Source organism: Nocardia sp. MH4 (genome assembly GCF_019266065.1).
Lineage (GTDB): Bacteria > Actinomycetota > Actinomycetes > Mycobacteriales > Mycobacteriaceae > Nocardia > Nocardia canadensis.
This window is the reverse complement of the sequence record NZ_LPNR01000088.1, coordinates 1-57671: the sequence shown is the minus strand read 5'-3', so window position 1 is coordinate 57671 and position 57671 is coordinate 1. Positions and strand designations below refer to the sequence as shown.

Here is a 57671-nt window from a genome sequence, read left to right as displayed (position 1 = left end):
AGTTGCAGCAGACCTTCACCTTCGGCCCGCGCAAGCAGATGGCGTGGCGCATGGACGTGTCGTTCACCCCGTTCCAGCAGTACACCGCCGAGGACTGCCCACGCTACGGCGAGATGACCGGGCCGCGGTGCGGTGGTCCGACCGTGCCCATCGTCGCGCCGCCCCAGGAATACCCCGCCCAGCTGCTACCCCAACGCCTCGAAGCGGCGGGCCCCGCGCCGGTGCTGCCGTCGGCGCCGATCCCGGGACTGCCGACGCTGCCCGGCATCTCGGTGCCGGCGCTGCCCGGCCTGCCGGTGATTCCCGGCCTGCCCGCCATCCCGGGAATCACCGCGCCCGCCGCGGCGACCGATCAGCCCCCGGCCGCGCAGCCGCGCAGCCTCACCGGCGTGGCCGCGGTGTCGGCGCTGGTCGGCGGGCGGCCGAACTTCACCCAGCTGCTGCTGCTCGGCTCGATCATCGGCACCGTTCCCCTCGTCCCCGACACCGAAGGTGGCCTGCGCCAGTGAAATACACCAAGCCACTGATCGGCTTCAGCTTCTTCGTGGTGCTGACCACCGTGCTCACCTACACCATCTGGTCCACCCTGCAACGCAGCGTCGCGGGCGAGACCAGCTCGTACTCCGCGGTGTTCACCGACGTCCTCGGGCTCCGGGTGGGTGACGACGTCCGCATGGCCGGCGTCCGCGTCGGCCGGGTCGACAAGATCGACTTCACCCCCGAGTACACGGCCGAGGTCGACTTCCGCATCGAAGCCCGCCAGCACCTGACCGACACGACGAAAGCCCTGGTCCGGTACCAGAACCTGATCGGGCAGCGCTATCTGGCCCTGGCCCCGGGCGAGGGCGCGGGCACGGTCGTCCCCGTGGGTGCGCAGATTCCGCTGGACCGCACCGAGCCCTCGTTCGACGTCTCGACGCTGCTGTCCGGATTCGAGCCGCTGTTCAGCGTCCTGCAACCCGACCAGATCAACTCGCTGTCGGAGACGCTCATCCAGGCGTTGCAGGGCAACGAGGTGTCGCTGGCGGCGCTGATCACCCAGGCCGCCCAACTGGCGAGCACCTTCGGTGAGCGCGACCAGATCCTCGGCGACGTCTTGAGCAACCTCAGCTCGGTCCTGGCCGGTCTGGCCAAGCGCAGTGGCGAACTGGAAACCCTGATCACCCAGACCCGCAGCCTGATGGACGGGTTGTACGCCGAAGGACAGTCGTTGAAGAGCTCCGTGGAACGCGTCGCGGGCGCGACGAACTCCCTGGTCTCGCTGATCGGCGAGGTCAAGCCCGGCCTGGGCGCCGCGCAGCGCGACGCCACCACCGGTGTGATGATGCTGCTCTACAACGGCGCGGCGCTGGACCGCGGCGCGGTCGAGCTGCCCGACTTCCTCAACGGCGTGGCCCGCTTCACCAGCTACGGCACCTACGGCAACGCCTACATCTGCCGGCTCGACGTCTCGCTATGGGGTGTGGTGCTGCCCGAAGGCCTGTTCTCCCAGGTCGGCGGCAACTCGCAGTCGGGGGTGTGCCGATGATGCGGGCACGAGTTCCGGAGTTCTGGCGGCGCAACCGCTACCTGCGTCTCGGCCTGTCCGCGGCGCTGGCGGTGGTGCTGTTGCTCGGTGGGTCCAGCCTGCTCGCCCAGGTCCGCCTGGGCGACAAGACGATCGACGCCGAATTCGCGCAGGCGGCCGGCGTGCGGCCGGGCGCGACGGTCGACATCGCCGGCATCGAGGTCGGCGCCGTCCAGGCCGTGCGGCTGGTGAACGACCGAGTGGAAGTCGCGCTGCGAATCCGCGGCGACATCCGCCTCGGTCCCGACGCGCGCGCCGCGATCAAGATGTCGACGATCCTCGGCCGCCTGCACATCGAGCTGACCCCGGGCAACGGAAAAGGGCTGCCCGGCAACCGCATCGCGCTCGACCACACCTCGGTGCCGTACAACCTGAGCAAGGTCGTGCAGGATCCGAAGTACACCTCCTCGTTCGAGCGCATCGAACGGATCGACCCGACCAAGCTGCGCACGGCACTGGATGTGCTCAACACCCAGCTCGGCGACTCCCCCGCGCTGGCGGTGCAGGCCCTCGACAGCATCGGCGCGCTGGCGCAGGTGATCAACAGCAGGCGCGACGAGGTCGACACACTGTTGAAGAGCATGGACCAGGTCTCCCAGCTGGTCTCGGACAATCGCAACAGCGTGCTCCTGCTGCTGACCAGGGGTGAGGCCATCGGCGCCGCCGTCCAGCAGCGCCAGACCCTGCTCACCCAACTGCTCGACAATGTCGCGGCCATGTCGAAACTGCTGCAGGACATGGGCATCGAGAACAACGGCGAGCTGGGTCCGTTGATCCAGAACCTCAACACCATGGCCGACGGGTTGACCAAGAACAAGGAGAACCTGGACCGGCTCTACGAGATCGCCCCGGTCGCGCTGCGCCAGTTCAACAACGTCGTCGGCAACGGGCCCTACGGCGAGATCTGGGCGCCGTGGATCTTCCCGGACAACTGGCTGTGCTTCGCGCAAGCCGTACAGGGGTGCAACTGATGAACGCACGACACACGAGCAGGCTGGCGGCGGTGTGCCTGACCGCGCTGCTCGCCTCGAGCTGCGCACTGCTGCCCGACAGCGTGACCGGACTGGGCGATCGGATGGTCAGCCAGCAGAAGCGGATCAGCGCCGACTTCGAGAACGTGGCCGGGCTGTACCCGGGCAACGAGGTCTCGGTGCTCGGCGTTCCGGTCGGCGTCGTCGATTCGGTGACCCCGCGGGGCGGCTACGTGGAGGTGGTGATGTCGGTCGACCGGGACGTACGGATCCCGGCCGAGGCGATGGCGGCACTGGTCTCCCCGCAGCTGATCACCAACCGGCACGTCGAACTGGCCCCCGCCTACACCGGCTCGGGTCCCGAACTCGCCGACGGCGCGCATCTGCCACTGGCGCGCACCAGGACACCGGTCGAGCTCGACCGCATCCTGGCCAATTTCGATCAGCTCGGCGAAGCGCTCAAAGGCGGGAACGAGACCGGCCCGATGGCGAGCCGGATCCTGTTCCCGCTGCTCGACGGCAACGGCGACCGGCTACGCGAGACCCTCGACGAGCTCTCCGCGGCGTTCGAGGTGACCTTCGCCAACAAGGACCAGATCGCCAACACCATCGTCGAGCTCAGCGAGATCACCCAGATCATCGCCGAGAACGACCAGACCGTCCGGGATTTCAGCGGCCGGATCACCGAGCTGATCGCGCTGTTCGGCCAGCAGTCCCCCGGTTTGCAGGCGGTGCTCACCCAGCTCGACGACTTCATCACCAACACCTCCTCGGTGCTGGGCCAGAACCAGGACCAGCTCGCGGGCGCGCTCACCAAGTTCGTGGCCATCGCCGCCCAGATGCGGGCCAACGCCCGCAATCTCACCGAGGTCGTCGATGTCGCGCCGCTGCTGTTCCAGAACGTCGACAACGCGGTCAGCCGGGAACGCCAGGCACTGCGCCTGCACGGTCTGCTCGACAAGATCGTCCTCGACAGCGAGGCACTGTCGCTGTTCTGCGAGCGCGTCCAGATGCGTCTCGACGGCTGCCGCACCGGAAAGATCGCCGATATGGGCCCGGATTTCGGGCTCACCGCCGCGCTGTTGGGACTGACGAAATGAACCTCCGCTCGGCACTGGCAGCCACCCTGTGCGCCGCCGCCGTCGCCTCGACGAGCACCGCGTGCTCGATGACCGTGGCCGACCTGCCCATGCCCGAACCCGGCATCGGCGGCCCCGGCTACACCCTGCACGCCACCTTCCGCGACGCGCTGAATCTGCCCGATCGCGCCCACGTCAAGATCGGTGGCACCGATATCGGTGTCGTCACCGGCATTTCGACGACCTCGTTCCTGGCCGATGTCCAGATGCAGATCCGCGCCGACATCCAGCTGCCCCAGGGCACCACCGCGGAGTTGCGCCAGGCGACGCCGCTGGGCGACATCTTCGTCGCGATGACACTGCCCAGCGCCGAGGCCGCCGGGCCACCGCTGCGGGAGGGCGCGACCATCGGTGCCGAGTACACCGCCTCGGCGGCCTCGGTGGAACAGCTGATGATCTCGATCTCCATGCTGCTCAACGGTGGTGGGCTCAACCAGGCGGCGCGGGTCACCGCCGAGCTGGACTCGATCTTCGCGGGCAAGGCGCCGCAGCTGCGGCATCTGGTCGGCGAGATGACCTCGGTCATCTCCGCGCTCAACCAGCGCACCGGCGACCTCGACGCCACGCTCGGTGGCTTGTCGGTGCTGACCGGTGAATTGGCGAGGCGCAAGACCGAACTCGGTGCCGCCGCGGACAGTTTCCCGCAGCTGATCGGCCTGTTCGCCGAGAACAATCAGGCCATCGTCGATCTGATCAACCGGGTCGCGATCACCATGGACGCGCTCGGCGATTTCAGCGCGACCAACGGGCCGCAGTTCGTCAGTCTCTTCCAGAGCATCCAGAACCTCATGAACGGTTTCTCCCAGATGGGCGACGACCTCACCGGCACGCTGAACGGCTTCCACGCGCTGTACCCGTCGCTGACCGACAGCCTGCGCGGCCCGAGCCTGTCCGTTGCCGCCACCCTGTCCTACCTCGATGTCGGCGCGCTCACCGACCCCACCGGCAGCCGCTGGCCCGAGGCCGGCGACGTGCCCGCGTTCCTGGGCAGCCTCGCCGAGGTCATCGCCAAGGTGATCGGCCGGGTCACCAGTACACCGCAGGCTCCGCAGCCGCAGCAGGAGGGACCCCGATGAATCCACCGTTGTGGCAATGGCTGGTCCGCCATCGCGTCGCGGTCGCCAACCTCGGGCTGGTCGTGGTGCTGATCATGGGCAGCCTGTACCTGGGCGGCGCGGTCCTGCGGTTCGATCCGACCCGCACCCGGTTCGACGTCACCGTGGAATTGGCGACCTCGGGCGGTCTGACCACCGGCAGCGACGTGACCTTCCGTGGCGTGCGTGTCGGGCGCGTCGGTGACGTCCGCGTCGCGGGCGACGGGATCGCCGCGGTCGCCGAGATCGACGGCAACACCCGGATTCCGGTGGGCGGCACCGTCGCCGTGGCCCGGTTGTCGGCGGCTGGTGAGCAGTACCTGGACTTCCGTCCCGCCGGCGAGTCCGGGCCGTTCCTGGTCGACGGCGCGGTCGTGCGCCGGGCCGACACCGCGGTGCCGGTCCAGATGCAGTCGGTGCTGGGCAATATGAGCGGGCTCGTCGCCGGGATGAATCCCCAACGGCTCACCGTCATCGTCGACGAGCTCGACAAGGCCCTGGCAGGCGGCCCGGACGGGTTGCGCAACATGATCTCCGGGCTCAGCCGCGCCATGGCGGGCCTCACCGATCTGCTCCCGCAGACCGAACAGCTCATCCGCAATCTCGAGGTCATCGCCGCGACCACCTCGCACGCGCAGCCCGATCTCGGCACGCTCACCGCCTCGGGTAGCGCGCTGTTTCGCCAGTTCACCGCCGCCGACGCCGAATTGCGGCACCTGCTCGAGCAGGGACCGGGCCAGCTCGCCACCTTGGGCGGCTTCGTCTCCCGCACGCAGAACCCGATCACCGATCTGGTGACGAACCTGGTCGCCATCACTCGGGCGGCCAAGCTGCGCCAGCCCGCCATCGAGGCGCTGTTCCCGTCGCTGAGCCGCTTCGCCGAGGCGGTCGGCGTTCCCGCCCACGACAACATGTACTTCACGATGGTCGATCCCTGGCCGCGCCCGACCTGCGACTACGACACCGTGCCCGTGGTGGCCACCACGCCGACCACCGACACCAGGGTGCGTCTCTACAACTACTGCGTCACCGACAATCCGGCGCTGCAGATCCGCGGCTCGGCCAACGCGCCGCGCCCCGCCGGTCCCGACAACGGCTCCGGTCCCCCGCCCGGCGCCACCGGTAACGAGCTGTCCCAGCCCTCGGTTCCGGCCCCTCGATAAGGAGTCACCGCGATGAGCAACGAACCCACCCCCACCGACGAATCCCCCGTCGAGGACGCCACGACGACCGGCACCAGCACGGCCGCCACGGATACCGGCTCCGAAAAGCCCCCTGCCGAAGCGTCATCCACTCCGATGGCGGCCGGGTGGTCCTCGCGCTGGCGCGCGGTCGACCGCAGGCAGCTCGGCCTGCGCGGCGCCGCGGCCGTGCTGCTGGGTGCCTCGCTGGCGGCCTCGGTGTTCCTGTTCTTCGAGAATCAGAGCAGCAAGGACCTGCTCGCGGCACAGCAGCAGGCCCGCGAAGCCGCCTGCCACTACGGTCCGGTACTGGCCGACTACGACAGCAAGAAACTCGACGCCTACTTCAAGGCGGTCCTCGACGGCTCGACCGGCGACTGGAAGAAGCAGTTCGAGGCCACCAGCGGCGAACTGCGCGAAGTCCTCACCCAGGGCGAGGTCACCTCGAAGGTCACCGACACCCAGTGCGCGATCCGCACCGGCGACGAGAACTCCGCCGAGGCGATCGTGGTGATCGGCCAGACCATCTCCAGTCTGGGCACCGAGCACAAGCCCAAACCGGGCCAGCTGTCCATGGTGCTGCGCCTGCACAACGACAACGGCCGATGGCTGGTCGAGAAGGTGAACTCCCCGCTGACGACAGCGCCCGCCCAGTGACCGAACCCGGCGCGCTATCCCCCCGGCACCGTGGCACGTCCGCGCGTGCCGGGGCCCCGTCCTCGGACGCGCCCGCGCGCGCCGTCCGGCGCAGGCCGAAGAACCGTCGGGCGCAGATCGCCGCGGAATCGGCGGCGGCGTTCGGCGCGCACGGCTACCACGGTGTGAGCATGGACGACATCGCCCGTCGCCTCGACATCAGTTCCACCGCGCTGTACCGGCACTTTCCGAGCAAGTACGCGCTGTTCCGCGCCGAGCTGCTGCGGCTGTCCGGCCTGGCGCTGCGGGCGGTCGAGCTCCCCGAGGAGGCGGCGGGCTGGTCGCCACGTCGGCGCCTCGAGCACGTGCTCGCCGCCATCGTCGCCGCGACCGTCGCCAACCGGTCCACCGCTGCCCTGGCCCGCTGGGAACGCCGCTACCTGGAACCCGAGGACCACCGGGAATTCAGCGCTCAGTTCGCGGTGGCCATCGCGAGCCTGCGGGCACGCATCGGCGAGGTCAGGCCGGAACTGGACGGGCACGATCGCGCGGTGCGCGCGGTGTCGATCTTCGCCGTGATCAGCAGCATCGGCGACCACCACGCGACAGTGCCCGCGAAAACCCTCGCCGCTCTGCTCGGTGCGGTGAGCTGGGCGGTGATCGACGCCGACCTCACCGGTTCGCCGACCGGCGCGCGCGTGCGCCGGGCCGCGGAACGGCCGCCGCTGTTCAAGCACGAGGTGCTGCTCCACCGGGCGGTCGAGTTGTTCCACGAGCACGGTTATCCGAATGTCAGCGTGGAGGACATCGCCGCTGCCGCCGATCTGTCGTCGGCGTCGGCGGTCTACCGTTACCACCGCAGCAAGAGCGATCTGCTGGTGGCGGCCTTTCGCCGCGCGGCCGATCGGGTGTCGGCGGCGATCCGGCCCGCGACCGCCGCCGCGACGTCGCCGGCCGCGGCGCTGGGCACGCTGATCGCGCTGTACGTCTCGGGGTCGTTCGACGAACGCGCGCTGACTTTCGTCTACTACGCGGAATTCCGGCACGTGGACCAGACCGACCAGGTGACGCTGCGCCATCTCCAGCAATTGATCGTCACCGAGTGGGCGCGCCTGGTGGTGGCGGCGCGACCGGAACTGTCGTTGGGCGAGGCGCGCATCCTGGTGCATGCGGCGTTCAGCCTGGTCGTCGATCTGGGACGGACCTTCGGCGACGACGGAATCTGCCCGCAGGACACCGTGATCGCACTGCTGGAGGCCGTCCTGCTCGGCCGGCCGCTGCCGCACTAGCCCGACCGCCTGTCCGGTGCGCGGCGTCCGGAGCTGCACATCGACTCCGAACGCCGCGCTACTCGATCACCCGTTCCCCGCGACAGTGAGTTCGCTGGGCTGTCGCGGACGACGCGTGAGGGAGGCACGACGCGCGAGCACGCTGTGGCGAGGGGTTGATTCCGCCACGCACGTCGTCGCCGAGCATCTCGAACGATACCTCGAGTTGTCAGAATTGTCAGCAACTTATGTTCCGACGTCAGGTGATCTGGACATTTGTTATATCGACCAATTCCGGCATACAAAGCCAGAATCATCATTAACATAAGGATGGGGTATCGACACCCGGCAACGGCGCGCACACGTCGAGGACGGCTGGGCAGACGACTGGACGAGACATGGGATTCAACTGGCAGTCCCCGCGACGCGGATTCCGGAAATCGACCGCCGTGGGCGACATCTCGACCGCCTGGACCGTACGGCCGACATGGCGCCGGGTGACCGCACCGAAGGGACGCACCGTCGCGGTCTTCGGCGCCGGGCTCGCCGGACTGACCGCCGCGCACGAACTCGCCGAACGCGGCTTCGCGGTCACCGTCTACGAACGGCTCGGCACGGCGGGCGGGCAGTGCCGCAGCGTCTACAGCGACCAGGCACTGCCGGGCGAACACGGCTTCCGCAGCTTCGTCGACCGCCACCGCGGCCTGGCCGACACCCTGCGCCGTATTCCGTTCCGCGGCAACCGCAACGGCGTCCACGACAATCTGGTCCGGCTCGAGGCGGCGATGATCGCGGGCGTGGGGCGCGGCAATCCAGCCGTCCCGCTGCCGGTTCCGGTGCCGTCCGGTCAGATCCCGATGACGCCACGGCACTTCGCGGATTCCTTCGCCTCGGTGTTCGGGACGCTGTTCCGGTTGCCCCCGCACGAGGCGCTCTTCGCCGCCGAGCGGCTGGCGGTCTACGTCTCGAGCTGCGAGGAACGCCGACTCGGCCAGTGGGAGCGGATGAGCTGGACCGATTTCGCCGGCCTGGACAACGCGTCGGCCGAGTACCGCCGCTTCCTCGGTGACGGTTTCCTCCGCGCGCCGGCGTCGACGATCTCCCGCGACTGCAGCGCGCATGCGATGGGGCTGGTCGGCGAGGAGTACCTGTGGTCGCTGTCGAACCTCGCCGACGGCGGTGCGATCCGGGTGCTCGACGGGCCGACTTCGGAGACGTTCATCGATCCGTGGGTCACCCATCTGCGCTCCCTCGGTGTCACCTTCGCTTTCGGCGCCCGATTGTCGGGCTTCGAGACCGACGGCGCGCACCTGCGCGGCGCCACGCTGATCGACCACACCGGTGCCGGGCACCGCGTCGAGGCGGACTACTACCTCTGCGCGATTCCGCCGGACAAGGCGGCGGCGGTGTTCTCCGACGAGCTTCTCGCGATCGATCCCCGGCTCGCGAACGTGTCGCGGCTGCGGTCGGCGGCGATGGTCGGCATCCAGTTCTTCCTGCGCAGGCGGACCGATCTGGCGCGGGGACCCGTCACCTACCTCGACTCACCGTGGGGACTGACCTCGATCAGCCAGGCGCAGTTCTGGCGGATACCGGTCGGCCGCTACGGCGACGGCGGGGCGGCCGACGTGCTGTCGGCGATCATCGCCGACTGGACGGCCCCGGGCATGGTCAACCGCAAGAGCGCCGCCCAGTGCAGCCCCGCCGAGATCGCCGCGGAGACCTGGGCCCAGCTCACCGCCCACCTCGACGGGATCGGTGGCGAACCGCTCACCGACGACCTGCTGCATTCGTGGATGATCGATCCCGCGCTCCGCGATCCCGGCACACCGGACGTGGCCCACGACGGCACCGGCTTCGTCCCGACGCCCGGCTCGTGGGCCGACCGACCCGACGCGACCACTGCCGTCGACAACCTGTTCCTGGCCGGCGACTGGATCCGGACCCAGCGCAATGTCGCGTGCATGGACGGCGCGAACGAAGGCGGGCGGCGGGCGGCGAACGCGGTGCTGCACGCCGACGGTTCGGCGGCGAGCCGGGTCCCGATCACGCCGCGATTCCGGATGCCGCTGTGGGAACCGCTCGAACTGGCCGACAGCGCGCTGTATCACGCGGGTCGGCCCCATGCCTTCGACCTGATCGACCGCAGATACCCGGTGCGCTGATCACGTCAACCTCCGGCCGGCGACCGGCCGGCTCCGCCCATTCCCGATTCCAGGCGGCCCGTCTCGCGGCCGCGAAAGGTGTCCTCCTCATCATGCGCTCCGCTCCTCTCGCCGCGACCACGATCCTCGCGGCCGGGCTGCTCGTCACCGGTTCGGCCCGCGTCGCCGCGCCGGTGGTTCCCGAATTCGTCGCAGCGCCGAGCACTGTCGAGTCCTCGCCGAGCGAGTCGACCGTCGTCGGACTGCTGGCGCCCACCCCACCCCCGCCCCGCAAGCTGCGGACCGCGACGCCGCCGCGCGAACCGATCGCTGTCGCGTCGACCGACGTCGCTGACGGGGTCGGCACCGCCGTCGGGCTCGGCGCCACCGGCGTGCTCGGTATTCCCGAGATCGTCCTCGCCGCCTACCGCAATGCCGAACTGTCCCTGCAATCCTCGACGCCGGGATGTGGCGTCAGCTGGCATCTGCTGGCCGGGATCGGCAAGATCGAGTCCGACCACGCCGACCGGGGAAACACCGATACCGCGGGCACCACGCTGCGCCCGATCCTCGGACCGGCCCTCGACGGCACCCTGCCCGGCAACGAGGTGATCCCCGCCGCCGACGGTGGATTCGTGCGGGCGCTCGGCCCGATGCAGTTCCTGCCGAGCACCTGGAGCCGCTACGCCACCGACGGCAACGGCGACGGAACGGCGGACCCGCACAATGTCTTCGACGCCACGATGGCCGCGGCCCGCTACCTGTGCGCCGACGGCACCGATCTGCGTGATGCCGTGGCGCGGCAGCGGGCGGTGCTGCGCTACAACTATTCGGCGGCCTACGCGGCCGACGTCCTGGGCTGGTCGGAGCGATACCGCACCGGCGGGGCTGCGGTGCGTGTCGAGGTCGTCGTCGACCCGGTCACACCCACGCGGCCACCGGTGGATCCGGCTCCCGAAACACCCTCTCCCGCCGCGGAATCCCCACTGGCACTCGAACCGATGACACCGGCCCCGGCCCCGCCACCTGAGCCGGTGATCCTCGTGTCGCTCCCGGTGATCGGCGCGATCGAATGCGGGATCCTGTGCGGCCCGCAACCAGCCGACACCGACCGTCCACCGGCCGACCCCGACCCGACCCCGGGTCCGCAGCTCACCCTGCCGCTGGGCGTGGTGATCCCGCTGCCGATGCCACAGGGCTGAGCGGGAAGCCGCGATGAACGCGAGCCCCCGAGCCGAGCGAACGAGGAGTTCCTGCTCGGGCATGCTGATTTTTGCCCACCTGAGCAAGGCCGAGCGCATCGCGCGACACCGAGGAGTGAGCCACGCACCGCCCAGGCATTCCCTGGCGCCGCGACCGGTCCCGCCGTGGTTCCGCGACGCCGAACTCGGCATCTCCGTGCACTGGGCTCCGTACTCGGTTCCGGCCTTCGCGGCGCCCGGGACCGCGGACTACACCTCGTTCATGCGTGATCTCACCACCGGCGCGACAACCGCGGACCGGATCCCGTACGCCGAGTGGTATCTCAATTCGATGCGGGTGCCCGGGTCCCCCACCGCGATGCATCACGCCGCCACCTATGGTGCGGACTTCGGCTACACCGACTTCCAGCCCCGGTTCGACGCGGCCGCGCGAGCGGTCGACGTCGCCGACTGGGCCGACCTGTTCACCGAAGCGGGTGCCCGATACGTCGTGCTCGTAGCACGCCATCTCGACGGATATCCCCTGTGGCCGACAGCTATCGGCAATCCGCACATGCCGTCGGACTACCGTTGCTCCCGCGACCTCGTCGGCGAACTGTCGGTGGCCGTGCGGCAGCGGGGTCTGCGGATGGGCCTCTACTACTGCGGCGGCATGAACTGGACCTTCCGGACCACGCCGCTGCGGACCATGACCGACCTCATTCGCCATCAGGCCCTGGGCCCCGGCTACGCGCGCTACGCCACCGCGCAGTGGCGCGAACTCATCGACACCTACGCGCCCTCGATCCTCTGGAACGACATGGGCCGGCCGGCGCAGGTGGATGCCCGTGCCGCGTACCTGCGCTTCCTCGAGGTGGCGCTGCGGGCGATGGGCGCGCTCGGTAGGCCGATTCCCGACCCGCCCAAGGACTTTCACTACGACTTCGCGACCCACGAATACGCCGTCCCCGCCGCGGCGCCCTCGGGTGCGTGGGAACTGACCCGGGGCCTCGGCCGGTCCTTCGGGTACAACGCCGCGGAGACCGCCGCCGACACACTCACCGGGGTCCAGGCGATCCACCTGCTCGTGGACGTGGTCGCCGCCGGCGGCAATCTCCTGCTGAATGTCGGCCCCGACGGCGAGGGACGGATTCCCGAGCTCCAGCGCGAGCCGCTGCGCGCCCTCGGCGCCTGGCTCGGGCGCAACGCGGAGGCGATCTACGACACGGTCGCCGGGGACCGGACCGCCACCACCACGACCGACGGGCACGCGGTGCGCTTCACCCGTCGCGGCGACACGGTGCACGCGATCGTGCTCGCCGACCAGCCCGTCGGCCCGATCACCCTGCGCGAGCTGACGATCCCCGACAGCGCCACGGTCGGCCTGGTGGGCGGGCCACCGGCGTTGACCTGGAAGCGACGCGAGGGCGACCTGCTCGTCGAACTGCCGGCCGGGGCCGCGCCGCAACCGCACGCCTTCACGCTCGCGATCACGGGGTGGTGATGACCGGGTCGGGACGGCGCGACGTGCGCACCGTCACCGAGCAGGCCCGGCGCGCCCAGATCGTGCGCGCGGCCATCGATACCATCGCCGAAACGGATTACGCGCGTTCTTCTTTCGCGGCGATCGCCCGCCGGGCCGGACTCAGCAGCACCGGGATGATCTCCTACCACTTCCGGGACAGACAGGACTTGATCACCGAGGTGATGCGAACCATCCTGGCCGACTTCACCGCCTTCGTGGTGGCCCGTACGGAGCCGGGCACCGCTGCCGACCAGCTCGCCGGGTTCCTCGCCGCGAACAGCGCGTTTCTGCGCGAGCACCGTCACCATCTGGTCGCGATGCTGCGCATCCAGTCCGCCTCCACCGACAGCGCGATCCTGGGCGAGCTCGCGGCCGCGGATCGGGCGAAGCTGGCCGACCTGCTGGCCCGTGGTCAGCGCGACGGCGAATTCCGGGAGTTCGACACCGACGTGATGGCCGGGTTCGTCCTGTCGCTGCGCAACGGCGTGATCGCCCGCGTCGCCGCCGAACCCGACTTCGACCTGGCGAACTGCACCGGCGAACTGCTCACCACGGTCCGGGCCGCCACCACGGCGGGCGTCAGTCCTCGGCCGGCGGCGCCACCAGATCGGCCATCGGCGTCAGCGGATTGAGCATCACGCCGACCTGGCGCAGGCTGCTGTCCACGATCGCCCAGATGGCCCCCTGCAGATAGGACGACAGCTCGGCGGCGTCCATCGGCTGCATGGAGCGGCTCAGCCAGCGGTTCACACTGCCGTCGACGAAGCCGACCAGGCCGAAGGCCATCGGCTCGGCGATCGTCACCGGCGCGGACTGGGCCCGCAGCGCGTTCTCGAACACCTCACGGACTGTGCCCGCGATCGCGATCTTGGTGCCGGAGACGATCGGTGAATTCGGCCGCTTCTCCGCCGCCGACCCGGCGCCGAGGAAGTAGTGCAGCCGGGGGTTGGCGGCGATCCAGCCCACGTAGGTGTCGACCGAGCGCGCGATGGCCTCGGCCACGGTGCCTTCGGGATTGAGAGTCGGGGCGAGCACCGCCATCAGGTCGTCGACGATGCGGGCCCGCAACTGTTCGTCGAGGTCCTGGCGGTCCTTGAACAGCCGGTACAGCACCGACCTCGGCACCTCCGCGAGATCGGCGATCTCCTGCACGCCCACCGAGGCGCCCTGCCTCTGCACGGCCGTCAGCGCCGCCGTGAGAATCCGGTCCCGACGCTCGGCGCGGTGCCGGTCCCACCGACTGGCCCGGCCATCGGCGCGCTGTGCGGTCACATTCCTCCCATCGGGCACCGGATCGGGGCGATCCGGCCCGGACAGTATCCCAGCCGGGTCCGGTACCCGGCCGAGGCGGACTCGGGACAGATCCGTGGCCATCGGCGATCCTGGTGTGGTCGGGGACGAACGCCGACGGAGAGGACCCGATCGATATGACGACCGCGTCGGCCGTGATCGCCGCAGCGACGTTCTGCTGGCTGGGCATGGTGCTGGCCATCTCGTTCCTGGAGGCACCACTGAAATTCCGGGCGCCGGGGGTGACCGTGCCGATCGGGCTCGGCATCGGCCGGCTGGTCTTCCGCGCGCTCAATATCGCCGAACTCGTCCTCGCCATCACGATTCTCGTCGCGATCCTCCTCGACTCCCCCGGCACGGCGGCCACCCGGACGCTCACGGTGGCGATGGTCGCGTTCGCCGTCCAAGTCGCGATCGTGCGCCCGCGCCTGACCCGCCGCAGCGACGCCGTGCTCGCCGGCCTCGACGCACCGCGATCGCACAGCCATCACGCCTATATCGCGCTCGAGGTCGCGAAGGTCATCGCCCTGCTGATCGGCGGCATCCTGGTCTTCGCCCACAGCGTGCCCTGAACGGCCGCCCGACAACAGGCAGTCGAGTTGACATCGTGCGTAATACTGTAACGCATGAGTTCCAGTCCGGTCGAGACGACGATCACCGACGAGTCCGCCCTCGGCCTGGCTGCCGCGATCCGCACGGGTGCGGTACGCGCCCGCGCGGTCGTCGATGCCCACATCGCCGTGCTCGAACGGTTCGCTCCCGCGACGAACGCCGTCGTCGTCGAGCGCTACGCGGCCGCGCGCGCCCAGGCCGACGCGGCCGACGCGCACCTCGCGACCGGCCCCGCGACGCTGCCGCCGCTGTTCGGTGTGCCGATCACCGTCAAGGAGTCGCTGGCCGTGGCCGGGCTGCCCAATACGGCGGGGGTCCTGGCCCGCAGGCACGTCCGGCCGACCGCGAATGCCACTGTGGTGCACCGTGTTCTGGACGCCGGTGCGATCGTGCTCGGGTTGACCAACACCGCCGAGGGGTGCATGTGGATCGAGACCGACAACCGCGTGTACGGACGCACCAGCAATGTCCACGACCGGACCCGCACGGCGGGCGGGTCCTCCGGCGGCGAGGGCGCGGCGGTCGGCAGCGGTGGATCGCCGCTGGGCCTGGCCACCGATACGCTCGGGTCCATCCGCATTCCGGCGTTCTGCAACGGCGTCTTCGGGCATCGTCCGTCGACCGGCCTGCTGCCGACCACCGGCGCCTGGCCCCCGCCCTACGGCGTCGCCGCGCTGTGCGCGAACGGCCTGATCACCCGCCGCGCGGACGATCTGCTGCCGCTGCTGCGCATCATGGCCGGACCGGACGGCATCGACCCGCTGGCGCGAGACATGGCACTCGGCGACCCCGCGACCACCTCGCTGCGCGGGGTGCGGGTCGTGCTGCTCGACGGGGCGTTCGCGCCCGGCGTCGGCCGCGAAGTGCTCGCCGCCCGCGATCGCGCGGCCGCCGCGCTGGACAACGCCGGCGCTGAGATCGTCCGGGTCCGGATGCGATCGCTGCGCATGATCGGACTGTTCACCGCGATGGTGCTGGCGAAGGAGACCGGCATCAGCTTCGCCGAGATCATGCGCGGTGAGGGTGCCGACATCCTGGCTCCCCGACAACTCGTCGACCCACGCGGCGACCACACCCTGCCCACCCGGCTGCTCGCGCTCGGCGAACTCCTCGCCGCCCGCGTGCCCGCCGGCCCCGCGCGCCGGATCACCGGCGCCGCTCACGAGGCCGCCGCCGAGATCGCCGAGACCATCGGCGACGGTCTGCTCTTGCATCCCACGCTCACCTCCGTCGCGCCGCGGCACGGCCACACCACCGGCCGGCCGTGGCACACCGACGCGGTCGCGCCCTTCAGCCTCGCCGGGCTGCCGGTGACGCAGGTGCCGCTGGGCCGGGGCGCCCACGGTCTGCCGCTGGGTGTACAGGTGGTCGCGGGTGCGGGCCGCGACCACCTGTCGATCGCCGCGGCGCTCACCCTCCAGGACGCCTTCGGCGGGTGGGTGCGGCCACGGCTGTGACCGCGCTCAGGCGGTCACCGACGCGTCCCGGGGCAGGCCGAGCATCCGCTCACCGATGACATTGAGCTGCACCTCGGTCGTGCCGCCGTAGATCGTGGTGGCGCGACCGGCGATCAGCTGTTCCATCGCGTGGTCGCTGCGCTCGCCCGGCACCGACACGACACCCGCGACCCCGAGTTCGGCGACGACGAACTCCGAGATCGCCTGTCCCAGGCCCATTCCCAGCAGCTTGCCGACGCTGGACGTGGTGGACACGTCGATGCCGGAGAGCTGTTTGAGCACCACCCGCGACCCGATCACGTCGACCGCCCGGCTCTCGGCCATCAGCTCGCCGACGTGGTAGCGCGCCACCGGCGAGAGCTCCCGGCCGATCGCGAACCGCAGCAGGTCGGTATCGGTGGCGTAGGCCTCCATCTTCTGACTCAGCGCCACCCGCTCGCCGGCCAGCGTCGTGCGGGCCACGTGCCAGCCGTCGTCGACCGCGCCGACCACGTTCTCGTCGGGGATGAACACATCATCGAGGAACACCTCGTTGAACAGCGCCGAACCGGTCATCTCCCGCAGCGGTCGGACGGTGATGCCCGGTGTCGACATGTCCAGCACGAAATAGGTGATGCCCTCGTGCTTGGGCTTGTCCGGGCTGGTGCGGGCGATCAGCATCGCCCAGTCCGCGAACTGCGCGACCGTGGTCCAGATCTTCTGACCGCAGATGCGCCAGCCGCCGTCGACCTTGGTCGCCTTGGTGGTCAGGCTCGCCAGGTCCGACCCCGCGCCGGGCTCGCTGAACAGCTGGCACCACACCAGTTCGCCGCGCAGCGTCGGCACGACGAGTTCCCGCTTCTGCCGTTCGTCACCGTGCGGGACGATCGCGCCGACCGCCCAGGTGCCCATCAGCAGCTGCGGCATCGGGATGCCCGAGGCCTTGATCTCCTGCGAGATCACCACCTGCTCGAGCGGGGTGGCCGACCGGCCGTAGGGGCGCGGCAGATGCGGCAGGTTCCAGCCGCCGTCACCGAGGGCGACCAGTTGCTCGTCCTCGTCGTCGATCGCGGCGATCACCGCCAGTTCCGCGCGGATCGCGGACCGGATCTGTTCGGCCTCGGCGGGCAGTTCCAGATCGCTGGACAACGTCGCACCCGCCAGCGCGTACCCGGCGACGGTCTCCGCCCGGACGTCGCGCGCGCCGAGCTGTCCCCGCAGTGCGAGCGCGCGCCGGTAGTACAGGTGCGCGTCGTGCTCCCAGGTGAACCCGATGCCGCCGTGGACCTGGATGCAGTCCTGGGCGACCTGGACCGCGGCGTCGGGCACGATCAGCGCGGCGACCGCGGCCGCGTAGTCGGCGTTCGCGTCGTCCCGGTCGAGAGCGAACGCGGCGTCCCACAGCACCGCCCGCGCCTTCTCCAGCGCGATGCCCATGTGGGCGCACTTGTGCTTGACACCTTGGAACTGCCCGATCGGCCTGCCGAACTGCACGCGGGTCTTGGCGTACTCCGCCGCGGTCGAGACACACCACGACATCACCCCGACCGCCTCGGCGCCGAGCACCACCGCCGCCACCGACCGCACCCGCGCCGAGGACACCGTGAGCACGCGCTCGGCGGGCACCTCGACCGAATCCGCCTGCAGCCGAGCCGCTCCGCGCAGCACGTCGACGGAGTCCTGCGCACTCACCGTCAGGTCGACGTTCTCGAACGCCACCCACCGCTGCGCGCCGTCGACGGCGACCGGCGCGAGGACCACATCCGCCGACACCGCTGCGGTCACGCCGTCGGCGGTCCCGTCCACGACCAGCGCACCGTCGTCCCGCAGGACACCGGTCAGCCCCGGGGACAGGGCGACCGCGCCGGTGCGCGAACCGTCGGCCAGTCCGGGCAGCTGCGCCCGCGCCCATGTCCCGCCGTCCTGGGCGAGCACCGCGCTGGTCAGCACGGTCGGCACGAACGGACCGGTGTGCAGCCCGCGCCCGAGCGGCTCGAGTGCGACGGCCAGGGTCAGCAGACCCGCGCCCTGTCCACCCAGTTCCTCCGAGAAGTGCAGGCTCAGCAGATCCTGGGCGACGAGCGCGTCCCAATACGGCAGCTGCTTGCCCGCCTCGGTGGATTCGACTGCCGCGCGGACGATCTCGGTGGTGACGGTGCGCTCGACGAAGCCGCGGACCGCGTCGGCCAGCGCCAGATGGTCCGCGCTGACGCCGACGCCGAGCTCATAGCTGGTGCGTGCCATGGCTAGTTCGTCTCCTTCAGCCGAGCGGCGACCTCGTCGATGGTCCACGGACCATCGGTCTCGACCGTGCGCACGTCGTGCCAGCCGGCCAGTTCGACGATCGCGCCGCCCTGCACTGCGAACACCTTGCCGGTGAGCGGGCAGTCTGCCTCGGCCAGGTGCGCGACCAGCGGCGAGATGTTGGCGGGGGCGAACGCGTCGAACTCGCCCTCGGGCACCTCGGCGGCGAACAGCGCGCCCATGCCCGGGGTCGCCAGGGTCAGCCGGGTGCGCGCGATCGGGGCGATCGCGTTGACCCGCACGCCGTAGCGTTCGAGCTCGTCGGCGGCCACCAGCGTCAGCGCGGCGATGCCTGCCTTGGCCGCGCCGTAGTTGGCCTGCCCCGCGTTGGGCATGAAGGTGCCCGAGGCCGAGGCGGTGTTGATCACCGACGCCGCGACCGCGGTACCGGCCTTGGACTGCGCCTTCCAGTACGCCGCGGCATGGTGCAGGGTGGCGGCGTGACCCTTGAGGTGCACGGCGATGACCGCGTCCCACTGGGATTCCGCCATCCCCGCGATGAACGCGTCACGCAGGATGCCCGCGTTGTTGACCAGCACGTCGAGCGAGCCGTACTCGCCGACCGCCTGGTCGACGAGGGCTTTCGCGCCCGCCCAGGTGGCGATGTCGTCGGTGTTGGCGACCGCCCGGCCACCGGCGGCGACGATCTCGTCGACCACCTGCTGGGCGGGCCCGGCGTCGCTGCCCGAGCCGTCGTTGGCGCCGCCGAGGTCGTTGACCACGACCTGCGCACCCTCGCGGGCGAACAGCAGTGCGTGTTCGCGGCCGATTCCGCGTCCGGCGCCGGTGACGACGGCGACGCGACCGTCAAGCTTTCCCATGAGTCTGTGTCTCCTCGTTGAGTTCGACGCGGCCGTCGGTGATGGCGATCTGCCCGGCGGCTTCGGTCTCGAAGGCGTAGGCGGTGACCCCCGGCGCGGAGTCGGCGCGCCACAGGGTCGTGGTGATGTCCTGGCCCGGCAGCACCGGTTTGGCGAAACGCACGGCGAGACGGCGCAACCGCGCGGTGTCACCCTCGGCGAGCTCGGTCAGCGCCGCCCAGGAGGTGAACGCCATGGTGCACAGACCGTGGTTGATGATGCCGGGAAGTCCTGCCATGCGGGCGATCTCGTCGTCGAGGTGGATCGGCATGGGATCACCGGAGGCGGGCGAGTAGCGGAAGGTCTGGTCCTGATCGATGTGCGCGGTGACCCGCGCGACCGGCTCCCCGGCCCGGTCGGCCTCGGTGATCCGGTGATCGGGAGCGAGCTCCCCGGCACCGGCGCCGGCGTCGACCTTGCGGAAGAACGCGGTCATCCACTGCTCGTTGACGAGTTCTCCTGCCGCGTCCCGGGTTTCGGCGTAGACGACCACGGTCGACCCGTTGGGCTTGCCCGCGTAGCCGATCGGCTTGGCCCGCACCACCAGGTCGTCACCGGCCCGGATGGGGCGATGGAACCGGAAGTCCTGTTCGCCGTGGACCAGCTTCATCAGCAGTTCCACCGGCGCCACCGACAGGGCGGCGGGCGCCATCGAGGTGAACACCGGGACCACCGCGAACACCGGTGGGGCGATCTCGCCGGCCAGGTGCGCCGCGATCGGGTCGTTGGTCGCCGCGGCGTATTCCGCGATCCGCTCGGCGGTGACCGTGAACCGCTCCTCGTCGGTCCACTCCCCCAGGCCGGAGCCGTCGAAGACGACTCCGGCCGATTCCGCGGTGGTCACGCGGCCGAGCCGACGAGCTCGGTGAACTTCGCCATCGACTCCTTCAAGTCGGCCTCGGCGTGCTTGGCGACGGCCTTGCCGATCGGGCCGACGATCATCGTGCCCTTGAAGCTCGCGTCGAACGCGGCGCTCGAGCCGGTGGCGGTCGGTTCCACCTTCAACGCGAATTCGACAGTGACACCGGCCATGCCGGTGCCGGTGATCTTGAGGTAGGTGTTCGGGTCGACCTCGGCCACGGTCCATTCGATCTTGTTGGCCATGTTCATCACCGACACGACCTCGATGAACCGCGCGCCCGCGGTCAGCTCGGCGGGGAGCTCGCTGCGCCAGCCCTGGTGGATGGTCAGCCAGTCCTCCCAATTGGCCAGATCGCTCAGGCGTGCCCACGCCTGCTCGGGGGTGACAGGGAGATCGGTGGAAACAGTCACAGATGCCATGGGGTTACTCCTCGATGATTTCGTGGGGGGGATCAGCGGACGGCCGGGCGGTAGGCGGTCACCACGACCGCGCCGCCGAGACCGATGTTGTGCTGCAAGGCGATGCGCGCGCCGTCGACCTGGCGGGCGTCGGCGGTGCCGCGCAGCTGCCAGGTGAGCTCGCTGCACTGGGCCAGGCCGGTCGCGCCGAGCGGGTGGCCCTTCGAGATCAGGCCACCGGACGGGTTGACGACCCAGGTGCCGCCGTAGGTGGTGGCGTCGTCGTCGACGAGACGGCCGCCCTCGCCCGGCGCGCACAGGCCCAGCGCCTCATAGGTCAGCAGTTCGTTGGTGGAGAAGCAGTCGTGCAGTTCGATGACGTCGATGTCCGCGGGGCCGATACCGGCCTGCTCGTAGACCTTCAGCGCCGCGGTGCGCGACATGTCGGCCCCGACCAGATTGATCGCGGTCGGATCGGTGAAGGTGGACTGCAGGTCGGTGACCATGGCCTGCCCGACCATCTCCACCGCGCGATCGGCCAGCCCGTGCCGGTCGACGAAGTCCTCATTCGCCAGGATCACCGCGCCGGAGCCGTCGGAGGTGGGCGAGCACTGCAGTTTGGTGAGCGGGCCGTAGATCGGCTTGGCCGCGAGGACTTCCTCGAGACTGTATTCCTTCTGGAACTGCGCGTACGGGTTGTTCACCGAGTGCTTGTGGTTCTTCACCCCGATTTTCGCGAACTGCTCGGCGGTGGTGCCGTAGCGCTGCATGTGCTCCTTGCCCGCGGCGCCGAACATGTACGGCGCGGGCGGCATCGCGAACTCCTGTAGTTCGGCCAGCGCCAGCAGGTGCCGCATCATCGGCTGCTCACGGTCGTCGAAAGTCGAACCCAGCGAGCCCTTTTGCATCTTCTCGAAACCCAGCGCGAGGGTGCATTCGGCCAGCCCGCCGCGGATCGCCTGCGCCGCGAGGTACAGCGCGGTCGATCCGGTCGAACAGTTGTTGTTGACGTTCACCACCGGGATGCCGGTGAGACCGAGCTCGTAGACCGCGCGCTGACCCGAGGTGGACTCGCCGTACACATAGCCGACATAGGCCTGCTCGACCTGGCGGTAGTCGATCCCGGCGTCGGCGAGCGCCTTCGTGCCCGCCTCCCTGGCCATGTCGGGATAGTCCCACTCCAGTTCGCCGGGCTTCTCGAACTTCGTCATGCCGACGCCGACGACGAACACCTTCTGTGTCATGTACGCACTCCTGTGTGCCGCGCGCCCCCGGTATGTGGGACACGATGTCCCTGTAATTTAGGTTGGACACGACGTCCAGGTCAATACCTGGGTGACACCAGCATCTGGACAGCACACAGCCCCAGATCACGCGCGAACAACGCTGACCTGCACAGATTTAGTGAGTCATATGTCCCGAATACTTGGACACAGTGCGACAAGCCCCCGAGAGCGAGGGTGAGACGAGCTAGTCGACCAGCGGATCGACGGGGATGCCTTCGACGGCGCGCAAGCGCTCGGCGAAGCCGATCAGAATCTCGTGCGACTCGACCGACAGACCATCGGCCAGCGCGATGAAGCGCTCGAAACCGGGATCGGAGAACGGCCTGCGCCGACCGACGACGACCCGAGCACCGACCGGAACACTCGACGACATCCGCACTCCCTGGACACTGCAGCGAACCTCACGCGACCGCCCGCTGCCCCGACGGTCGAGTTCGAAGGAAAACTAACATAGCTGAACGTTTGCGGATACCTCAGCGGCGGGTGCGCGATGTCGCGCTCCACCGCATCCTGGGCAGCGCGTCCTCGTTCTCGATCTCCGACAGACTCACGCTGATCAGCACGAGCATGGTCACCATGCCGATGATCCCGATCAGGGGCCCCAGCAGCTGCATCGCCTCCACACCCGGCGGCGGCGCCGAGCTGTGATGCCCTTCGTGCGCACGCATCGCGGCCATCCCGGTGTAGTGCATCCCGCATACCGCGACACCCATGATCATCGCGGCGCCGACCGTCGCCAGGAACCCCTTGACGCGCAGCGTGAACCACAGCGCCACGATCGAGGCGACCACCGCGATCACCATCGATGCCGCGACGAGCCGAGGGTCATAGGACAGGGCGGCATGGGACTTCATCGCGGACATGCCGGTGTAGTGCATGGCACCGACACCGAGGCCGGTGATGGTGCCGCCGCCGATCAGCGACACGAGCGTGGGTTGCGGCTTGTTCACCATGAACAGGCCGATCCCGACGACGATCATCGCCGTCGCCGCGCTGAACAGCGTGCGCGGAACGTCGTAGCGGATCTCCGAGCCAGCGATGGAGAAACCGAGCATCGCGATGAAATGCATGACCCAGATGCCGGTCCCGCCGATGGCGACCGCGGCGCTGATCAACCAGCCCGCGCGCCCCTTACCGGCATTGCGTCCGCGCGCCGCGCACTGCAACCCGAGCAGGCAACCGAGGAAGGACATGAAGTAGGCGAGAACGGGGGTGATCCAGCCGTAGGAGAAGTGATAGATGTCGAGCACGCCGTGCAACCCTCGCATCGGTGCCACAGCCCTGCTGTGGCACAACGAAATCCGACCTGCGGCGAGAATACTGAACTACCGGCAAATTTCCAGCATTTGGACACTAGTTCAGATGGTAGTTTTGATCACAGAAGACTTCTCTCAGTGCGTATGTGACGGATTGCATCGTTACCCCCAATAACTACCGTCGAGATTTCACCACCGATTCGCCGGAGTACCCTCCCATGGAAGCCCTTCGGCATTCGGTCAGCAATTCCGGTCTCGATACGTCGGACAACTGGGCAGGTACGCATATTCAGCTGCCGCGAAACATGTTTCGCGCCTCCGTCCGATAGATTGCGGAGATTCGAATCCGGGCGATTATCGGAGGACCGTGCAACAGGTCGCAGTGGCGATCGGCGCCGCCGGGTGATCGCCGTGCCTGCGGCGTTCGCCCGCAACTACCTCGACGGCCCGGGGCGGGTCTGGCTCGCGGAACTGCCGGGCACGGTCGCCGAGCTTCTCGGCCGATGGTCGTGCACCCCCGACGGGCCGACGATGCACGGCGAAGTGGGCATCGTGGTGCCGGTCCGGCATCGGGAGCTGATCCCCGCGGTCATCAAGGTCTCGTACCCGCACCCCGGTATCCGCCACGAACCCGACGCCTTCACCGCGTGGCAGGGTCGCGGGGCCGTCCGGCTCCACGAACGCGACGACGGCCGGTACGCGATGCTGCTCGAGCGCGCGGGCGCCACCCTGGCGACCGTCACCGATCCGGAGCGGGCCGTCACGATCCAGGGCACGCTCACCCGCAGGCTGGCCGTCGAAGCGCCCGCCGGCCTCCCCCGGCTCGCCGATCAGGCGGTGGACTGGGAACGCGATATCCGCGCCACCGCACCGGCGCTCGGCGAACCACTGCCCCGCCGGGTGATCGAAGCGGCCCTCGCCACGCTCCGCGAACTCGGCCCCGACCAGCCGAACCTGCTCGTCCACGGCGACCTGCACGATGCCAATGTGCTGGCGTCCGAGCGGGAACCCTGGCTGGCGATCGACCCCAAGTGCATGGTCGGCGATCCCGCCTGCGATGCCCTCAACGTGATCCGCAGCCCCCGGTTCGATCGCGACCTCCGCGCGGCGCACCCGAAGGCGAGAATCCTGCGCCTGCTCGACATCTACTGCGACGCAGCCGAGATCGACCCGGCCCGCGCACGTCGCTGGACACAGGCCGGCGCGGTGCGGGAGGCGCTGTGGGGCCGCGTCCACGGCGATCCCGAGTGGCTGGTCTTCGCAACCGATCAGCTCGCCACCGCCCTGACGTGAAGCCGGGCGAGACAGATCGGCCCTCGATGTCTCGGGGAGTCGACATCGAGGGCCGCCGCGAGCGGGTCTACCCGGGTCAGTAGGTGTACAGATCCCAGCCGCCGATGACCTCGACGCACTCCCACTGCGCGCCACCGGTGCTCGGCGAGGCGCCGTCGGCGGCGCAAGCTTCGTAGGTGGCGTAGTTGCCGACGAAGCCACTCAGCATCGGCGCGGGCGCGGCCGAGGCCAGGCCCGCGCCGGCCACGGAGGCGGCGGCGATCACGGTGGCGGCGATCACGGACTTGATGGTCATGGTGTTCCTTTCGTCCCGACCCGGTCGTCTCCGGGCCGGGACCAGAGAACCAAAGCGCGCGTGAGGATTTCATGAGCAGCGACGATGAGCTTTTCGTGATGCCGCGATGACGCGGCGCCCCTCGGGGCTTGCCTTACGCTCGCTTCTCGTGCGTGTGCTGGTGGTGGAGGATGACGAGGGTCTGGGCCGGGAGATCGCGACGGGGCTGCGGGCCGCCGGTTTCGCGGTCGACCTGGCGCTGCTGCTCGTCGACGCCGATGTCGACATCTCGGTGAACAGCTACGACGTGCTCGTGCTCGACCGCGGCATGCCCGACGGTGACGGCCTGCTGTTGCTGGCGGCCCTGCGCTCGCGCGGGTGCCGGATACCCGCGCTGGTTCTGACCGCGCGCGACGGCCTGTCCGACCGCATCGCCGGCTTCGAGCACGGTGCCGACGACTATCTGAGCAAGCCCTTCGCGCTCGCCGAACTGGCCGCGCGGGTGCGGGCGCTGTGCCGCCGCCGCGACCAGCCGCTGCCCGCCCTGCTCCGGCTGGGCGATATCGAGATCGATCTGCCGCGGCGCCGGGTCCAGCGGGCCGGCATCCTGCGCTCGCTGACGCCCAAGGAGTTCGCGGTGCTGGAACTGCTGGCGACGCGGGCGGGCTCGGTGGTGTCGCGCTCGGACCTGATCGAGGCGTGCTGGGACGAGATGGCCGAACCGAATTCGAACGTGGTCGACGCGGTGATGGCCGGTTTGCGCCGCAAACTCGGACCGCCCCCGGTGATCGACACCGTGCGCGGCGCGGGCTTCGTCCTCGGTGGCGCCGCGTGCGTGTCCTGATCCCCACCTCCGACGCCCGTCCCGCGGTGGCCCGGCTGCGCCGTACCCGTGTGCAGCTCACCGTGCTCATCACCGCGATCACCACGCTGTGCCTGATCGTGCTCGGGCTGGTGGCCGCGGTGATCGATGCGAGGTCCCGTGACCAAGCCCTCGACAGCGCCCTCGACCGGGTCCTGACCGGGCTGGGGCCGCGGATCTACCTCGACGACGACGATGCGGTCGACACCTCCGAGCTACCGAGCGATCAGCTCGTCGGCGGTGAGATCGCCATTCTGGTGCTGACGCCGGACGGCACCGGCGGCTGGACCGTGCACTACGGCCATCTGCGTTCCCACATGCCCGCCGAGTCCGGAATCGCGGCCACCGCCGATGCCGCGACGCGCGCGCCCGGCGACACGGTCTACCGGGATTCGATCGACAGCGCCGGGCGTCGGGTTCGCCTGGCGGCGGCCGTGTTCGGCTGGGCGGACTCCGACCGCGAAGCCGTGCTGATCACCGGTGCCGACCCCGACGGCTGGGATCGGGGGCGGGCACTGCTGCTGTGGGCGCTGACCGTCGGCGGCGCGGTGATGGTGGCGGCCTCGGCGGTCGGCGGGCATCTGCTCTCGGGTCGGAGCATGCGCCAGGCGCTGGTGCTGCTCGACGATCAGGAACGCTTCCTGTCCGACGCCGCGCACGAACTGCGCACCCCGCTGGCCACCCACCGGCTGGTGACCGCGCCGGGGCGGCACACCCCGGCCGAGGCCGAGCAGGTGCTCGCCGATGTGCACGCGCTCGGCGCCAAGATGGAGCGGGTGGTGACCGGCCTGCTCGCCCGGGCCCGCATGCGGTCCGGGGTCACCACGATGGAGCGGGCGCAACTGCTGCTCGACCAGCTCACCGAGTCGGTCGTCGACGAATTCGACAATCCACGCCTGGTCCTGCACTCGAATCCGACCGTGGTAGTGGGTGATCCGCACCTGCTCGGGCTCGCGATCCGGAATCTGATCGAGAACGCGCTCACCCACGGTGCGGTCGATCCGCGGGCGCCGGTGGAGATCTACGTCGGCGAGGGCCGGGTCTGCGTCCGCGACCACGGCACCGGTCTGGGGCCGCGACTGTCGTCGAACCCGTTCGATCGCGGCGTCACCGCGGGCCGGGGCAGCGGCATCGGCCTGGCGTTGGTGGCCTGGATCGCCGCATTGCACGGCGGCACCGCCACCATCGAACCGGTGGCGGGTGGCGGAACCCTCGCGACGCTGGTCCTGCCGCCGCCCAGCGCGACGCTCTGACGGCTCCGCGGTCGCGGCCGAGTGTCACCGGGGCGCGCTAGGTTCGACACCGCACACCCATCGCCACTGGAGAGGGTTTCGATGACACCACTGGTCCGCGTTCAGAACTTCTCGATCTCCCGCGACGGCTACGGCGCGGGTGCGGGGCAGAGCCTCGAGCACCCGTTCGGCCACGCCGACCCCGCCGACTTCATGTCCTGGGCGGGTGCCACCGCGCACTGGGTCAATCGGACCGCCCCCGGCGGCACCTATGGCCTCGACGACTACATCATCCGCGATTACGCGATCAATATCGGCGCCGAGATCATGGGGCGCAACAAGTTCGGTCCGCAGCGCGGCCCGTGGGAGAACCAGGACTGGCAGGGCTGGTGGGGCGACGAACCGCCGTTCCACACCCCGGTCTTCGTGCTGACCCACCATCCTCGACCGTCGTTCACCCTGTCCGACACCACGTTCCACTTCGTCGACGCGTCGCCGAAGGACGCCCTCGCACAGGCCATGGCGGCCGCCGACGGCAAGGACGTCCGGATCGGGGGCGGAGTCGCGACCATCCGGGCGTTCCTCGAGGCCGATCTGATCGACACCATGCACGTGGTCGTCGCCCCGGTCGAACTCGGTCGTGGAGAACGATTCTGGACCGGCCCCGAGGAGTACACCGGCCGCTTCCACCTCGAGCGGGTGCCGAGTCCGAGCGGAGTGGTGCACCACTTCTTCTGGCGGCGCTGACCCCCTGCGACATATTCCTGTACTGGTATCAGCGAGTTCGCGGCTATCGGCCACCCACGGTGACGGCCCGGGTCGCCGTGTCGGCGATCTGCTCGTCGGTCAGCCCGCTGTGCTGGATCAGCGCGTGGGAGAGCACGATGCGCACCACGACCTCGGCCGCCGCCGCCGGCGGCAGGGCCAGGCCCTCGCCCGACCGCGCGGCGACGATCGGCGCGGCGAGCGCGGCGACCGTCTCGACCAGATTCAGTTCGGCGTCGCCGTGCTGGATGGCGACGTCGAGCAGCCAGGCGGGCTCGTGGGTCCGGAGGTAGCGGAATGCCGGATGCTGTCGCAGGTAGGCCAGTGCGAACAGGGTGGCCGAGCGCACGACCTCGGGTAGCGGCGCGAACAGATCGATCGCGCCGTAGGCGGCCGCGACCATCGCCGCGACCTCGCTGCGCCCGACCGCCGCCACGAGCCCGTCCTTGTCACCGAACTCCCGATAGGCGGTCGCACGCGAGACCCCGGCCCGTTCGGCGACCGCGAGCAGGGTCAGCGAATCGAGTCCGCTCTCGGCGATCAGCTCGAGCGCCGCCACGCGCAGCGCGTCCGATGATCTGGTCGTGGAAGCCATGCCTCTTTCTACACCGACGGTTGCCACGCCTCATCGACTGAGACTAATCTTCATTTGAGTCTCAGTTCGTGACGGCGACGACGCCGGTGTTCGCTGAGATCTGACAACGGAGTCGGAGGACAGATGAACCCCAGGACAGACATCGGGCGGGGCCGACGCGGCCATGCCGTGGTGTTGGGAGCGAGCATGGCCGGGCTGTTGACCGCCCGGATCCTGAGCGAGGCCTTCGACAGCGTCACCGTGCTCGAACGCGACGATCTGTCGGCACCCGGCGATCGGCGGGGCGTCCCGCAGGGCAGGCATGTGCACGCACTGCTCGCCCGGGGCAAGCAGAACATCGAAAGCCTGTTTCCCGGCATCACCGCGGAACTGCTCGCCGACGGCGCGGTCGAGTGCCGGTCGCTGAGCGAGATGCGGATGACCATCTCCGGGCACACCCTGCGTCGGTCCGACAGCGGATACTCGCTGCTCCAGGCCAGTCGGCCGTTCCTGGAACGGCGGGTGCGCCGCCGCGTGCGCGCGCTGCCGAACGTCGAGATCCGGGACCGCACGACCGTTCACGGGCTGATCGCCGACGCGGCGAACGCGCGTGTCACCGGAGTCGACGCCGAGGACGGCGGCGGTCGCCGCGCGCTCGGCGCCGACCTGGTGGTGAGCTGCCTCGGCCGCCACGGCCCGATCGACGACTGGCTCGCCGAGCTGGGCTATCAGCGGCCCGCCGAGGAGGGCCTGCGGATCGACATGATGTATGCCAGCCGGTATCTGCGGCTGCCCGCGGGGGCGATCGGCGGCGACAAGGAAATCGTGATCGCGGGCCGGGATCCCGCCCGCGGACTCGCCTTGTTCGCGATCGAGGACGGTCTGCACCTCCTCACGCTGATCGGCTACGGCGGGGACCATCCGCCGACCGACGCCGACGGGTTCTGGCGTTTCGCCGCCTCGGTCGCGCCGCCGGACGTGCGTCGCGCGCTGGTGGACGCGCAACCCCTCGGCGAGGTCAGCACCTACCGTTACCTGGCCAATCTGCGTCGCCGCTATGAGCGTCTGCGCCGGTTCCCGGACGGCCTGCTCGTGCTGGGCGACGCGGTGTGCAGCTTCAGCCCCGCGTTCGGTCAGGGCATGACGGTGTCCTCGCTGCAGGCGCTGGAACTGCGCCGAGTGCTCGCCGCGGGCGACCACGCGCTGGCCGCCCGTTTCTTCCGCGCCGCGGCCGCCGCCGTCGACGACGCCTGGATGATCACCCGCCTGTTCGACCTGGCCATGCCGCACGTGGACGCACAGGGCGAGCCTCGACTGCGCGCCATCGGTTCGCTGGCGCAGGTCGCCGTCGCCATCGGAGCCCGCGATGCGACAGTGGGACAACGTATCTCACGCATCGCGGGTCTGCTGGACCGCCCGTCGGCCGTGTTCGCGCCGAGCGTCCTGCTCGGCGCGGCCGGGGCCACCGTCGGACTGGGGATCGACTGGCTGCGATCCGCCCGAGCCACCGCCGAACCGCGGCCTCGGCCGAGTGCCTTCGATCCGCTGCCGACCGGGCCCGCGCGGGGCTTCCATCTGCTCCCGGTCGCCTCGGTGCGCCGGGACACGCCGGACAGCACCCTCATCGAATTCTCGGTCCCCGATCACCTGGCGAACCGGTACTCCTACCTCGCCGGGCAGCACGTCGTGATCCGCGGCCTCCAGCACGGCCGACCGGTACGCCGCAGCTATTCCCTGTGCGATGCGCCCGGCGACGGGCGGTTACGTATCGCGGTCAAACACCAGGACGGCGGGGCCTTTTCGGACTTCGCCCGCGAACATCTCACCGTGGGCACCCCGCTACACGTCTCGGAGCCGACCGGAACATTCACCGCCACACCGTGTCCCGATCGGGCCGACCACTACGCGGCGGTCGCGGCGGGCAGCGGCATCACCCCCGTCGTCTCGATCATCGCGTCGGTGCTCGCCCACGAGCCCGGGAGCCGGGTCACGCTGCACTACGGCAGCCGCGACCGAACCAGCACCATGCTGGCCGACGCGTTGACCGCGTTGAGCACCCGTTTCCCGGAGCGGTTGCGCATCGTCCACCACCTGTCCCGCCAACACCCGCCGACCGGTGCCGGGAACGTCCGCTATCGGCACGGTCGCATCGACGCGGCGGCGCTCGCTGCCGTCGACGCCGATCACTGGTTCGTCTGCGGGCCCGCCGAACTCACCCGCTCGACCGTGTCGGCGCTGTCCGAGCGTGGGATCGCCGCCGACCGGGTGCACGTGGAGATGTTCGCGACATCCTCACCGGAACCCGCTGCGGCCCAGGCGCCTACACCGCCCTGCGAGGTGACGCTCACCGGCCACGGGGACGATCTGGTGTTCACCATGCCGCAGGGCCGCCCGATTCTCGGCGACGCCGTCCGGTGTCGCGACGACCTTCCCTATTCCTGTCTCGGCGGCTCCTGCGGCACCTGCCTGGCCTCGGTGCGCTCGGGCAGGGTCGTGATGGATCACGATCCCCTGCTGGCGATCAGCGCCGCCGACCTCGCCGCGGGCAAGGTGCTGGCCTGCCGGGCCCACGCCGAAGACGACGCGGTCACCCTCCGGTTCGGCGGCTGACGGCGATCAGCGCGGCGCCACCGCACGGTAGACCGACAGGAGGCGGTCCAGATGACGGGATTGGCGTGGCTCGTCCCCGTGCGCGGCCACTACCCGCCGCATCGCCTCCAGGCGCGTGCGGTCCCCGGCGAGGGCGGTCAGCACCTCGGCGAACGCGGCCGCGGTCGGATCGGCTGCGCGCACGCCGCCGCCCGCGGGCACGGTCTCGGACAGTTCGGGATCGCAGTACACGATCGGCAGTCCCATCGCGACGGCTTCCAGCAGCACCATGCCCTGGGTGTCGCAATCGGAGGTGAGCAGCAGGACGTCGTGCGTGCGCATGGCGGCCAGGCAGGCGGCCTGGTCCACCTCACCGTGCAGACGCACCCGCTCCCCCACCGCCCCCCTCGCCGCACCGACCCGGTCGGCGAGGGGGCCGCTACCGTAGACATCGAGCGTGCAGTGTTCGGCCAGACCGACCGCCGCGATCGCCGCGAGGGGGCGCTTCTCGGCCGACAGCCGTCCACACCACAGGGCCCGCAGCGGCGCCGCGGGGTCGGCCGCCGGCGAATCGGCACGGCGGAGGCGGTCGAGCATCGCGTCGTCGATGCCGTTGGACACCACCTGAATCGGGCGGTCGACGCCACGGGCGGCCAGCCTGCGGGCGAAGTGGTCGGTCGGCACCACCACCCGATCGGCCGCCTGCGCCTGGGCGAGCAGAGGACGCCAGGCCAGGCGCGTGGTCCGGCTGTCGCCGTCGTGGCGCGGTGTGCCGCGCAGAGGCACGAACCAGCCGTGCACCAGTCGCATGCTCAGTGCGGCGAGATACGGTGACGGCGAGTACTTCTCGATCATCGCGTCGTCGCGGCTCTGCATGCTCTGCACGACCGGGAGACCGTGCCTGCGGGCGGCGCGCACGCCGGCGATGCCGACACCGTAGGTGGTCAGCGCGTGGACGACGTCGATCGGCCCGCGCGCGGCGAACGCCGCGTCGAGCAGACGCCGGTTGGCCCGGGTCGGCAGGACCACGGGCAGACCGTTGTTCATCGACAGCGGCACCGTGCGCAGCAGCACCGTGTCGTCGTCGGGGTGCCCGGAACCCGGTGCGGGCGCGGTGAAGACGGTCACCCGGTGACCGAGACCGCGCAGCCCGTCGCACAGTGCGCGCTGGGCGGTCTGCACACCGCCGAGGGTGTCCGGGTGGAAGTCGGTGAAGATCGCGACGTGCACGCGCTCGCCCGGCTCAGGCCGTCGCCGCGACGGCGAGCCGTTCCACCGCGTCCGCGGCCGCCCCGACACCGTTCTCGGCGGCGACCAGGCGCCCGAGTTCGGCCGCCCGGTCGCGGGCTTCGGGTGTCAGCGTGCGCACCAGGGCGTCGTGGAGCCGGTCCGCGGTGAGCGCGGGATACGGGAAGTCCGCGCCGATGCCGAGCTCGGCGATCCGCCAACCGTAGAAGAACTGGTCGCTGTGCACCCCGATGACCACCGCGGGTAGACCGGCGCGCAGCACGTCATGGGTGTTGCCGCTGCCGCCGTGGTGGACGACCGCTCGGCAGCGCGGTAGCACCCGGTCGTAGTCGAAGGAGTCCAGTACGAACAGGTTCCGGTCATAGCCGATTCCGCGTGGGTATCCCTCGCCCTTGACCGTCACCAGGGCGCGGACGCCGAGACGACGGCACACCTCGGCGATCAGATCACAGCTGCCGACGGGGTCCAGGATCGGCATGCCGGTCAGGCAGAAGTAGACCGGGGGCTCACCCTCGTCGAGCCACGCGGTCAGGACCGGGTCGAGGTCGGCTTCCCCCCAGGCGCCGCGCAGCCGGGGCGGCAGGATCGGCGCGCCGACGACGGTCGAACGCTCGGGCCAGTCGGCGGGCTTGGGCAGCAGCACGGGACTGACCATGTGCACCAGGGGAATCCGGTCCTCGCGCATGCGGCGGAACGGATTGCGCGGCGCGCCCGGCAGTTCCATCAGTTCCCTGACCCGCCGGTCCACCCGCCGATAGGCCACCCCGTAGGCGAACTCGAACCCCGCGTAGCTGGCCAGCCGTAACCACCGCGACGCGAACATCTTCTTGACCATGAACGACGACGGGAATTCGCGCGTCCGCTCGAGCGGGTACGGCAGACAGCCGACCACCCGCTGGCCGGTCTTCTCGCCGCGCTCCATCGCCCACGGCAGCGTGGAGGCGCACGACACGATCACCTCGGCGCCCTCGCACGCCTCGGTGAGCACCTGGTGCATCCGCTCACCGCGCTCGCCCGCCATGATCTCGACCGTGTCGAGCATGATGCGCACGAACGGCAGTGTCTTGCCCGAGGACAAGGCCCGTTTGGCTGCGGGCGATTCCAGCAGTTCGGCGGAGTTGAACGGGATGACATGCGGGGTGAAGCCCGACCGCCGCACCACGTCGGCGTAGTTCTCGGTGGCGGTGATCGTCACCGCGTGGCCGCGTGCGGCGAATTCGTCGGCCAGGGCGAGATAGGGCTGATGATCGCCCCGGGTTCCCGCTGTCAGCAAGGCGATACGCATACTCTCGACTTCCGTTCGTGATCTGTTGTTACCGTCTGCTCGTGACCGAAGTTTCGCGCCCCGCGCTCCGTCTCGGCATTCTCGGCGCCGCCGCCATCGCCCCCGCGGCGATCGTGGGTCCGGCCGAGCGCAATCCGGAGGTCGCCGTCACGGCGGTGGCCGCCCGCGATCGCGCCCGGGCGGTGCGGTTCGCCGGCAAGCACCGGATCGCGCGCGTCTACGGCGACTATCAGGAACTGGTGGAGGCTCCCGAGATCGACGCCGTCTACATTCCGCTGCCGAACGGTCTGCACGGTCGCTGGACCCGCGCCGCGGTGGCGGCGGGCAAGCACGTGCTGTGTGAGAAGCCGTTCACCGCCAACGCCGACGAGGCCCGCGAGATCGCCGCGCTGGCACGGGATTCCGGTCGCGTGGTGATGGAGGCGTTCCACTATCGCTATCACCCGCTGATCCGGGCCGCCGAGGACATCGTCGCCTCGGGCGAACTCGGCACGCTGCGACGGGTGGAGACCGCGCTGTCGTTCCCGCTGCCGAAGTTCTCCGACATCCGCTACGACTACGACCTCGCCGGCGGCGCGCTGATGGACGCGGGCTGCTACGCCGTGCACATGGCCCGCGTCCTCGGTGGCCCGGACCCCGAGGTCGTCGACGCGCGGGCCAAGCTGCACGACGACCCCCGGATCGACCGGGCGATGACGGCCGAACTGCGGTTCCCGGCCGGGCACACCGGGCGCATCAGCTGCTCGATGTGGTCCTCGGACGTGCTGCGCATCAGCGCGACGGTCGTCGGCGACCGCGGCCGGATGCGCCTGCTCAACCCGGTGCTGCCGCACTACGGACACCTGCTCCTGGTCCGCTCCGACCAGGGCAGGCGCGTGCGCCGCTTCCCGCACCGCCCGTCCTACGACTACCAACTCGACGCCTTCGCCGACGCGGTCTTGCGCGGGACGCCGGTGGCCACCACCGCGGACGACGCGATCACCACCATGTCCGTCCTCGATGCCATCTACCGCTGCGCCGGGCTGCCACTACGCCTGCCCAGCTGAGCGCTCGTCGAGGAAATCGACGATGTGCCCGAACACGTCCAGTGCCGCGCCACGGCCGATGAACGTGTCCAGGTGCCCGTACGACGGGATCTCGGTGTAGCGCACATCGAGCCCGGGATTGCGCACCGCCAGTACCTCGTGACAGAGCCGGTTGGAATCGAGCCAGGCCGCGTTGCGGCTGCCCGCCAGCAGCAGTACCGGGCAGTCGATGCGGTCGGCGTGGTCGAGCGCGTTCTCGGGCAGTGCCCGGTAGCGGTCGTCGGACAGGTTCCAGCGCACGACCGCGTGGGCCAGTTCCATCTGCCGCAGGTGCGGCAGCACCGACAGCGGAATCGCGCCGAACAGCTCGGCCAGCCGGTCGTGGGTACGCGGGTCGAGGTGATCGTGCGCGAACAACTCGGCGCCCATTCCCCAGCCGTGGTGGACCATCCGGCAGGTCGGATCGGGACAGTCCCCCTTGCGTGAGAGGGCCGCGTAGAGCAGGGTGCGCCGCGACCACAGCCCGACCTTGCGGAAGTCGGATTCGAGGTGGCCGACGCGGGAGCCGAGCAGTTCGCTGCCGACCAGCACCCGGACCCGGGTCGATGCGCTCACCTTCGGGGTGAGGAAGACACCCTGGGCGACGACACCGGCCAATCCGGGCAGCAGGCCGGCGGTCAGGCTCTGCGCCAGCGCCAGCGCGCCGACGCAGTGCGCCACCGCGAACAGCGGTCGATCGCCGATGTGGTCCCGGATCCGGGCGACCGCGGCGGGCAGGTCGTAGAGCGCGACATCGTCGAGGGTGTACGGCGGGCCGGAGACGTTGTAGGGCAGGCGGCTGCTGCCGCGCCAGTCGAGCAGCCACGACTGGTAGCCCGCGTCGGCGAGAACGTCGACGAGATTGCGGATCTCGGTCAGCGCGAACATCTCCGAGGACACCCCGTGGCCGTGCACCAGCAGCACCGCGGGCCCGCCGTCGGGGCCGACGCGGCGCAATCGCAGGTCCAGGCCGTCGGCGGTGCGGAGCGTGATCGTCTCGGGTTCGGTGGTCACCGGGGACTCGGTCATCGGCGGCGCTCCTTCCGCAGGGCGCGTCGCAGGTCGAGCAGGTCGATGCCGACGCGCAGCATGGGCTCCACAACGCTCTTGCCGAGCTGCCCGCCGAACCAGCTCAGCCACAGCAGCTTCGCCAGTCGCCGTTGCCGTTCGGGCAGTCGCGGGTCGATCTCGATGCCGTCGATCTGGTCGGGCAGGTAGGTGTGCATCGGCACGGCGACCTCGCCGGTGTAGGCGCCGGGTTCGCCGGTGCGGCCGATCTCGACGACCTGGGTGCCGAGCTGGCGGACGAATCGGCGCCGGGCGGCGGCGAACTTGTAGCCGGTCCACCACCAGGTGCTGCCCGCCGCGTCACGCAGGGTCAGGTCGTACCGCATGATCGGGTGCCGCAGGTCGTCGGCCAGCGGGATCCCATCGTGCGGGCGGACCGTGGCGGTGCCCTCGATGCGCAGCGGTTCGGCGTGCAGGGCGGGGCAGGTGAGCTCGCCGGTGACGTCGAGCGTGCGCGCCGCGAAGACCTGCGCGCTGTCGGCCACCGACAGTGTCAGCCGCAGGTCGCACGGAAACGGCGCCGATTCGCCTGTGCGGGTGACGGTTCCACTGAGCGTCTCGCAGAAGCGCAGGTAGGGGTGCTCGCTGTCCGGGGCCATGGCCGCCATGGCGGTGAGCATCCGGGCGCGCGCCGGGCCCGCGGCGGCGGGTGCGGGCAATCCGTGGGCGGCAACGAAAGCCGCGGTCCGGGTCGCGGTCGCGGGCGGGGTGTTCACCATGGCCGCCAGCTGCCGCCGGGCCACGGGGCTGCCCAACACCTGGGCCAGTGGCGCCAGTTCCGCCACACCCTCGTCCTCGACCGCGCGCACCACGTCCGCGCACCACTGCGCCCAGTCCTGCACGCGCACACCCAGGCCGCCCAGCGTGGTCTCGGCCATGATCTGGTCGAGCGAGGTGGGCGGACCGGTGAGATGGTAGGTCTGACCCCACGCGTCCGGGGTGAGCACGATCTGCGCGGCGACGCGGCTGACCCAGTCCACCGGCGCCGCGTTCAGGTACCGGAAGCCGGGCACGGTCCGCAAGCGCAGCAGGGCCGCGGTGATTCCGGTGTTGAGGTCGCGGGGATTGTGGGCACCGGTCTCGGGATGACCGCCGATTCCGCCCGGACGCAGCACGGTCACCGTCAGACCGTGCTCGCCCGCCCGCCGCAGCAGCGCCTCGGCCGCCCACTTCGACCGGTCGTAGCCGATGGGCAGGGCGGCGACATTCGCGGTGGGCGCGTCCTCGGCCAGCGTCGTGGCGGTCGCGCCGTTGAACACCGCCAGCGACGAGACGTGGTGCACCGGTTTGGACCGCGTGGTGCAGGCCAGCTCGGCCAGGATGAGCGGACCGTGGACGTTCGTGCCGCGCAGCGACGGATAGCCGCGCAGGAAGTCGACCGCGGCGCCCGCGTTGACGATCGCGTCGACCTCGGCGGCCAGCGATTCCCAGCGCGCGTCGGTCAGGCCGAGCCGGGACGCGCGCAGGTCCCCGGCCAGTGGGGTGACCCGGCGCAGGATCTCCCGCGACCACGGCAGGGCGTAGCGCCGCAGCGCGTGTTCGAGCCGCTGCGTCGCGGCCGCATCGTCGTCGGCCCGGACCAGGCACACGACATGGGCGTCGCTGTGCCGCAACAGGTCCAGCAGCAGGTGACTGCCGAGGAATCCGGTCGCGCCGGTCAGCAGGATCCGGCGCGGGACCACCCGCTCCGGCGCGGCGACCACCGGAAGGCGATCGGCCCCGGCCAGATCCGCGAAAAGCAGCGCCAGGTCATCGGTGTCGGGGATGTCCGGGGATGTGGGCGGCGCCACCTTCGACGGTGCGACGGATTCGGTGGCTGTCGCGGTCCGGTCGGCTGTTTCGGCCAGCCACCGCTGGGCCAGCCGACGCGGTCGCGCATCGAAGAACACCGTGTCCAGGTCGAGCTGGACATCCAGCTCGCGCGCCAAGGCCGCGACCAGTTCGACGGCCGCGATGGATGTGCCGCCCGCGTCGAAGAAGTCGGTATCGACGCCGACCGGCGAATCGGCGAAACGGGCGGCCAGGGCGGCGATCGCGAGGGCCAACTCGTCGGCGTCGGTGCCGGTCACCAGGGCACTGCGCCCCGAGGCGATCCCCTCCGGTGTCTCGCGGCCGGTCGACCCCGAGGCACCGGACCCCGTCGCGCCGACGCTACTGCCGGACCCCGCTATGCCGGGCTCGGTCACCCCGCTACCGCTGGACTTCGCAGCGCCAGGCTCGGTCCCGTGCCCACCGCCGGACTCCGCAACGCCCAGCTCCGTCGCGCCACTACCGCCCGACTCCGCGATACCGGGCACGGGACCACTGCCCGACTCGGCGGTCTGCGGGCGGCCGGTCGCCACCCCGGCACCATTGCGGACGCCGACACGAGCCAGCAGTGCGGCGACATCCATTCCCGCGGCGCCACTGTCGATCGACTCGCCGCGGGCGCGGCGGTCGACGGCGGGACTGCGGGGACCGGTCACTGCGTCCTGACTCGTCATTCGGGCACCTCTCCGGCGGGCACCGGGGTGTGCCAGGAACGGAACGCGCGCAGCCGTTCCGGTGTCGTCGACACCTTCTGCGCGTCGTCGTGGATGTCGTGCCCGTGCAGGCGCGCGGCCAGGCGGCGGGCGGGGGTGTTGCGGGCGGTGTTGTCGACCGTCATGCGGACAGTCGCACAGCCCAGCGCCTCGGCCCGGTCGGCGACCCAATGCAGCAGCCGCTCCTCCACACCGCGACCGAGGGCCCGGCAGCTGAGCTGCCAGCCGGTGACGCGCAGACTGTCACCGTCCACGCGCAGCGCGAGCACGGAGATCAAGCCGTAGTCACCGAACCGGTCGCGCGCGGTGGCGGTCCACACCTCACCCTCGGTGCGCCAGCGATCCAGGTCGTCGACGGTGACGGCGGCGAGGGTGAACTGGGTGGTCCGGCGCACGAGCTGGTGGGCCCGGGGGGCGGAGTCGTCGGTGAGCGCCTCGATGTTCACCACCAGGTCGAGCTCGTCGAGGAACTGCTCGAACTCGACCCCCGCGCGCGCGATGTCGCGGGCGGACTCCTGACGGTAGAACTCGGCCCGGCTCCGGTCCTCGGCGGTCGTGGCGAGCGGAACGAGTGGCCACAGGCGGGTGAGCAACGACGGGAGCTCGTCGGCGGGCGGGCAGGTCACGGCGAGGACTTCCGGGAGTTCGGCGCGCATCCGCGCGATCTCCACGGGGTTGTCGTCGAGATAGCAGAAAGTGTCCAGCCCCAGTCGCAGCGAGTCGGCGACGGCGGCCAAGCGCCCCGGCTTGGCGTCCCATCCCGTCGAGACCACGGCGAAATCCGCAGGGCGCAACGGACTGTCCGGACGCTCGAGGATCGCGCGGACGATGTCGTCGTCGTTGTTGGTCACCAGTACCAGCAGGGTGCCCGCGTCGCGCCAGTGCCGCAGCCTGGCGGCCAAGGCCAGCCGAGGCGCATCGAAACGCACTCCCGCGGCACCGCTTTCGCCTGCCGTTCCGCTCCACAGCGTGTCGTCGCCGTCGACGGCGATCACCTTCGGCGCGGGTTCGCCTACTGCCGTGACGGTCGCGGCCAGGGTCAGCGCCACCGCGGCCTGGAACTCCGGCGTGAACGGCAGGTGCGCGAGGATCTCGGTGCGCTCGTCGAAGGGTGCCTCGACCGCGTGGAATCGACTCCAGTCCGAAGGCTCGAGCAGTGCGACGCCGGGCGCCTCCCGCAGCCGTTCGGTGACATCACGCTCCCAGCCCGAGAACCGCGGAGCGGGCCGAGACGAGGGCAGGATGCCGACGATGATCGGCCGACGCGTCCGCGCGACGACATCGGTGATCGCCGACGGGAACGCGGTGGCCAACTCGTGCAGGACATCGTCGCCGAGATCGCCGAAACGTTCCAGGTCCGTGGCACGGACCAGCACGATGCCGATCTCGGTCGACGGCTGCGCGAACACGCCCGACGGGTCACGCAGACACGACAGCACCTGGTGATAGGGCGCCTCGGCGACGGTGAGCGCCGTGTCCGCGGCGGCCGCGAGCAGTTCGGGCAGCCGCCCCAGCGCGAAGGTCGCGCCGAGCGCGACCCGCGGACCGGACTCCGACTGCGGCCCGGCACTTTCCGTCCCGGCGGGCGCGCCGGGATCGGCGACCGCCGCAGCGACGACATCGAGGTAGTACCTGCCGAACTCGGCACAGGTCGGCGCGTCGATGATGTCGGTGTTGTACGTGAACCACACCTGATCGGTATCCGGCAGCACCGCGATCATCAGATCGAGATCCGAGAAGCCGGTGCTCACCGGGACGATCTCCGCGGTGGCCACCGCGGAGTTGGCGCGCAGATAGTTGAAGTAGACCTCGACCATCGGCGCGTTGTCCCGGTACAGCCCTTCCCCGGCCAGGGCGGCCAGCACCTCGGCGAAGCCGGCGCCCGGCGCGAGGAGGGTGCGGAGCCGGTCGGCGGTGCGGCGCAGAACATCGGCGACGCGATCGCCGTCGGCCACCTCCGCCGGGAACGGCACGGGCACCCCGAAATATCCGACCGCGTCGGTCGCGTCCGCGTGCATACGGGTGTCGACCGGCACCGCGAGCGCGAACCGCTCGACCTGTTGCCGCCGTGCCAGGGCGACGGTCAGCGCGCCGAGGAACAGCGCGGCCGGGGTGATCCCGAGCTCGCGTGCCCGATCGGCCACCCGGTCGTGCAGTCCGTCCGGCAGGTCCAGGGCCACAGCTCCGGCGCCGTAGGTGCGCTCGGTCGGTCGGGGCCGGGCGAGCGTCAGCTCGAGTCGCCGCGCCCCGGCGAAGGCAGCGCCCCAGCGGGCCACGGCGGTGTCGTCGCGTCGGCTCGGCTGTGCGGTGAGCAGCTGGTGCAGGTCCCGGTTGGTGACGGTGTCGTCGAGCGGGACACCGGACAGCTCGGTCGCGAGTTCGCCCGCGACCAGCAGCATCGACTGCACATCGCTCATGCCGTGGTGCGCGCCGAACAGCAGCACCTGACCGGCCGATCCGGCGTCGAGCAGTTCGAAACGCCACAGCGGGCCGGTCGCCGGATCGAACGGCAGCGCCATCAGGGCGCGGAAGTGTTGTTCGACGACGGCGTCCTCGAGTCGTTCCAGCGCGCGCCACCCCACCGACAGCTCGGCCTCGCGACGGATGGCCAGCTCGCGGCCGTGGGCCTCGCTGGGCCGGATGGTGGTACGCAAGGCGGCATGGCGCCGGGCGAGCCTGCCGACAGCGGACTCCAGCTGCGCCCGGGTGACCGGTACCGGCACCCGGACGGCGACGCCACCGGTCTGCGCGGCGCTCGGAATGCCGAGCTGTTCGGTGCGCAGCAGCCGCATCATGTCCCGGGTCACCGGCAGTACCTCGACCTCGGGGACCTCGACCGCCACGGCGGCGGTGCTGTCGCCGTGGCGACGGCCGACTTCGTCCACGAGATACCCCGCGAGATCGGTCAGGCTCTGCTCGGCGAGGATCGTGCCCAGGGGCACCGCGATTCCGGTGTGCTCGCGCACCTTGTTCCGCAGTTCCACCGCCATCAGCGAATCCAGGCCGAGGCTCTGGAACGACGTCGCGACCTCGACCGTCTCGGTGCCGCTGTGGCCGAGGACTTCGCCCGTCCACCCGGCCAGCGCGGCCGTGGCGGTGGCGATCGCTTCGGCGCGGGGGGCGGTGCGCAGTTCGTCGGCGAAACGCGAGCTCACCGCCGCGTCGGCGGTCGCGCGCTCGGCCACGGCACGGCGGGGCGCCCGCCGGACCAGCCCGTGCAGCAACGGAGGGACCGCCGCCGACCCGCGAAGCACGGCGGTGTCCAGCAGCAGCGGTACCAGTAGCGAATCACCCTGTGCGAGTGCGGCATCGAAACACGCCATCCCGTCGGGGACGGCGAACGCGCGGACACCGGCGCGGGCGATGCGCGCGATATCGGCACGAGCCAGGTGGTCGTGCATGTCGACTTCCCAAGCGCCCCAGGCCAGGGCCTGCGCGGGAAGACCGAGCGACCGGCGATGCGCGGCGAGCGCGTCGAGATAGGCGTTGGCAGCCGCGTAGTTGGCCTGGCCCGGGGTGCCGAACAGGCCGCCCGCCGCGGAGAACAGGACGAACATCGACAGCGGACGATCCGCGGTGAGCTCGTGCAGATGATGCGCCGCGTCGACTTTCGGGCGTAGGACCGCGGCCAGCCGCTCCGGGGTGAGCGAGCCGATCGTGGCGTCGTCGAGAACGCATGCCGCGTGCACGACACCGGCCAGTGGCAGCCCGTCGAGCAGATCGGCCAGCGCGGACCGGTCGGTGATGTCAGCGGCGGCGAACCGCACCCGCGCACCCCGCTGCTCGAGGTCGGCCCGCAGCTGCTCCCCGCCGGGGCCGTCGAGGCCGCGGCGGCTGACCAGGACCAGGTTCCGTGCACCGTAGGCGTCGACCAGGTGGCGCGCGAGCGCCGAGCCGAGGCGGCCCGGCGCACCGGTGATCAGCACCGCGCCGTCGTCCAGGGCGATCCGGCGTGGCGGCGTGGTCTCGGCGACCTCCGACAGCCGGGTCAGCCTCGGCACGAATGCGCGACCGTCGCGCACGAGGAGCTGCTGCTCGCCGGTGGTCAGCAGCGCCGGGTAGTCGAGGCCGGGGTCGGTCGAGTCGACCAGGACGATCCGGCCGGGGTTCTCCGACTGGGTCGAACGCACCAGGCCCCACACGACCGCACCGGCGGGGTCCGGGCTGATCGAGGACGCGGGCAGCGCCGAGGAATCGCTCCGGGCGAGCTCCGGCGGATTCTCGGCCACCGCGCCGCGCGTGCGCACCACGAGGGTGGATCGCTCGAAACGGTGGTCGCCGAGGAAGGTCTGGAGCTGAGCCAGCACCTCCCGGGCAGTGGCGTGCACCGCGCTGGGTGACCGCCCTTCGGGCACGCCGAGCACGACCGTCGCGCCGGGGGCGGGCCACTCGACCACCTCCGACGACCCCGCCGCGGTCGGCAGTACCACCGGCGTCCAGGTCAGGCGGTACAGCCGACGCAAAGCCGCCGGTGACGCCCCCTGCCACCGGGCGATGTCGACCGGACGCGACAGCAGCGACCCCACCGACACGACCGGACGGCCGGTCCGATCCGTCGCCGTCAGCGTGACCGCGTCGGGCCCGGATCGGGTGAGCCGCACCCGCAGCGCGGTCGCGCCGGTCGCCGACAGCACGACATCGGACCAGACGAACGGCAGCAGCGCGTGCTCGCCGTCGCTCGCGAACAGCGCGGTGGCGTGCAGGGCGGCGTCGAGCAGGGCGGGGTGGATGCCGAAGGCGGCCGCGTCGTCGTGTGCCTGCTCGGGCAGTTCGACGTCGACGAACAGGTCGTCGTCGCCTCGCCAGGCGGCACGCATCGCCCGGAACACCGGCCCGTACCGATGACCTCGGGCGAACAGCCGATCGTAGAGTTCGCCGACATCGACGGACTCCGCACCGGTCGGAGGCCACACCGACGAATCCAGCTGTGCCGGTGCGACTCCCGGTTCCTCGGCGAGCAGCCCGTCGGCGTGCACTGTCCACTGCGCGTCCGGATCGTGCTCGTCGCGGGCGTAGACGCGCACGGTGCGCCGGTGCTCGGCGTCGGCGCCACCGACGACCACCTGGATCTGCACGGCGGCGCGCTCGGGGACCAGCAGCGGGGCCCGCAACACCAGTTCCCGCACGACCGGGCAGTCCACCTCGTCACCGGCGCGGATCGCCCATTCGACCAGTGCCGCGCCGGGCACCAGAACGGCAGAGGGTCCCGCGTGATCGGCGACCCAGGGATGCCGGGCCCGGGACAGCCGTCCGGTGAGGGTGACCCCACCAGACTCCGGGTGCGCGACCACGGCGCCGAGCAGCGGATGCGTGATGTCGTCGAGGCCGCTCGCGCCCGTGGCGCGGTGGCCGCTGTCGGTCCAGAATCGCCGCTCGTCGAACGCGTAGGTGGGCAGGTCGATCCGGCCGGGGCCGGGGGCCAGCCTGGTCCAGTCCAGATCGTGGCCGGCCGCGTACAGCACCGCCTGCGATCGGGCCAGCGCTTTCGGCCCGTCCTGATCCCGTACCAGCGAACCGACGGCGATCACGTCGCGCCCGAGCTCCTCCGACACCGTGCGCACGGCGGCCGTCAACGACGGATGCGCGCCGAGTTCCACGAAGTAGCGGAAGCCGTCGCCGACCATCCGCTCGACGGTGGCCGCGAAGCGCACGGTCTCGCGAGCGTTGCGGTACCAGTAGTCCGGTCCCGTCGGCGCGGTCGTCACCGGTTCGCCGGTCACCGTCGAATACCACGGGGTGGTGGGCACGTGCGCGGTCGTCTCGGCCAACTGCGTGGTCAGGTCCGAACGGATCTCCTCGATGATCCGGCAGTGCCCGGCGAGACCGGGACCCGAGGCGCCGAGCCGGGTGTAGATACCCGCGCCGTCGAGTTCGGCGAGCAGTTCGGCCACGGCGGCCTGCTCACCGGCGACGATGGTCGAGCGCCGGATATTGACCGCCGCGATCGACACCCGGCCGTCGTAGGCGAGCAGCCGCGCGGCGACCTCGGCCTCGGGCAGGCCGATCATCGCCATGGCCGCGGGCTCGTCGATGGCCTGCATCAGGCGGCTGCGGGTGACGACGATCCGCGCGGCATCGTCGAGGGCCAGCGCGCCCGCGCAGTACGCGGCCGCGATCTCGCCCTGGCTGTGCCCGAGCACGGCATCCGGGACGACGCCCGCCGCCCGCCAAGTGGCGGCCAGCGCGGCCATGGTCGCGAACAGCAGTGGCTGGACGACAGGGAAATCGACGAGGTCGGCGGGGGTCGAGGTGGCCAGCCGGTCGGTCAGCGACCAGCCGAGATGCGCACCGAACGCCTTGTCGCACAGGTCGAATTCCGTGCGGAACGCCACCGAGGCCGCCAGCATGTCCAGGGCCATGCCGACCCACTGCATGCCCTGCCCGGGGAAGACGAAGGCGGTCTTGGCGGTGGTCAGCACCGGCCCGTCGCCCACCACCACATTCGCCGAAGCCCGCCTCTCGACCAGGTCGCGCAGCGCGCCGACCATCTCGTCCCGATCGGTGGCCACCAGGACGGCGCGGCGCTCGAACTGCGTGCGTTCTGTGGTCAGCGCACGCGACACGGCCCACGGTTCGGCACCGGGATCGGCCAGCACGAACTCCAGCAGCCGCTCGGCCTGCCCGTGCAGTGATCGTTCGCTGCGGGCCGAGATCGGCAGCAGCGCCACCGACGTCGCCGGGCCGGATTCCGCGGGTGCGGGGACCGGCGCGGGTTCCTCGAGGATCAGGTGCGCGTTCGTGCCGCTCAACCCGAAGGCGCTCACTCCGGCCCGGCGCGGCCGGTCGCCGCGTCGCCACGGCGCCGTCTGTCCGTGGACGGCGACCCCGCTGCGCTCCCAATCGACATGGGGCGAGGGCACATCCACGTTGACGGTGGCCGGAATGCGCTGGTGTTCGAGCGCGAGTACCAACTTGATGACGCCGGCCACGCCCGCCGCGGCCTGGGTGTGACCGAGGTTCGACTTCAGCGACCCGACCCCCAGCGGCCGCCCCGGATCACGCCCGGGTCCGTACACCCGTGCCAGGGCCCGAGCCTCGATCGGATCGCCCAGCGCGGTCCCCGTACCGTGCGCCTCCACATAGTCGATGTCGTGCGGCGCCAGCCCCGACGCGCGCAACGCCGCGCGCAGGACCTGTTCCTGCGCAGCGCCATTGGGTGCGCTCAACCCCTGACTGCGGCCGTCCTGGTTGACCGCGGACCCCCGCACGACCGCCAGCACCCGATCACCGTCGCGGCGCGCGTCGCTCAGCCGCTTCAGCAGGACCATGCCCGCGCCTTCGGCCCACACGGTTCCGTCGGCGTCGGCCGAGAACGGCGCGCACCGGCCGGTCGGCGACAGCACACCCAACCGGCACAGCTCGATATGGGCGACCGGTGACATGAGCAGGGTGGCGCCGCCCGCCAGGGCGAGATCGCACTCCCCCGCTCGCAGCGCCTGCATCGCCAGGTGCATCGCCACGATCGACGACGAGCACGCCGTGTCCAGGGTGACGGCCGGACCGTGCAACCCCAGCGTGTAGGAGATCCGCCCCGAGGCGACGCTGGGCGAAAGCCCCGTCCCCACTTGACCGTTCAGCTGTTCGGGCGCGGGATCGGCCAGATACCCGGTGCTGTACACACCCAGGTACACGCCGGTGGCGCTGCCGTGCAGGGTCCGGGGATCACGCCCCGACCGCTCGATGGCCTCCCAGGCCAGCTGCAGCATCATCCGCTGCTGCGGGTCCATGACCGCCGCTTCGCGCGGGCCGATGCCGAAGAACGCGGCGTCGAAGCGGTCGATCCCGTCGACGTACCCACCACGGAACGTATACGCCGTGCCGGTCGCGGAGGTGTCCGGGTTGTACAGGCCGTCGATGTCCCAGCGGCCCGGCGGCACCTCGCCCAGCCCGTCGGCCTCGCTGTCGAGCAGCCGCCACAGCGCCTCGGGGGAATCGGCGGCGCCCGGGAACCGGCAGGACATGGCGATGATCGCGATCCCGTCGTCGTCGCTGTCCTCGCTCGCCGCCGCGTCGACTACCGGGGACGGCGCGGGCGCGTCCTGCGTCGGTGCCGTCAGCACGGTGGCGACACCGTCGATCGTGGGATGGTCGAAGAACAGATTGGTGTCGATGAAGCGGCCGGCGAAGTCCGACAGGTCCACCACCAGCTCCACCAGATCGGCCGAGCCCAAACCGAATTCGACGAGCGGGCGGTGCACGTCGATCCGCTCGGGGTCCAGCAGCGCCTGCCGGGCGATCGCGGTCACGAGCCAGTCCCGCACCGCTTCCGCCGACAGTGCCGACGCGGGTTCGGCGGCCACGGGCGCGTCGACCGGCTCGCCGTCGGCACACTCCCCTTCCGGTGAGCGCCCAGGTCCCGCCAGCAGCGTGAGCAATTCGCCGGACAGATAGGCCGACCGGCACGCCGAGCGCTGGATCTTCCCGCTGCTGGTCTTGAAGATCGTGCCCGAACGGATCAACAGCACCGCGGCCACCGTGAGCCCGTGCTCGGTCGCCACCGCGGCCCGCACGGCGCCTTCGATCGCGGACAGTTCGGCGGGATCGGTCTCGCGCACCTCCGCCACGACCACCGGCTGCTCGCCGTCGAGATCGACGGCGAAGGCCGCCACGCACCCCGCGCGCACCCCGCGGTGCGCCGCCTCGACGGTGACCTCGATGTCCTGCGGATAGTGGTTGCGCCCATCCACGATCACCAGATCCTTGCGCCTGCCCGTGACGAAAAGCTCACCGGCGGAGAGAAATCCCAGATCGCCGGTACGCAAGAACTTCTCGTCGCGTCCGGGTAGCGCGGCCCCGAAGACCTCGGCGGTGGCCGCCGCGTCCCGGAAGTAGCCCGCCGAGACGCTGCCGCCCGCCACCCAGATCTCGCCTTCCTCCCCCTCGCCGCGCTCGGTTCCGCGCTCCGGATCGACGACGGCCACCGAGATTCCCGGCACCGCGCTCCCGACGCCGACGAGTTCGCCACCGCGCGTAAGACTTCCGGTAATGGGCACGATCGTCGGCGCGGCGGTGGTGGCCGGCGCGGTGACGATCAGGGTGGCCTCGGCCAGGCCGTAGACCGGCTGCTGGGCCGTCGCGCGGAATCCGGCGCGCGCGAAAGTGTCGGCGAAGCGGCGTACAGTGCCCGCCCGCACGGGTTCGGAGCCGTTGAACGCGACCCGCCACGAGCTCAGGTCCAGGTCGTCGAGCTGCTCGGGCGCGATCCGGCGCAGGCACAGCTCGTAGGCGAAATTCGGTCCGCCGCTGGTGTGCGCGCGATAGGTGGAGATCGCGCGCAGCCACCGTTGCGGCCGCTGCAAGAAGTGCAGCGGCGACATCAGCACCGAATGCGCCCCGCGATACACCGTGTGCAGTAGCGGCGCGATGAGTCCCATGTCGTGGTACATCGGCAGCCAGCTGGCGAACAGCGCGCCGTCGTGGTCGGCGATCCGGTCGTGCCCGAGTCCGGCGGTCAGCGCCGCCTGGTTGTGCAGCAGGTTGGCGTGGGTGAGCACCACGCCACGTGGCGCGCTGGTCGAGCCGGAGGTGTATTGCAGGAACGCCACCGAGTCGGGTCGCAGCTCGGGTTCGCGCCAGCGCAGGGCGGCCGCGCTGGGCAGGTCGTCGGTCGACAGCCACGGCACCCCGGCCAATTCCGGGATCTCCACGCCCAGCGCCGCCGCGTCCGCGAGGATCCGGCGCGGCGCCAGAACGATGTCGACCTCGGCGTGGGCCACCATCCGCCGCAAGCGCCGCAGCGACCGGTTCTCCCACTCCGGCAGCGGCGCGGGCACCGCCACCACACCGGCGGCCAGACAACCGAAGAACGCCTCGGCGAACTCGGGCCCGGCCGGGTAGAGCAGCAGCGCGCGCCGCGGCGCGCGATCCTGCAGGACCGCTCCGATGGCGCGTGCTCGCCGCCCCAGTTCGGCATAGGACAATTCGCGCACGACACCATCGACGTCACCATTGTCCAAGAACCGATACACCACCTCGGCCGGTCGATTCTCGACCTGGGCGAACAATGTGTCGACGAAAGTGTTGAGCACGAACTACTTCCTCTGACCGTGGAACCCACTGACTGCGCCCACAATAGCGGCCGCGCGAGCATGCAGCGGGAGTCGTGAACATCGACCACGGCATGGTGAGCCCCGATAATTGGGGGCATCGAATTTCCGACACCGCATGGCACAACGGCAATTTCGCGGTGAGGATGGCGGAGTGTCACAGACCCCGATCTCGCTGCGCGACCTGCCCCGACTACCCCTGCGCCGGCTCGGCGAGCTGGGCACACTGCTGCGCCCGGGCACCCAGAGTTCCCCGCTGCGGGAATTCGGCGAGCGGTTCGTCGTCGATCCGCCGGGATTTCCCACGATGCTGGTCACCCACGAACCCGGCGATGTGCGCGCGCTGTTCGCCAATCACGACGACTTCTCCATCGGTCAGGTGCTGAGCCGCTTCTCGAGCCACGACGTGATGTTCGGCAAGCAGACGATGATCTTCCTCGACGGTGACGAGCACCGTCGCGAGCGCAAGCATTTCGCGCCGCCGTTCCAAACCGCCGCACTGCGTTCCTACGAGGACCTGATGGTCGAGGTGGTCGAACGAGAACTGCCGAAGTGGCCGGTGGGTGAGTCCTTCGAATTCCTGACCGCCGGCTACGACCTCGCCATCGGCGTGCTGCTCGGTGTCGTCTTCGGCGAGGTCGCGCCCGAGCGCCGGGACCGGCTGAAGAACGCGGTCGGCGCGTGGTTCGGCGAGATCGAGAGCCGCGGATTCCTCGCCGTCACCCTGATCACCCCGTTCCTCGGCGGCCTGACCATCCCCTATCCGCCGCTGCGCCGTGCCCAGCACGAGGTCGACGCCGTCATCGTCGAGGAGATCACCGCCCGCCGGGCCGCCCCCGAGCGCGCGACCGAGCGCCGCGACGTGCTCTCGCGCTACATCGGCACCGATCTCGACCAGCACGACGATCCCGCGCTGGCCCGCAATATGCGCGGAATCCTGCTGGGCGCCTACGAGACCACCGCCATCACCCTCGGCTGGATCGCCGCCATGCTGGCCGCCCATCCCGGCGCCATGGCCGAGGTCGACACCGCTGTCGACACCGGTGACGGCGCGCGCCTGGACGCCTACCTCGACGCGGTGGTCGCCGAAGTCATGCGCCTGCGTCCCGTCTCGCCGTTCACCGGCCGACGGGCGTTGCGCGACACCGAGATCAACGGCATCACCATCCCGCAGGGCGCGATCGTCATCGTGCCGATCCTGCTGATCCACGAATCCGAGCACCACTACCCGGACCCGATGACCTTCCGCCCCGAGCGCTTCCTCGACCAGCGGCCGAGCACCAGCACCTGGCTCACCTTCGGCGCGGGCGCGCACCGCTGCCTCGGCGCGCAGTTCGCCCTGGCCGAGGCGCGCATCCTGTTCCGCACAGTGCTCGAACATCGCCGCATCGCCCCGATCGAGGGCCCCATCGAGCCGCCGCGGCGCTATCACACCGGTTTGAGTCCGGCCGACAACGCGCGCATCACCCTGCTGCCCCGCTGACGAGAGCGACGGCCGGCCACAGTAGTGTTGCCGGAAGTGTGCTGGCCGTTCATCGGCGGCGGCGATCTCCGAGGAAGGGACTGTTGTGAACCGCACCCTGCTCGTCACTTCCGTGCTCGCCTTCGCGCTCCTCGGGGCCGGTTGCTCGCGCGCGTCCGACCCGGTGCCGACCAGCACGACGACCCCACCCACCACCACCCCCACCGGCTCCACCAGCACCGTCCCGCTGCCGACCGGCAACCGCCGAGAGGGCGATTCCTACGATCCGACCGACCCGAACAGCGTGTGCTTCGGCGCCAAGCCCGACCTGCCCCGCCCGTACCCCGGCTGCCCCGGCTACGACCCGGGTCAGCCGCACGGATAGCCGATTCGTCGCCCGCCGGACAGCCCTGGCGACTCCGTAGGATCGGTGCGGTGTCATCAGCTCCGCAGTTCCGTTTTCGACGTTCCCGACGCGCTCCGGCGCGGATCGTGCCGAAACCGGCCGTACCGACGGCGCGGGCGATCGTCGATTGCGGTGTCTATGTGGACGGGCGGCGCCTGCCCGGCCGGTGCACCCCGGCCGCGGCGCTGGCGGAGGTACGGCGTCGAGGCGAGGGGTTCGTCTGGGTGGGTTTGTTCGAACCCGATGCCCGGCAGATGAGTGAGATCGCGGGGACGTTCGGGCTGCACTCGCTGGCGGTCGAGGACGCGGTGAGGGGCAACCAGCGGCCGAAGCTGGAGCGCTACGACGACACGTTGGTCACGGTGATGCGCACGGTCGCCTATGTCGAGCACGACATGGCGACGGTGAGCGAGATCGTGCAGACCGGGGAGATCATGGTGTTCACCGCACCCGATTTCGTGGTCGCGGTCCGGCGCGGTGAACATTCCGGGCTCGCCGATGTCCGGCAGCGGCTGGAAGCGGACCCGCAGCGTCTCGCGCGGGGGTCGGGTGCGGTGCTGCACGCGATCACCGATCACGTGGTCGACTCCTACATCGCCGTCGCCCAGTCGGTGGAATACGACGTCGACCAGATCGAGGAGGAGTTGTTCACCCCGCGCAGCCGGTTGCCGATCGAATCGATCTATCAGCTCAAGCGCGAGATCGTGGAATTGCGGCGGGCGGTGAGCCCCTTGGGGCAACCGTTGCAGCTGCTGACCCGCCCCGAGGCGCCGTTGCCGAAGGAGATTCGCCGCTACCTGCGCGACGTGGCCGATCACCACACCGGTGTCACCGAGCGGATCAACGACCTCGACGAGTCGCTGACCGCGTTGGTGAACGCGGCGGTGGCCAAGATCGCCGTCCAGCAGAACGCCGACATGCGCCGGATCTCGGCGTTCGTGGCGATCCTGGCGGTGCCCACGATGATCGCCGGCATCTACGGAATGAACTTCGACTACATGCCGGAGCTGAAACAGGGCTGGGGCTATCCCGTGGTCTTGGCGACCATGGCGATCGTGTGCTCGGCACTGGTAGTGGTGTTCCGCCGGATCAGGTGGCTCTGACGGGACTACGAGTCGCCGGGTTCGACCGATTCTTCGCCGAGCACGTCGAGAGCGGGCGGCGTCCGGCGCCGACGCGGCTCGAGCTGTCGCTGTCGGCCGGGGCCGAAACCACGGCGCGTGAGCTCGCCGCGCGGGAATCGAGCTGCTGCTCGTTCTTCGTGTTCACCTTCGACGGCGACGCGATCATGCGGATCGAGGTTCCCGCCGCTCAGGTCGCGGTGCTGGACGCCCTGGCCGCGCGCGTCGATCTCGCCATCGAGTCGCGCTCCGACAGGTGACGAGTTCGCGCACGGGTACGACGGCGAACGTCGACACCTGAGCCTCGGCCGGGCCATCGCCTCCTCGCGGTGTCAGCGGCGGTGTCAGGCCGACGTCAGCTCGGTATCAGGCGGTCCGGCGACAGTTGTGCACATCGAACACACCGACCGGCACCGTTTCGATCGGCGCCACCACCGATTTCGAGGAGCACCCGACATGTCCATCATCACGCTGACCGACCAGGACAACAGCACCCTGCGCACCGCGGCCTACGGCGCCGTGTCGCTGCTGGCGGCCGCGGGCGCGCCGCACAAGGCGATCTCGCACGGCACGATCGCACTCACCTCGGCGACCGGACTGGTCGGGCATGTGCTCGCGGCCAAGTCAGCAGACATTCACCTGCACGGCAAGTCCGTCGCCGAACTCGCCGACCAGGTGCTGCCGAGCCTCACGGCGGCCATGCGCCTGCTCGGCGCGCACCACCCGGCCGAAGCCGAGAACTTCCGCGACACCGTGCTGACCGCGACCGAATCCGCCACCCAGTTCACCAACGGCCGGCCCAGCCCTGCCGTGACCGCGATGCTCCACAAGATCACCGCCGCCCTCGACGCGGCCTGACCCCGCCGAGGCCAGATCGGCCCTGCCCGGCGAAGCGCCCACCTGGCAGATTGCCTGCGGGCGCTTCGCCCATTGCCGTCGGGCGGTCAGGTGGTGACGTCCCGCGACATCGAACCGGCTGAGGAGACTGCGGCGGTGTCCCGGCTCGACCCGATCCACCACCCCTCGGCCCCACCCGCGAGAGACTCACGTCGGGTTGATCCGAAATGGCTCGAGAACCGTCGTGACCAGTGTCAACGCGACGCTCACCGCATGATCGGCGCCCCCATCGGCCAGGCCGAGTAGCGGATCCAGCCCCTGGACGTGCGGGGCCAGGGCCAGATGCGGAAGCATCAGCAGCAGCAGCGCCAGCAGGGCATCGATGTCGGCATCACGGCGGATCACCCCGGTGTCCACCGCGCGTTCGATGAGGGGACGCAGGACCGCCAGGTAATGCCGGTTGACGGCCTCACGAACCGCCGTACGGGCGACCGGGTCGGGTTCGAGGTTGGTGGCGGCGGTCATGGCTCGCTCGAGCGGATGCCCGTAGAAGTACCGCACCCAGGTCTCCACCAGCTTCTCGAACGAGCCGACGAAATCGGTGTCCCATGGCAGTTCGGCCGCGGCCGCCTCGATGGTCGAGCGGATCCGTTCACTGGACTGTTCGGCCAGGTAGACATACATGTCCGCCTTGTCGGTGAAGTACTGGAACAGGCTGCCCTTGGCGACGCCCGCCTCCCGGCAGATCGTGTTGAGACTGCCGCCGCTGAACCCCCGCGCGGCGAACTCGGCCTCGGCGGCCGCCACCACGGCGGCGCGGCGGGCGGGCGCGAGCCGGTCCCATGTCCCTGTCGGCATCACTGCTCTCCTCTGCCCGCGGGCTCTTGACGGTGCGACCACTCGATCGTACAGTGACCAGTGGTCATATGACCACTGGTCACAAAGGAGTGTGCAACATGTTCGACCCCTCCAAGGGCGCCCGGGTGTGCGTGATCGGCGCGGGCTCGGCCGGCATCGCCGCGGTGAAGGTGCTGGCCGAACGCGGCCTGGACGTGGACTGTTACGAGCTGTCCGACCGGGTCGGCGGCAACTGGGTGTGGGGCAACAGCAACGGCGTCTCGGCGGCGTACAAGTCACTGCACATCAACACCTCGCGGCAACGGATGGAGTTCAGCGACTTCCCGATGCCCGCCCACCTGCCCGACTTCGCCCGCCACGATCAGATCGCGCAGTACTTCGCCGACTACGTCACGCATTTCGGATTCGGCGAGCGGATCCGGTTCCGCACCGGCGTCACCCATGTCGCCCCACAAACCGACGGCACCTTCGACGTCACCCTGTCGACCGGCGAGATCGTCTGCTACGACGCGGTTCTCGTCGCCAACGGCCACCACTGGGATCCTCGCCTGCCCGAGCCGATGTTTCCCGGCGCGAGTGAATTCCGCGGACAGATCATGCACTCCCACGCATATACCGACGAAGCGCAGCTGGCAGGCAAGCGCGTCGTCGTACTCGGCATGGGTAACTCGGCGATGGATATCGCCGTCGACGCCTCGTATCACGCGGCACAGACCTATCTCTCGGCCCGCAGCGGCGTCCACGTCATCCCGAAATACGTCTGGGGGCGACCCTATGACCAGATCGGCGGAGCGGAATGGATCCCCTCCTTCCTGCGCTGGCCCTTGGCCCGGCGACTGATGGCCGCGGCCACCGGACCGATGACGCGATACGGCCTGCCCGCACCGGATCACAAATTCGCCCAGGCACATCCGACGATGTCGAGCCGCATCCTGGATCGGCTGGCGCACGGCGCGATCACACCGGTACCCACCATCGACCGGTTCGACGGCGACGAGGTCGTCTTCGCCGACGGCCGCCGCGTAGCCGCGGATCTGGTGGTGTTCTGCACCGGCTACAAGATCAGCTTCCCGTTCTTCGACCCCGGTTTCCTCGACCCCTCCGGCGACAACCGGATCGGCCTGTACCGCAGGCTCTTCCATCCGGACGTCCCCGGTCTGTACTTCCTCGGCCTGATCCAGCCGTTGGGCGCCATCATGCCGATCGCCGAACGCCAGGCCCATCTCGTGGCCGATCACCTGCACGGCGTCTACCACCTGCCCGACCGCCGGGCGATGGAGCGGGAGATCACCGCGCATCGTCGGGGACTGGAACGTCGCTATGTGGCGTCCAAGCGGCACACCATCCAGGTCGATTTCGACGATTACATGCGCGATCTGCGCCTGGAGCGCCGCCGCGGCGCCGCCCGCCCCGCCGGGATGTCGAGTGCCGATTACCCGACCGCGTCCGTGTCGGCGCGCCGCGAACGCGAGCTCGAGGTGACGCCGCGATGAGCAGCGAAATCCTGCGATTTCCCTCCGTGGCCGGCGAACGCTGCGCCGCGACGCTGTACCTGCCCGAGGGCGAGCGGCCGCCCGTGATCGTGATGGCGCACGGCCTCGGCGCGGTCCGGGCAATGGGTCTGGCCGCCTATGCCGAACGGTTCACGGCCGCGGGCTACGCGTGTCTGGTGTTCGACTACCGGTATTTCGGCGACAGCGACGGCACACCCCGGCACCTGCTCTCGACCACCGAACAACGCGCCGACTGGGCCGCCGCACTCACCTTCGCACGGCAGCTGCCTCAGGTGGACGGTGAGCGAATCATCGCCTGGGGCACCTCCTTCGGCGGCGGGCATGTCATCTACACCGCCGCGCAACATCCCCCCGGTCTCGTGGCCGCGATCGCGCAGTGCCCGTTCACCGACGGCGTGGCCTCCACCCTGGCGGTCCCTGCGATCAGCTCGGTGAAGGCGACCGTCGCCTGGCTGCGCGATGTCGTCGGCACCCGACTCGGACGCGCGCCACACATGATCGCCACCGCCGGACCCGTCCACAGCACGGCGCTGATGAGCGCTCCCGACGCCGAACCCGGCTATCTGGGCCTGGTCCCGCCCGGCATGGACTTCCGTAACGAGGTCGCCGCGCGCGTGGTGCTCGATATCCTCACCGACCGGCCCGGTCGTCTCACCCCCGATGTCCAGGTCCCGATCCTGTTCTCGGTGTGCGAGACCGACTCGGTCGCCCCGGCCGGGCCCACTCTGCGCTACGCCGCCCGCGCGCCTCGAGGCGAAATCCGCACCTATCGGGACGGACACTTCGACATCTACCGCGGTGCGGCCTTCGATCGCGTCGTCGCCGATCAGCTCGACTTCCTGCGGCGGCATGTGCCGACGGCCCCGCTCGGCGAAGGAGTATCCCTTCCCTAGCCGGACCCATCGTGCGGGCACACTGAGGGGGATGAGATCCGAGGTGACCACCCGCCGCACGCGACCGCGCAATCGTCGCACGATCATCCTCGCCGCCGCGTTCGACGCGTTCGCGCACGACGGGTATCACGACACGTCGATGGCGATGGTCGCCGCGCGGGTGGGCATTTCTCCCGGCGCGCTCTACCGGCACTTCGACAGCAAGCAGCATCTGCTCGGACAGTGTCTGCTCGCCGGATTGGACGACGCGCTGGCCCGGCTCGAGGGTGCCTACCGGCGGTGCCCCGCCGGTGACACGGTGGTCGTCGAACTGGTCCAGGTGGCGCTGGACCGGCGTGGCCTGCCCCGGTTGTGGCAGCTCGAGTTCCGCCATCTGCACCCGACCGACCGGATCGCGGTGCTCCTGCGGGCCGCCCGGATCACGGAGTTCCTGCGCCGGACTTTGCGGGCGCAACGACCGGATCTGCGGCCCGCCGACGTGGAACTGCTGAGCTGGGCGGCCTTCTCGGTCGCGGCGAGCCCGGCCTATCACCGGCTCGAGCTGCCCCCGCCGGTCGCGGCGCGAATTCTCGTCGCGACCGTGCGGGCGGTTCTGGCCGTGGAGCTCCCCGCGTCCGGGGCAGGCGCGGCGCACGTTCGCGCGCACTGGGCGGCCAGCGACCGTCCCGGACTCGACCGCACGGTGCGTCGCGAACGCCTGCTCGCCGCGGCCGCGCACCTGTTCACCGCCCGCGGCTACCCCGGGGTGAGCATCGACGACATCGGTGCGGCCGTCGGCATCACCGGCCCCGCCGTCTATCACTACTTCGACAGCAAGGCTCAGCTGCTCGACGAGATCGTGCGCCGACACGACGAGTGGGTGCACCTGATGGTCTCGCGCGCGCTGTCGCACGGCCGCGATCCCGGGGAAGCGCTGCGGACCCTGACCCGCAACTTCGCCCGGTTCGGCGTCGACGAACCCGACCTGCTCGCCATCACGGTCAGCCAGACCCGGTATCTGCCGACGGCGGCCGAACGCCGGTACCGGCAGGTGCGTCAGGACGGGATCGGCCGCTGGGCCCGGATGCTGCGGACCCAGCGTCCGGAAGTGGCACCACCGGTGGCGCGCATGCTCATCCGCGCGGCGACCACGGTGGTCATCGAAGCGGTCCGCAACCCACGGCTGGCCGCGCGCCCGGATCTGGTCGACGTCCTGGTCACGGTGGCCGAACGGATCCAGGCCGTCCCGCTCGACCTCACCCGGCCCTGATAGTGATTCACGCCACTCCCGGGCCCTGTCCTCCCGGCCATCGACGGCCGATCACCAGCCGCTGGACCCGGCCACCTCGCCCGACCTCGTTTTAGGCTCCGTTCACTTATCGTTGCCGACCGCCGAGCCGTGCCGCACAGTGTGCCGCGGGAGCCGCACCGCCGCTCCCCTGTTCCCCCGGACGCGGCGCGTCCCCGGCCCACCGAGAAGGCAACGTTCGTGAGTCATTACAAGAGCAACGTGCGAGACCTCGAGTTCAACCTGTTCGAGGTGTACGGACTCGACACCATCCTCGCCGCAGGCACTTTCGGTGATATGGATGCCGACACCGCGCGCTCGGTGCTCAGCGAGGCGGCCCGGCTCGCCGAGGGCCCGGTCGCGGCACCGTACGCCGACGCCGACCGCAACCCGCCCACGTTCGACCCGGCCACACACACGGTCTCGCTGCCGGAATCGTTCAAGCGCGCCGTCCGCGCCTGGTACGACGCGGAGTGGTGGCGGCTGGGTAAGGCCGAGTCGCTCGGCGGTGTCGCCGCCCCGGCCATCCTGGAATGGGCGGTCACCGAGTTCGTCCTCGGCGCCCAGCCTGCCGCGCACATGTACAGCATGGGTCCGGTGATGGCCGACATCCTCGACCGCGTCGGCAACGACCTGCAACGCGAATGGGCCCGCATCATCGTCGAGCGCGGCTGGGGCGCCACCATGGTGCTGACCGAACCCGACGCAGGCTCCGACGTCGGCGCGGGCCGCACCAAGGCGATCGCGCAGGAGGACGGCTCCTGGCACATCGACGGTGTGAAGCGGTTCATCACCTCCGCCGACTCCGACGATCTGTTCGGCAACATCGTGCACTTGGTGCTCGCCCGTCCGGAAGGCGCCGGCCCCGGCACCAAGGGCCTGTCGCTGTTCTTCGTGCCGAAGTTCCATTTCGACTCCGCCACCGGCGAACTCGGCGACCGCAACGGCGTGTTCGTCACCAACGTCGAGCACAAGATGGGTCTGAAGGCCTCGGCCACCTGTGAGCTCACCTTCGGCGGCCACGGCGTGCCCGCCAAGGGCTGGCTCGTCGGTGACGCGCACAACGGCATCGCGCAGATGTTCGAGGTCATCGAGAACGCTCGCATGATGGTCGGCACCAAGGCCATCGCGACGCTGTCGACGGGGTACCTCAACGCCCTCGAGTACGCCAAGACCCGCGTCCAGGGCGCCGACCTGACCCGGATGGCCGACAAGACCGCGCCCCGCGTCACGATCCTGCACCACCCCGACGTGCGCCGTTCGCTGCTCATGCAGAAGGCCTACGCCGAGGGCCTGCGTTCGGTGTACCTGTTCACCGCCGCGCATCAGGATCCCGAAGTCGCCCAGCACGTTTCGGGCGCCGACGCCGAACTGGCCGCGCGCGTGAACGACCTGCTGCTGCCGATCGTCAAGGGTGTCGGCTCCGAGCGCGCCTACCAGTACCTGACCGACTCGCTGCAGACCTTCGGTGGCTCCGGCTT

45 protein-coding genes (1 of these 45 running past the window's edge) are annotated in these 57671 nt (G+C 70.4%); 29 read left to right on the top strand and 16 right to left on the bottom strand.

Annotation, left to right across the window (positions count from 1 at the left end; genetic code table 11):
* The 12 genes from ATM97_RS10835 to ATM97_RS10780 form a co-directional block, all read left to right on the top strand.
* Nucleotides 1-509 carry the 3' end of an MlaD family protein gene (locus ATM97_RS10835; protein ID WP_218717841.1) on the top strand. 916 nt of this gene lie to the left of the window's left edge, so 509 of the gene's 1425 nt are visible here — the last part of the coding sequence; its start codon lies off the left edge, out of view; the stop codon is at nt 507-509.
* Entirely contained in the window at nt 506-1528 is a 1023-nt protein-coding gene (locus ATM97_RS10830; RefSeq protein ID WP_218717840.1) for an MCE family protein, read from the top strand. The genes ATM97_RS10835 and ATM97_RS10830 overlap by 4 nt, the downstream gene beginning before the upstream one ends.
* Nucleotides 1525-2538 carry an MCE family protein gene (locus ATM97_RS10825; protein WP_218717839.1) on the top strand — a complete coding sequence of 338 codons (1014 nt, stop codon included), beginning with the start codon at nt 1525-1527 and terminating at the stop codon, nt 2536-2538. The genes ATM97_RS10830 and ATM97_RS10825 overlap by 4 nt, the downstream gene beginning before the upstream one ends.
* The gene (locus ATM97_RS10820) at nt 2538-3638 is read left to right on the top strand and encodes an MCE family protein (RefSeq protein WP_218717838.1); all 1101 of its coding nucleotides are present in this window, start codon (nt 2538-2540) and stop codon (nt 3636-3638) included. The genes ATM97_RS10825 and ATM97_RS10820 overlap by 1 nt, the downstream gene beginning before the upstream one ends.
* Nucleotides 3635-4753, top strand: coding sequence for an MCE family protein (locus ATM97_RS10815; RefSeq protein ID WP_218717837.1), 1119 nt, complete (start codon nt 3635-3637; stop codon nt 4751-4753). The genes ATM97_RS10820 and ATM97_RS10815 overlap by 4 nt, the downstream gene beginning before the upstream one ends.
* A complete protein-coding gene (locus ATM97_RS10810; RefSeq protein ID WP_218717836.1) occupies nt 4750-5934 on the top strand; it encodes an MCE family protein in 1185 nt (394 codons plus the stop codon). Before ATM97_RS10815 ends, ATM97_RS10810 begins: the two co-directional genes overlap by 4 nt.
* A gap of 12 nt (nt 5935-5946) precedes the next feature.
* A complete protein-coding gene (locus ATM97_RS10805; protein ID WP_255587536.1) occupies nt 5947-6609 on the top strand; it encodes a hypothetical protein in 663 nt (220 codons plus the stop codon).
* Nucleotides 6606-7877: a TetR family transcriptional regulator gene (locus ATM97_RS10800; protein WP_308248443.1), complete on the top strand. Its 1272-nt coding sequence runs from the start codon at nt 6606-6608 to the stop codon at nt 7875-7877. Before ATM97_RS10805 ends, ATM97_RS10800 begins: the two co-directional genes overlap by 4 nt.
* Nucleotides 7878-8353: 476 nt before the next feature.
* Entirely contained in the window at nt 8354-10021 is a 1668-nt protein-coding gene (locus ATM97_RS10795; RefSeq protein WP_218717834.1) for an FAD-dependent oxidoreductase, read from the top strand.
* Between the two features lie 92 nt (nt 10022-10113).
* The gene (locus ATM97_RS10790) at nt 10114-11202 is read left to right on the top strand and encodes a lytic transglycosylase domain-containing protein (RefSeq protein ID WP_218717833.1); all 1089 of its coding nucleotides are present in this window, start codon (nt 10114-10116) and stop codon (nt 11200-11202) included.
* Nucleotides 11203-11263: 61 nt separating this feature from the next.
* On the top strand, nt 11264-12685 hold the full coding sequence (locus tag ATM97_RS10785) for an alpha-L-fucosidase (RefSeq protein WP_218717832.1): 1422 nt from the start codon (nt 11264-11266) through the stop codon (nt 12683-12685).
* Nucleotides 12685-13338, top strand: a complete 654-nt coding sequence (locus ATM97_RS10780; RefSeq protein ID WP_218717831.1) for a TetR/AcrR family transcriptional regulator — start codon at nt 12685-12687, stop codon at nt 13336-13338. The genes ATM97_RS10785 and ATM97_RS10780 overlap by 1 nt, the downstream gene beginning before the upstream one ends.
* Here the strand turns inward: ATM97_RS10780 and ATM97_RS10775 are convergent.
* The gene (locus tag ATM97_RS10775; RefSeq protein ID WP_218717830.1) at nt 13286-13978 is read right to left on the bottom strand and encodes a TetR/AcrR family transcriptional regulator; all 693 of its coding nucleotides are present in this window, start codon (nt 13976-13978) and stop codon (nt 13286-13288) included. The two genes, ATM97_RS10780 and ATM97_RS10775, sit on opposite strands and share 53 nt — an antisense overlap.
* A 155-nt stretch (nt 13979-14133) precedes the next feature.
* Here ATM97_RS10775 and ATM97_RS10770 point away from each other — a divergent pair, with 155 nt between their 5' ends.
* Both ATM97_RS10770 and ATM97_RS10765 read left to right on the top strand, forming a co-directional pair.
* Nucleotides 14134-14568 (top strand): hypothetical protein, encoded by a 435-nt coding sequence (locus ATM97_RS10770; RefSeq protein WP_218717829.1) that lies wholly within the window; start codon nt 14134-14136, stop codon nt 14566-14568.
* Nucleotides 14569-14622: 54 nt separating this feature from the next.
* Nucleotides 14623-16065 carry an amidase gene (locus ATM97_RS10765; RefSeq protein WP_218717828.1) on the top strand — a complete coding sequence of 481 codons (1443 nt, stop codon included), beginning with the start codon at nt 14623-14625 and terminating at the stop codon, nt 16063-16065.
* A 6-nt stretch (nt 16066-16071) separates the two neighbouring features.
* Here the strand turns inward: ATM97_RS10765 and ATM97_RS10760 are convergent, their stop codons facing one another.
* The 7 genes from ATM97_RS10760 to ATM97_RS10730 all read right to left on the bottom strand — a co-directional run bounded on the left by ATM97_RS10760 (nt 16072) and on the right by ATM97_RS10730 (nt 23004).
* On the bottom strand, nt 16072-18288 hold the full coding sequence (locus ATM97_RS10760; protein WP_218717827.1) for an acyl-CoA dehydrogenase: 2217 nt from the start codon (nt 18286-18288) through the stop codon (nt 16072-16074).
* Between the two features lie 2 nt (nt 18289-18290).
* Nucleotides 18291-19169, bottom strand: coding sequence for an SDR family oxidoreductase (locus ATM97_RS10755; protein ID WP_218717826.1), 879 nt, complete (start codon nt 19167-19169; stop codon nt 18291-18293).
* Nucleotides 19156-20052 (bottom strand): MaoC/PaaZ C-terminal domain-containing protein, encoded by an 897-nt coding sequence (locus tag ATM97_RS10750; protein ID WP_218717825.1) that lies wholly within the window; start codon nt 20050-20052, stop codon nt 19156-19158. Before ATM97_RS10750 ends, ATM97_RS10755 begins: the two co-directional genes overlap by 14 nt.
* Nucleotides 20049-20489 carry an SRPBCC family protein gene (locus ATM97_RS10745; RefSeq protein WP_218717824.1) on the bottom strand — a complete coding sequence of 147 codons (441 nt, stop codon included), beginning with the start codon at nt 20487-20489 and terminating at the stop codon, nt 20049-20051. The genes ATM97_RS10750 and ATM97_RS10745 overlap by 4 nt, the downstream gene beginning before the upstream one ends.
* 32 nt (nt 20490-20521) lie before the next feature.
* Nucleotides 20522-21712: a lipid-transfer protein gene (locus ATM97_RS10740; protein WP_218717823.1), complete on the bottom strand. Its 1191-nt coding sequence runs from the start codon at nt 21710-21712 to the stop codon at nt 20522-20524.
* A 226-nt stretch (nt 21713-21938) separates the two neighbouring features.
* The gene (locus ATM97_RS10735) at nt 21939-22127 is read right to left on the bottom strand and encodes a hypothetical protein (RefSeq protein WP_218717822.1); all 189 of its coding nucleotides are present in this window, start codon (nt 22125-22127) and stop codon (nt 21939-21941) included.
* 100 nt (nt 22128-22227) lie between these two features.
* On the bottom strand, nt 22228-23004 hold the full coding sequence (locus ATM97_RS10730; RefSeq protein ID WP_218717851.1) for an MHYT domain-containing protein: 777 nt from the start codon (nt 23002-23004) through the stop codon (nt 22228-22230).
* A 417-nt stretch (nt 23005-23421) separates the two neighbouring features.
* Between ATM97_RS10730 and ATM97_RS10725 the strand changes: the two genes are divergently transcribed.
* Nucleotides 23422-24303: an aminoglycoside phosphotransferase family protein gene (locus ATM97_RS10725; protein WP_308248442.1), complete on the top strand. Its 882-nt coding sequence runs from the start codon at nt 23422-23424 to the stop codon at nt 24301-24303.
* A 76-nt stretch (nt 24304-24379) separates the two neighbouring features.
* Here the strand turns inward: ATM97_RS10725 and ATM97_RS10720 are convergent, their stop codons facing one another.
* Nucleotides 24380-24598: a hypothetical protein gene (locus ATM97_RS10720; RefSeq protein ID WP_218717821.1), complete on the bottom strand. Its 219-nt coding sequence runs from the start codon at nt 24596-24598 to the stop codon at nt 24380-24382.
* 148 nt (nt 24599-24746) lie between these two features.
* Between ATM97_RS10720 and ATM97_RS10715 the strand changes: the two genes are divergently transcribed.
* The 3 genes from ATM97_RS10715 to ATM97_RS10705 all read left to right on the top strand — a co-directional run bounded on the left by ATM97_RS10715 (nt 24747) and on the right by ATM97_RS10705 (nt 27418).
* On the top strand, nt 24747-25421 hold the full coding sequence (locus ATM97_RS10715; protein ID WP_218717820.1) for a response regulator transcription factor: 675 nt from the start codon (nt 24747-24749) through the stop codon (nt 25419-25421).
* Nucleotides 25409-26692, top strand: coding sequence for a sensor histidine kinase KdpD (locus tag ATM97_RS10710; RefSeq protein WP_218717819.1), 1284 nt, complete (start codon nt 25409-25411; stop codon nt 26690-26692). The genes ATM97_RS10715 and ATM97_RS10710 overlap by 13 nt, the downstream gene beginning before the upstream one ends.
* 81 nt (nt 26693-26773) lie before the next feature.
* Nucleotides 26774-27418 (top strand): dihydrofolate reductase family protein, encoded by a 645-nt coding sequence (locus ATM97_RS10705; protein WP_218717818.1) that lies wholly within the window; start codon nt 26774-26776, stop codon nt 27416-27418.
* Between the two features lie 43 nt (nt 27419-27461).
* Here ATM97_RS10705 and ATM97_RS10700 read toward each other — a convergent pair whose 3' ends face one another.
* Nucleotides 27462-28031: a TetR/AcrR family transcriptional regulator gene (locus ATM97_RS10700; protein ID WP_218717817.1), complete on the bottom strand. Its 570-nt coding sequence runs from the start codon at nt 28029-28031 to the stop codon at nt 27462-27464.
* Between the two features lie 123 nt (nt 28032-28154).
* On the opposite strand from ATM97_RS10700, the gene ATM97_RS10695 reads away from it, so the two are divergent.
* On the top strand, nt 28155-30620 hold the full coding sequence (locus ATM97_RS10695; protein WP_255587532.1) for an FAD-dependent monooxygenase: 2466 nt from the start codon (nt 28155-28157) through the stop codon (nt 30618-30620).
* A 6-nt stretch (nt 30621-30626) separates the two neighbouring features.
* On the opposite strand, the gene ATM97_RS34870 is transcribed toward ATM97_RS10695, so the two are convergent.
* Both ATM97_RS34870 and ATM97_RS10685 read right to left on the bottom strand, forming a co-directional pair.
* Nucleotides 30627-31829 carry a glycosyltransferase gene (locus tag ATM97_RS34870; RefSeq protein ID WP_218717815.1) on the bottom strand — a complete coding sequence of 401 codons (1203 nt, stop codon included), beginning with the start codon at nt 31827-31829 and terminating at the stop codon, nt 30627-30629.
* 13 nt (nt 31830-31842) lie between these two features.
* Nucleotides 31843-33132 carry a glycosyltransferase gene (locus tag ATM97_RS10685; RefSeq protein ID WP_218717814.1) on the bottom strand — a complete coding sequence of 430 codons (1290 nt, stop codon included), beginning with the start codon at nt 33130-33132 and terminating at the stop codon, nt 31843-31845.
* Nucleotides 33133-33173: 41 nt separating this feature from the next.
* Here ATM97_RS10685 and ATM97_RS10680 point away from each other — a divergent pair, with 41 nt between their 5' ends.
* The gene (locus ATM97_RS10680) at nt 33174-34178 is read left to right on the top strand and encodes a Gfo/Idh/MocA family protein (RefSeq protein ID WP_218717813.1); all 1005 of its coding nucleotides are present in this window, start codon (nt 33174-33176) and stop codon (nt 34176-34178) included.
* Here the strand turns inward: ATM97_RS10680 and ATM97_RS10675 are convergent.
* Genes ATM97_RS10675 through ATM97_RS10665 form a run of 3 tightly spaced genes read right to left on the bottom strand, consistent with a single transcriptional unit; the run spans nt 34161 to nt 47814 of the window.
* The gene (locus ATM97_RS10675; protein ID WP_218717812.1) at nt 34161-35225 is read right to left on the bottom strand and encodes an alpha/beta fold hydrolase; all 1065 of its coding nucleotides are present in this window, start codon (nt 35223-35225) and stop codon (nt 34161-34163) included. The genes ATM97_RS10680 and ATM97_RS10675 overlap by 18 nt on opposite strands.
* On the bottom strand, nt 35222-37747 hold the full coding sequence (locus ATM97_RS10670) for a thioester reductase domain-containing protein (RefSeq protein ID WP_255587531.1): 2526 nt from the start codon (nt 37745-37747) through the stop codon (nt 35222-35224). Before ATM97_RS10670 ends, ATM97_RS10675 begins: the two co-directional genes overlap by 4 nt.
* Nucleotides 37744-47814 carry a type I polyketide synthase gene (locus ATM97_RS10665; protein WP_218717811.1) on the bottom strand — a complete coding sequence of 3357 codons (10071 nt, stop codon included), beginning with the start codon at nt 47812-47814 and terminating at the stop codon, nt 37744-37746. The genes ATM97_RS10670 and ATM97_RS10665 overlap by 4 nt, the downstream gene beginning before the upstream one ends.
* Nucleotides 47815-47986: 172 nt before the next feature.
* On the opposite strand from ATM97_RS10665, the gene ATM97_RS10660 reads away from it, so the two are divergent.
* The 5 genes from ATM97_RS10660 to ATM97_RS10640 all read left to right on the top strand — a co-directional run bounded on the left by ATM97_RS10660 (nt 47987) and on the right by ATM97_RS10640 (nt 51679).
* Nucleotides 47987-49315, top strand: coding sequence for a cytochrome P450 (locus ATM97_RS10660; protein ID WP_308248441.1), 1329 nt, complete (start codon nt 47987-47989; stop codon nt 49313-49315).
* A gap of 85 nt (nt 49316-49400) precedes the next feature.
* Entirely contained in the window at nt 49401-49679 is a 279-nt protein-coding gene (locus ATM97_RS10655; RefSeq protein ID WP_218717809.1) for a hypothetical protein, read from the top strand.
* A 50-nt stretch (nt 49680-49729) separates the two neighbouring features.
* Nucleotides 49730-50803 (top strand): magnesium and cobalt transport protein CorA, encoded by a 1074-nt coding sequence (locus ATM97_RS10650; RefSeq protein WP_218717808.1) that lies wholly within the window; start codon nt 49730-49732, stop codon nt 50801-50803.
* Nucleotides 50794-51081: a hypothetical protein gene (locus tag ATM97_RS10645; RefSeq protein WP_308248440.1), complete on the top strand. Its 288-nt coding sequence runs from the start codon at nt 50794-50796 to the stop codon at nt 51079-51081. The genes ATM97_RS10650 and ATM97_RS10645 overlap by 10 nt, the downstream gene beginning before the upstream one ends.
* A 196-nt stretch (nt 51082-51277) precedes the next feature.
* Nucleotides 51278-51679, top strand: a complete 402-nt coding sequence (locus ATM97_RS10640) for a hypothetical protein (protein WP_218717806.1) — start codon at nt 51278-51280, stop codon at nt 51677-51679.
* A gap of 186 nt (nt 51680-51865) precedes the next feature.
* Here ATM97_RS10640 and ATM97_RS10635 read toward each other — a convergent pair whose 3' ends face one another.
* Nucleotides 51866-52516 carry a TetR/AcrR family transcriptional regulator gene (locus ATM97_RS10635; RefSeq protein WP_218717805.1) on the bottom strand — a complete coding sequence of 217 codons (651 nt, stop codon included), beginning with the start codon at nt 52514-52516 and terminating at the stop codon, nt 51866-51868.
* Nucleotides 52517-52614: 98 nt separating this feature from the next.
* Here ATM97_RS10635 and ATM97_RS10630 point away from each other — a divergent pair, with 98 nt between their 5' ends.
* From ATM97_RS10630 to ATM97_RS10615, 4 genes are all read left to right on the top strand, one after another.
* Entirely contained in the window at nt 52615-54009 is a 1395-nt protein-coding gene (locus tag ATM97_RS10630; RefSeq protein WP_218717804.1) for an NAD(P)/FAD-dependent oxidoreductase, read from the top strand.
* Nucleotides 54006-54923 carry an alpha/beta hydrolase gene (locus ATM97_RS10625; RefSeq protein WP_218717803.1) on the top strand — a complete coding sequence of 306 codons (918 nt, stop codon included), beginning with the start codon at nt 54006-54008 and terminating at the stop codon, nt 54921-54923. The genes ATM97_RS10630 and ATM97_RS10625 overlap by 4 nt, the downstream gene beginning before the upstream one ends.
* A 31-nt stretch (nt 54924-54954) precedes the next feature.
* A complete protein-coding gene (locus ATM97_RS10620; protein ID WP_218717802.1) occupies nt 54955-56172 on the top strand; it encodes a TetR/AcrR family transcriptional regulator in 1218 nt (405 codons plus the stop codon).
* A 219-nt stretch (nt 56173-56391) separates the two neighbouring features.
* Nucleotides 56392-57671 (top strand): acyl-CoA dehydrogenase family protein (locus ATM97_RS10615; protein WP_218717801.1); only part of this gene is annotated, 1280 nt, incomplete at its 3' end.

What these genes read in the sequence shown, in the direction of transcription:
- ATM97_RS10625 (WP_218717803.1), top strand. Translation starts at nt 54,006, where the DNA reads ATGAGCAGCGAAATCCTGCGATTTCCCTCCGTGGCCGGCGAACGCTGC.
- ATM97_RS10720 (WP_218717821.1), bottom strand. Translation starts at nt 24,598, where the DNA reads ATGACCATCAAGTCCGTGATCGCCGCCACCGTGATCGCCGCCGCCTCC.
- ATM97_RS10760 (WP_218717827.1), bottom strand. Translation starts at nt 18,288, where the DNA reads ATGGCACGCACCAGCTATGAGCTCGGCGTCGGCGTCAGCGCGGACCAT.
- ATM97_RS10620 (WP_218717802.1), top strand. Translation starts at nt 54,955, where the DNA reads ATGAGATCCGAGGTGACCACCCGCCGCACGCGACCGCGCAATCGTCGC.
- ATM97_RS10635 (WP_218717805.1), bottom strand. Translation starts at nt 52,516, where the DNA reads ATGCCGACAGGGACATGGGACCGGCTCGCGCCCGCCCGCCGCGCCGCC.
- ATM97_RS10770 (WP_218717829.1), top strand. Translation starts at nt 14,134, where the DNA reads ATGACGACCGCGTCGGCCGTGATCGCCGCAGCGACGTTCTGCTGGCTG.
- ATM97_RS10780 (WP_218717831.1), top strand. Translation starts at nt 12,685, where the DNA reads ATGACCGGGTCGGGACGGCGCGACGTGCGCACCGTCACCGAGCAGGCC.
- ATM97_RS10685 (WP_218717814.1), bottom strand. Translation starts at nt 33,132, where the DNA reads ATGCGTATCGCCTTGCTGACAGCGGGAACCCGGGGCGATCATCAGCCC.
- ATM97_RS10755 (WP_218717826.1), bottom strand. Translation starts at nt 19,169, where the DNA reads ATGGGAAAGCTTGACGGTCGCGTCGCCGTCGTCACCGGCGCCGGACGC.
- ATM97_RS10815 (WP_218717837.1), top strand. Translation starts at nt 3,635, where the DNA reads ATGAACCTCCGCTCGGCACTGGCAGCCACCCTGTGCGCCGCCGCCGTC.
- ATM97_RS10630 (WP_218717804.1), top strand. Translation starts at nt 52,615, where the DNA reads ATGTTCGACCCCTCCAAGGGCGCCCGGGTGTGCGTGATCGGCGCGGGC.
- ATM97_RS10805 (WP_255587536.1), top strand. Translation starts at nt 5,947, where the DNA reads ATGAGCAACGAACCCACCCCCACCGACGAATCCCCCGTCGAGGACGCC.
- ATM97_RS10740 (WP_218717823.1), bottom strand. Translation starts at nt 21,712, where the DNA reads ATGACACAGAAGGTGTTCGTCGTCGGCGTCGGCATGACGAAGTTCGAG.
- ATM97_RS10735 (WP_218717822.1), bottom strand. Translation starts at nt 22,127, where the DNA reads ATGTCGTCGAGTGTTCCGGTCGGTGCTCGGGTCGTCGTCGGTCGGCGC.
- ATM97_RS10810 (WP_218717836.1), top strand. Translation starts at nt 4,750, where the DNA reads ATGAATCCACCGTTGTGGCAATGGCTGGTCCGCCATCGCGTCGCGGTC.
- ATM97_RS10675 (WP_218717812.1), bottom strand. Translation starts at nt 35,225, where the DNA reads ATGACCGAGTCCCCGGTGACCACCGAACCCGAGACGATCACGCTCCGC.
- ATM97_RS10790 (WP_218717833.1), top strand. Translation starts at nt 10,114, where the DNA reads ATGCGCTCCGCTCCTCTCGCCGCGACCACGATCCTCGCGGCCGGGCTG.
- ATM97_RS10745 (WP_218717824.1), bottom strand. Translation starts at nt 20,489, where the DNA reads ATGGCATCTGTGACTGTTTCCACCGATCTCCCTGTCACCCCCGAGCAG.
- ATM97_RS10705 (WP_218717818.1), top strand. Translation starts at nt 26,774, where the DNA reads ATGACACCACTGGTCCGCGTTCAGAACTTCTCGATCTCCCGCGACGGC.
- ATM97_RS10695 (WP_255587532.1), top strand. Translation starts at nt 28,155, where the DNA reads ATGAACCCCAGGACAGACATCGGGCGGGGCCGACGCGGCCATGCCGTG.
- ATM97_RS10825 (WP_218717839.1), top strand. Translation starts at nt 1,525, where the DNA reads ATGATGCGGGCACGAGTTCCGGAGTTCTGGCGGCGCAACCGCTACCTG.
- ATM97_RS10640 (WP_218717806.1), top strand. Translation starts at nt 51,278, where the DNA reads ATGTCCATCATCACGCTGACCGACCAGGACAACAGCACCCTGCGCACC.
- ATM97_RS10785 (WP_218717832.1), top strand. Translation starts at nt 11,264, where the DNA reads ATGCTGATTTTTGCCCACCTGAGCAAGGCCGAGCGCATCGCGCGACAC.
- ATM97_RS10765 (WP_218717828.1), top strand. Translation starts at nt 14,623, where the DNA reads ATGAGTTCCAGTCCGGTCGAGACGACGATCACCGACGAGTCCGCCCTC.
- ATM97_RS10820 (WP_218717838.1), top strand. Translation starts at nt 2,538, where the DNA reads ATGAACGCACGACACACGAGCAGGCTGGCGGCGGTGTGCCTGACCGCG.
- ATM97_RS10670 (WP_255587531.1), bottom strand. Translation starts at nt 37,747, where the DNA reads ATGACGAGTCAGGACGCAGTGACCGGTCCCCGCAGTCCCGCCGTCGAC.
- ATM97_RS10700 (WP_218717817.1), bottom strand. Translation starts at nt 28,031, where the DNA reads ATGGCTTCCACGACCAGATCATCGGACGCGCTGCGCGTGGCGGCGCTC.